62 protein-coding genes, 1 tRNA gene and 1 pseudogene (1 of these 64 running past the window's edge) are annotated in these 54,461 nt (G+C 60.2%); 34 read left to right on the top strand and 30 right to left on the bottom strand.

Translation table 11 applies throughout. From position 1 onward, the window contains the following. Positions 1–371 precede the first annotated feature (371 nt). Positions 372–893, bottom strand: coding sequence for an acyloxyacyl hydrolase (locus PRI8871_RS00005; protein ID WP_108884140.1), 522 nt, complete (start codon positions 891–893; stop codon positions 372–374). Positions 894–1,048: 155 nt separating this feature from the next. On the opposite strand from PRI8871_RS00005, the gene phnC reads away from it, so the two are divergent. From phnC to PRI8871_RS00030, 5 genes are read left to right on the top strand one after another with little or no spacing between them, the layout of a single operon-like run. Continuing rightward, entirely contained in the window at positions 1,049–1,855 is an 807-nt protein-coding gene (gene phnC, locus PRI8871_RS00010) for a phosphonate ABC transporter ATP-binding protein (protein ID WP_108884141.1), read from the top strand. A 53-nt stretch (positions 1,856–1,908) separates the two neighbouring features. Continuing rightward, positions 1,909–2,820 (top strand): phosphonate ABC transporter substrate-binding protein, encoded by a 912-nt coding sequence (gene phnD, locus PRI8871_RS00015; RefSeq protein WP_108884142.1) that lies wholly within the window; start codon positions 1,909–1,911, stop codon positions 2,818–2,820. Between the two features lie 57 nt (positions 2,821–2,877). After that, positions 2,878–3,738, top strand: a complete 861-nt coding sequence (gene phnE / locus PRI8871_RS00020) for a phosphonate ABC transporter, permease protein PhnE (protein ID WP_108884143.1) — start codon at positions 2,878–2,880, stop codon at positions 3,736–3,738. Next, positions 3,738–5,048 carry a phosphonate ABC transporter, permease protein PhnE gene (gene phnE, locus PRI8871_RS00025; RefSeq protein WP_108884144.1) on the top strand — a complete coding sequence of 437 codons (1,311 nt, stop codon included), beginning with the start codon at positions 3,738–3,740 and terminating at the stop codon, positions 5,046–5,048. Before phnE (PRI8871_RS00020) ends, phnE (PRI8871_RS00025) begins: the two co-directional genes overlap by 1 nt. 11 nt (positions 5,049–5,059) lie before the next feature. After that, entirely contained in the window at positions 5,060–5,677 is a 618-nt protein-coding gene (locus PRI8871_RS00030) for an LbetaH domain-containing protein (protein WP_108884145.1), read from the top strand. Here PRI8871_RS00030 and phnF read toward each other — a convergent pair. Continuing rightward, entirely contained in the window at positions 5,674–6,393 is a 720-nt protein-coding gene (phnF, locus tag PRI8871_RS00035) for a phosphonate metabolism transcriptional regulator PhnF (protein ID WP_108884146.1), read from the bottom strand. The two genes, PRI8871_RS00030 and phnF, sit on opposite strands and share 4 nt — an antisense overlap. 81 nt (positions 6,394–6,474) lie before the next feature. Here phnF and phnG point away from each other — a divergent pair, with 81 nt between their 5' ends. The 7 genes from phnG to phnN all read left to right on the top strand — a co-directional run bounded on the left by phnG (position 6,475) and on the right by phnN (position 11,521). Further along, positions 6,475–6,933: a phosphonate C-P lyase system protein PhnG gene (phnG, locus tag PRI8871_RS00040; protein WP_108884147.1), complete on the top strand. Its 459-nt coding sequence runs from the start codon at positions 6,475–6,477 to the stop codon at positions 6,931–6,933. Continuing rightward, the gene (gene phnH / locus PRI8871_RS00045) at positions 6,933–7,499 is read left to right on the top strand and encodes a phosphonate C-P lyase system protein PhnH (RefSeq protein WP_108884148.1); all 567 of its coding nucleotides are present in this window, start codon (positions 6,933–6,935) and stop codon (positions 7,497–7,499) included. The genes phnG and phnH overlap by 1 nt, the downstream gene beginning before the upstream one ends. After that, entirely contained in the window at positions 7,499–8,593 is a 1,095-nt protein-coding gene (locus PRI8871_RS00050) for a carbon-phosphorus lyase complex subunit (protein WP_108884149.1), read from the top strand. The genes phnH and PRI8871_RS00050 overlap by 1 nt, the downstream gene beginning before the upstream one ends. Then, complete coding sequence (locus PRI8871_RS00055; protein WP_108884150.1) at positions 8,590–9,462, top strand: alpha-D-ribose 1-methylphosphonate 5-phosphate C-P-lyase PhnJ; 873 nt, start codon at positions 8,590–8,592, stop codon at positions 9,460–9,462. Before PRI8871_RS00050 ends, PRI8871_RS00055 begins: the two co-directional genes overlap by 4 nt. Next, the gene (gene phnK, locus PRI8871_RS00060; protein ID WP_108884151.1) at positions 9,459–10,229 is read left to right on the top strand and encodes a phosphonate C-P lyase system protein PhnK; all 771 of its coding nucleotides are present in this window, start codon (positions 9,459–9,461) and stop codon (positions 10,227–10,229) included. The genes PRI8871_RS00055 and phnK overlap by 4 nt, the downstream gene beginning before the upstream one ends. A 72-nt stretch (positions 10,230–10,301) precedes the next feature. Then, positions 10,302–10,982, top strand: coding sequence for a phosphonate C-P lyase system protein PhnL (gene phnL / locus PRI8871_RS00065; RefSeq protein WP_108885153.1), 681 nt, complete (start codon positions 10,302–10,304; stop codon positions 10,980–10,982). Further along, a complete protein-coding gene (phnN, locus tag PRI8871_RS00070) occupies positions 10,979–11,521 on the top strand; it encodes a phosphonate metabolism protein/1,5-bisphosphokinase (PRPP-forming) PhnN (protein ID WP_108884152.1) in 543 nt (180 codons plus the stop codon). The genes phnL and phnN overlap by 4 nt, the downstream gene beginning before the upstream one ends. On the opposite strand, the gene PRI8871_RS00075 is transcribed toward phnN, so the two are convergent. Continuing rightward, positions 11,503–12,192 carry a DUF1045 domain-containing protein gene (locus tag PRI8871_RS00075; RefSeq protein WP_108884153.1) on the bottom strand — a complete coding sequence of 230 codons (690 nt, stop codon included), beginning with the start codon at positions 12,190–12,192 and terminating at the stop codon, positions 11,503–11,505. The genes phnN and PRI8871_RS00075 overlap by 19 nt on opposite strands. 77 nt (positions 12,193–12,269) lie before the next feature. Between PRI8871_RS00075 and PRI8871_RS00080 the strand changes: the two genes are divergently transcribed. Together PRI8871_RS00080 and PRI8871_RS00085 are read left to right on the top strand one after the other, a co-directional pair. Then, complete coding sequence (locus tag PRI8871_RS00080) at positions 12,270–13,412, top strand: alpha-D-ribose 1-methylphosphonate 5-triphosphate diphosphatase (RefSeq protein WP_108884154.1); 1,143 nt, start codon at positions 12,270–12,272, stop codon at positions 13,410–13,412. Positions 13,413–13,537: 125 nt separating this feature from the next. Continuing rightward, positions 13,538–13,614: transfer RNA gene (locus tag PRI8871_RS00085), tRNA-Met, on the top strand. 67 nt (positions 13,615–13,681) lie between these two features. On the opposite strand, the gene PRI8871_RS00090 is transcribed toward PRI8871_RS00085, so the two are convergent. Further along, positions 13,682–14,713 (bottom strand): LacI family DNA-binding transcriptional regulator, encoded by a 1,032-nt coding sequence (locus tag PRI8871_RS00090; RefSeq protein ID WP_108884155.1) that lies wholly within the window; start codon positions 14,711–14,713, stop codon positions 13,682–13,684. 192 nt (positions 14,714–14,905) lie between these two features. Here PRI8871_RS00090 and PRI8871_RS00095 point away from each other — a divergent pair, with 192 nt between their 5' ends. From PRI8871_RS00095 to PRI8871_RS00135, 9 genes are all read left to right on the top strand, one after another. Continuing rightward, a complete protein-coding gene (locus PRI8871_RS00095) occupies positions 14,906–16,141 on the top strand; it encodes an ABC transporter substrate-binding protein (protein ID WP_108884156.1) in 1,236 nt (411 codons plus the stop codon). A gap of 90 nt (positions 16,142–16,231) precedes the next feature. Next, positions 16,232–17,122, top strand: a complete 891-nt coding sequence (locus PRI8871_RS00100) for a carbohydrate ABC transporter permease (protein ID WP_108884157.1) — start codon at positions 16,232–16,234, stop codon at positions 17,120–17,122. After that, the gene (locus PRI8871_RS00105; protein ID WP_108884158.1) at positions 17,115–18,026 is read left to right on the top strand and encodes a carbohydrate ABC transporter permease; all 912 of its coding nucleotides are present in this window, start codon (positions 17,115–17,117) and stop codon (positions 18,024–18,026) included. Before PRI8871_RS00100 ends, PRI8871_RS00105 begins: the two co-directional genes overlap by 8 nt. A gap of 10 nt (positions 18,027–18,036) precedes the next feature. Beyond that, positions 18,037–19,122, top strand: a complete 1,086-nt coding sequence (locus PRI8871_RS00110; RefSeq protein ID WP_108884159.1) for an ABC transporter ATP-binding protein — start codon at positions 18,037–18,039, stop codon at positions 19,120–19,122. A gap of 24 nt (positions 19,123–19,146) precedes the next feature. Next, on the top strand, positions 19,147–19,911 hold the full coding sequence (locus PRI8871_RS00115) for a sugar phosphate isomerase/epimerase family protein (RefSeq protein ID WP_108884160.1): 765 nt from the start codon (positions 19,147–19,149) through the stop codon (positions 19,909–19,911). Beyond that, positions 19,908–21,038, top strand: a complete 1,131-nt coding sequence (locus PRI8871_RS00120; protein WP_108884161.1) for a Gfo/Idh/MocA family protein — start codon at positions 19,908–19,910, stop codon at positions 21,036–21,038. Before PRI8871_RS00115 ends, PRI8871_RS00120 begins: the two co-directional genes overlap by 4 nt. Before the next feature lie 53 nt (positions 21,039–21,091). Then, a complete protein-coding gene (locus PRI8871_RS00125) occupies positions 21,092–22,696 on the top strand; it encodes a glycoside hydrolase family 43 protein (RefSeq protein ID WP_108884162.1) in 1,605 nt (534 codons plus the stop codon). A 3-nt stretch (positions 22,697–22,699) separates the two neighbouring features. Continuing rightward, positions 22,700–23,758 carry a sugar phosphate isomerase/epimerase family protein gene (locus PRI8871_RS00130; protein ID WP_108884163.1) on the top strand — a complete coding sequence of 353 codons (1,059 nt, stop codon included), beginning with the start codon at positions 22,700–22,702 and terminating at the stop codon, positions 23,756–23,758. Beyond that, complete coding sequence (locus PRI8871_RS00135; protein ID WP_108884164.1) at positions 23,758–24,885, top strand: Gfo/Idh/MocA family protein; 1,128 nt, start codon at positions 23,758–23,760, stop codon at positions 24,883–24,885. Before PRI8871_RS00130 ends, PRI8871_RS00135 begins: the two co-directional genes overlap by 1 nt. 33 nt (positions 24,886–24,918) lie before the next feature. Here the strand turns inward: PRI8871_RS00135 and PRI8871_RS00140 are convergent, their stop codons facing one another. The 6 genes from PRI8871_RS00140 to hmgA form a co-directional block, all read right to left on the bottom strand. Beyond that, positions 24,919–25,104, bottom strand: a complete 186-nt coding sequence (locus tag PRI8871_RS00140; RefSeq protein WP_108884165.1) for a DUF2783 domain-containing protein — start codon at positions 25,102–25,104, stop codon at positions 24,919–24,921. A gap of 3 nt (positions 25,105–25,107) precedes the next feature. After that, the gene (locus PRI8871_RS00145; protein ID WP_108884166.1) at positions 25,108–26,730 is read right to left on the bottom strand and encodes an FAD-dependent oxidoreductase; all 1,623 of its coding nucleotides are present in this window, start codon (positions 26,728–26,730) and stop codon (positions 25,108–25,110) included. A 76-nt stretch (positions 26,731–26,806) separates the two neighbouring features. Beyond that, positions 26,807–27,757, bottom strand: coding sequence for an MBL fold metallo-hydrolase (locus PRI8871_RS00150; protein ID WP_108884167.1), 951 nt, complete (start codon positions 27,755–27,757; stop codon positions 26,807–26,809). A 152-nt stretch (positions 27,758–27,909) separates the two neighbouring features. Continuing rightward, positions 27,910–29,166: a fumarylacetoacetase gene (fahA, locus tag PRI8871_RS00155; protein WP_108884168.1), complete on the bottom strand. Its 1,257-nt coding sequence runs from the start codon at positions 29,164–29,166 to the stop codon at positions 27,910–27,912. Between the two features lie 18 nt (positions 29,167–29,184). Beyond that, positions 29,185–29,814, bottom strand: coding sequence for a maleylacetoacetate isomerase (maiA, locus tag PRI8871_RS00160; RefSeq protein WP_108884169.1), 630 nt, complete (start codon positions 29,812–29,814; stop codon positions 29,185–29,187). A gap of 83 nt (positions 29,815–29,897) precedes the next feature. Beyond that, positions 29,898–31,250 (bottom strand): homogentisate 1,2-dioxygenase, encoded by a 1,353-nt coding sequence (gene hmgA, locus PRI8871_RS00165; protein ID WP_108884170.1) that lies wholly within the window; start codon positions 31,248–31,250, stop codon positions 29,898–29,900. Between the two features lie 70 nt (positions 31,251–31,320). On the opposite strand from hmgA, the gene PRI8871_RS00170 reads away from it, so the two are divergent. Continuing rightward, positions 31,321–31,776, top strand: a complete 456-nt coding sequence (locus PRI8871_RS00170; RefSeq protein WP_108884171.1) for a MarR family winged helix-turn-helix transcriptional regulator — start codon at positions 31,321–31,323, stop codon at positions 31,774–31,776. Here PRI8871_RS00170 and PRI8871_RS00175 read toward each other — a convergent pair. The 17 genes from PRI8871_RS00175 to ffh all read right to left on the bottom strand — a co-directional run bounded on the left by PRI8871_RS00175 (position 31,766) and on the right by ffh (position 42,848). Further along, positions 31,766–32,575 carry a division plane positioning ATPase MipZ gene (locus tag PRI8871_RS00175; protein WP_108884172.1) on the bottom strand — a complete coding sequence of 270 codons (810 nt, stop codon included), beginning with the start codon at positions 32,573–32,575 and terminating at the stop codon, positions 31,766–31,768. The genes PRI8871_RS00170 and PRI8871_RS00175 overlap by 11 nt on opposite strands. 202 nt (positions 32,576–32,777) lie before the next feature. Beyond that, positions 32,778–32,999 carry a 50S ribosomal protein L31 gene (rpmE, locus tag PRI8871_RS00180; RefSeq protein ID WP_108884173.1) on the bottom strand — a complete coding sequence of 74 codons (222 nt, stop codon included), beginning with the start codon at positions 32,997–32,999 and terminating at the stop codon, positions 32,778–32,780. An 11-nt stretch (positions 33,000–33,010) separates the two neighbouring features. Next, positions 33,011–33,394 (bottom strand): 50S ribosomal protein L19, encoded by a 384-nt coding sequence (rplS, locus tag PRI8871_RS00185; protein ID WP_108884174.1) that lies wholly within the window; start codon positions 33,392–33,394, stop codon positions 33,011–33,013. A 261-nt stretch (positions 33,395–33,655) separates the two neighbouring features. Further along, entirely contained in the window at positions 33,656–34,207 is a 552-nt protein-coding gene (locus PRI8871_RS00190) for a hypothetical protein (RefSeq protein WP_245897738.1), read from the bottom strand. Between the two features lie 98 nt (positions 34,208–34,305). Further along, positions 34,306–35,100: a tRNA (guanosine(37)-N1)-methyltransferase TrmD gene (gene trmD / locus PRI8871_RS00195; protein ID WP_108884175.1), complete on the bottom strand. Its 795-nt coding sequence runs from the start codon at positions 35,098–35,100 to the stop codon at positions 34,306–34,308. A 57-nt stretch (positions 35,101–35,157) separates the two neighbouring features. After that, positions 35,158–36,216 carry a hypothetical protein gene (locus tag PRI8871_RS00200; protein ID WP_146188623.1) on the bottom strand — a complete coding sequence of 353 codons (1,059 nt, stop codon included), beginning with the start codon at positions 36,214–36,216 and terminating at the stop codon, positions 35,158–35,160. Between the two features lie 372 nt (positions 36,217–36,588). Further along, entirely contained in the window at positions 36,589–37,098 is a 510-nt protein-coding gene (gene rimM, locus PRI8871_RS00205) for a ribosome maturation factor RimM (protein WP_108884177.1), read from the bottom strand. An 11-nt stretch (positions 37,099–37,109) separates the two neighbouring features. Next, positions 37,110–37,247, bottom strand: a complete 138-nt coding sequence (locus PRI8871_RS19745) for a hypothetical protein (RefSeq protein WP_219928982.1) — start codon at positions 37,245–37,247, stop codon at positions 37,110–37,112. 63 nt (positions 37,248–37,310) lie between these two features. Beyond that, the gene (gene rpsP / locus PRI8871_RS00210) at positions 37,311–37,679 is read right to left on the bottom strand and encodes a 30S ribosomal protein S16 (RefSeq protein WP_108884178.1); all 369 of its coding nucleotides are present in this window, start codon (positions 37,677–37,679) and stop codon (positions 37,311–37,313) included. A gap of 45 nt (positions 37,680–37,724) precedes the next feature. Next, positions 37,725–38,021, bottom strand: coding sequence for a chorismate mutase (locus PRI8871_RS00215; protein WP_245897739.1), 297 nt, complete (start codon positions 38,019–38,021; stop codon positions 37,725–37,727). Further along, entirely contained in the window at positions 38,014–38,619 is a 606-nt protein-coding gene (locus PRI8871_RS19915) for a GNAT family N-acetyltransferase (RefSeq protein ID WP_108884180.1), read from the bottom strand. The genes PRI8871_RS00215 and PRI8871_RS19915 overlap by 8 nt, the downstream gene beginning before the upstream one ends. Next, entirely contained in the window at positions 38,619–39,188 is a 570-nt protein-coding gene (locus tag PRI8871_RS00225; protein ID WP_108884181.1) for a GNAT family N-acetyltransferase, read from the bottom strand. Before PRI8871_RS00225 ends, PRI8871_RS19915 begins: the two co-directional genes overlap by 1 nt. Beyond that, positions 39,185–39,700, bottom strand: a complete 516-nt coding sequence (locus PRI8871_RS00230) for a GNAT family N-acetyltransferase (RefSeq protein ID WP_108884182.1) — start codon at positions 39,698–39,700, stop codon at positions 39,185–39,187. The genes PRI8871_RS00225 and PRI8871_RS00230 overlap by 4 nt, the downstream gene beginning before the upstream one ends. Next, a complete protein-coding gene (locus PRI8871_RS00235) occupies positions 39,697–40,224 on the bottom strand; it encodes a GNAT family N-acetyltransferase (protein ID WP_108884183.1) in 528 nt (175 codons plus the stop codon). Before PRI8871_RS00235 ends, PRI8871_RS00230 begins: the two co-directional genes overlap by 4 nt. Continuing rightward, positions 40,221–40,754 (bottom strand): GNAT family N-acetyltransferase, encoded by a 534-nt coding sequence (locus PRI8871_RS00240; protein WP_108884184.1) that lies wholly within the window; start codon positions 40,752–40,754, stop codon positions 40,221–40,223. The genes PRI8871_RS00235 and PRI8871_RS00240 overlap by 4 nt, the downstream gene beginning before the upstream one ends. Next, positions 40,751–41,281 (bottom strand): GNAT family N-acetyltransferase, encoded by a 531-nt coding sequence (locus tag PRI8871_RS00245; RefSeq protein WP_108884185.1) that lies wholly within the window; start codon positions 41,279–41,281, stop codon positions 40,751–40,753. Before PRI8871_RS00245 ends, PRI8871_RS00240 begins: the two co-directional genes overlap by 4 nt. Positions 41,282–41,345: 64 nt before the next feature. Beyond that, on the bottom strand, positions 41,346–42,848 hold the full coding sequence (gene ffh, locus PRI8871_RS00250) for a signal recognition particle protein (RefSeq protein WP_108884186.1): 1,503 nt from the start codon (positions 42,846–42,848) through the stop codon (positions 41,346–41,348). 317 nt (positions 42,849–43,165) lie between these two features. Here ffh and PRI8871_RS00255 point away from each other — a divergent pair, with 317 nt between their 5' ends. Then, positions 43,166–44,059, top strand: coding sequence for a LysR family transcriptional regulator (locus PRI8871_RS00255; protein WP_108884187.1), 894 nt, complete (start codon positions 43,166–43,168; stop codon positions 44,057–44,059). A gap of 233 nt (positions 44,060–44,292) precedes the next feature. Here the strand turns inward: PRI8871_RS00255 and PRI8871_RS00260 are convergent, their stop codons facing one another. Continuing rightward, positions 44,293–44,628 carry an ArsR/SmtB family transcription factor gene (locus tag PRI8871_RS00260; RefSeq protein ID WP_108884188.1) on the bottom strand — a complete coding sequence of 112 codons (336 nt, stop codon included), beginning with the start codon at positions 44,626–44,628 and terminating at the stop codon, positions 44,293–44,295. Between the two features lie 265 nt (positions 44,629–44,893). On the opposite strand from PRI8871_RS00260, the gene PRI8871_RS00265 reads away from it, so the two are divergent. From PRI8871_RS00265 to PRI8871_RS00285, 5 genes are all read left to right on the top strand, one after another. Next, complete coding sequence (locus PRI8871_RS00265; RefSeq protein ID WP_108885155.1) at positions 44,894–45,235, top strand: AtpZ/AtpI family protein; 342 nt, start codon at positions 44,894–44,896, stop codon at positions 45,233–45,235. After that, the gene (locus PRI8871_RS00270; protein ID WP_108884189.1) at positions 45,225–45,983 is read left to right on the top strand and encodes a F0F1 ATP synthase subunit A; all 759 of its coding nucleotides are present in this window, start codon (positions 45,225–45,227) and stop codon (positions 45,981–45,983) included. The genes PRI8871_RS00265 and PRI8871_RS00270 overlap by 11 nt, the downstream gene beginning before the upstream one ends. A 77-nt stretch (positions 45,984–46,060) precedes the next feature. Continuing rightward, on the top strand, positions 46,061–46,285 hold the full coding sequence (locus PRI8871_RS00275) for a F0F1 ATP synthase subunit C (RefSeq protein WP_090027589.1): 225 nt from the start codon (positions 46,061–46,063) through the stop codon (positions 46,283–46,285). An 83-nt stretch (positions 46,286–46,368) separates the two neighbouring features. Next, the gene (locus PRI8871_RS00280; protein ID WP_108884190.1) at positions 46,369–46,935 is read left to right on the top strand and encodes a F0F1 ATP synthase subunit B'; all 567 of its coding nucleotides are present in this window, start codon (positions 46,369–46,371) and stop codon (positions 46,933–46,935) included. A gap of 5 nt (positions 46,936–46,940) precedes the next feature. Further along, positions 46,941–47,501 (top strand): F0F1 ATP synthase subunit B, encoded by a 561-nt coding sequence (locus PRI8871_RS00285; protein ID WP_108884191.1) that lies wholly within the window; start codon positions 46,941–46,943, stop codon positions 47,499–47,501. A 50-nt stretch (positions 47,502–47,551) separates the two neighbouring features. Here PRI8871_RS00285 and argE read toward each other — a convergent pair whose 3' ends face one another. Both argE and PRI8871_RS00295 read right to left on the bottom strand, forming a co-directional pair. Further along, complete coding sequence (argE, locus tag PRI8871_RS00290; protein ID WP_108884192.1) at positions 47,552–48,718, bottom strand: acetylornithine deacetylase; 1,167 nt, start codon at positions 48,716–48,718, stop codon at positions 47,552–47,554. Continuing rightward, positions 48,715–49,911, bottom strand: a pseudogene (locus PRI8871_RS00295) (M24 family metallopeptidase). Before PRI8871_RS00295 ends, argE begins: the two are co-directional and overlap by 4 nt. A gap of 297 nt (positions 49,912–50,208) precedes the next feature. Here PRI8871_RS00295 and PRI8871_RS00300 point away from each other — a divergent pair. The 4 genes from PRI8871_RS00300 to PRI8871_RS00315 form a co-directional block, all read left to right on the top strand. Next, a complete protein-coding gene (locus PRI8871_RS00300; protein ID WP_108884193.1) occupies positions 50,209–51,312 on the top strand; it encodes an ABC transporter ATP-binding protein in 1,104 nt (367 codons plus the stop codon). A gap of 116 nt (positions 51,313–51,428) precedes the next feature. After that, on the top strand, positions 51,429–52,541 hold the full coding sequence (locus tag PRI8871_RS00305) for an extracellular solute-binding protein (protein WP_108884194.1): 1,113 nt from the start codon (positions 51,429–51,431) through the stop codon (positions 52,539–52,541). Positions 52,542–52,635: 94 nt separating this feature from the next. After that, a complete protein-coding gene (locus PRI8871_RS00310) occupies positions 52,636–52,923 on the top strand; it encodes a DUF1330 domain-containing protein (RefSeq protein WP_108884195.1) in 288 nt (95 codons plus the stop codon). Further along, positions 52,924–54,461: the 5' portion of an ABC transporter permease gene (locus PRI8871_RS00315; protein ID WP_108884196.1), read on the top strand. Its footprint extends 91 nt past the window's final position; 1,538 of the gene's 1,629 nt are visible here — the first part of the coding sequence; the start codon lies at positions 52,924–52,926; its stop codon lies off the right edge, out of view.

A 54,461-nucleotide genomic window follows, 5' to 3' on the forward strand; every position in this document is an offset into this window, starting at 1 on the left:
CAATGGTACTGCGTCTCAAGACGTGGGAGAGTAGGTCACCGCCAAACCTAGTAAAGACCAATAATAATTCTAAAACGATCACAAAAACAAACAAATCAGCCCGCGTCAGAAATGACGCGGGCTGTTTTGTGTTCAGCTAAAGAAACTTCAAATCTAAACGTCATAACACTGACAAATCACTGTCATGACGATGTAATCCAACAGTCTTACGAGACCGGAATAGCCGCATCGAACATTGGTGCGGTCTCATTCGGAGATCTGGCTATGCTGCCTCTAAGCCCTTGGAAATTCGTCTGGCAATGCCTGTTTGGGCCCCGCCGTTTGTCGACGCACCTGAAGGTTCCCGCAACGCTGGATTTCTGACCCGGATCTTACCGGATCGGGATGCTGACGCGCATCTGAACCGTTTCGATGCCCGGATTGTTCTTATAAATCCCGGCATTGGACCGGTGATCGTAGCTGACGCCAAAGCGCCAGCCTGAGGGCGCCTCATATCCGACCTCAATGCCGGAGCGGAATTCAAGCGGGCCGCCCAGATCAAAGCCGCCATTGTCCATATAAAGACCCGGCATCGCGTGTAGTTGTGCGAACCACGGGCTGCCATCGCGCAGGATGTCGTAGGTTTGCCCAAAGCCCAGCCAGGTTTCACCCTTTTCACCGATCGAAAATCCGACGGCATGACCGAAAGGCCCTGTCCGGTGCCCCAGATCATAGCGCAGGTAGAGTTCGGACGCGGGTTTGGCACGGCGTTCTAGGACCTCGCCTGCCGAGATCGCAAAGCGCGGCGTGGTTTCTGTGCGCCCAAAGCAGCCCAGTTCAGTCCCGCAATAATTTCGGTTCATGTCCGTTAGTCCCAGAACCAACATCATTACTGCGAACGTTCCGTCTGCCATGGCGCACCTCCTGCTTTGCATCAGGTGAAGCACACTCCCCGATGTTTGTCACCCCTTAGCCATGAAAGTGGGTCGTTACAAAACCTTTACCGCATAGTCACATTCGCGTTGCGCAGCGCCGCTACCTGACGGGTCAAGAACGCAACGGGGGCCACATGCTGCTTGTCGAGAATCTGACGAAGTCTTTCGGATCGAACACTGCGGTGGATCGTATGACCTTCGAAGTGGATCGCCCGATGATGATCGGGATCATCGGCCGTTCGGGCGCTGGCAAGTCCACGTTCCTGCGTATGATGAACCGGATGACCCCGGCGAGTTCAGGGCGTTTGGTGTTCGAAGGCACAGACGTGTTGCAGCTGACTGGTGGCGGTATGCGCCAGTGGCAGTCGCAATGCGCGATGATCTTTCAGCAGTTCAATCTGGTGCCGCGTATGGATGTCGTGTCCAACGTGCTGCACGGAACGCTGAACCGTCGGTCGACCCTGGGGACGATGTTCAACCTGTATCCGACGGAAGACATTCACAAGGCCATCGATATTCTCGACCGTTTGGGCATCGCCGACCACGCGGCCAAGCGGGCCGAGGCTCTGTCTGGTGGTCAGCAACAGCGCGTGGCGATTGCCCGTGCACTGATGCAAGACCCCAAGGTCATTCTGGCGGATGAGCCGATTGCATCGCTCGACCCGATGAATGCGCAGATCGTGATGGATGCCCTGCGCCGTATCCACGACGAAGATGGCCGCATGGTCATTGCCAACCTGCATACGCTGGATACCGCCCGTCGCTATTGCGACCGCGTGATCGGCATGCGCGACGGTCGGATCGTGTTCGACGGCTCGCCAGCGCAGCTAACCGTCGGCGTGGCGCGGGACATCTATGGCGCGGATGAGACCTTCTCGGAATCTGCGACCTCTACCGAAATTCGGGAACATACCGGCCATCAGGCTCGCGTTCCTGCGTAACCCCATTTCATCGACCCCGGTCGATGGCCGGGGCAACGCAACGGAGAAAGATGATGAAAAAACTGATCGCTGCCGCTCTGGCAACCACTGCTCTGGCCGCACCGGCATTTGCCGATAGCCACGGCATCACTGAATTCAACATCGGCCTGCTGGGCGGTGAAAACGCTCAGGACCGTCTGAACTCGAACGAGTGCCTGCGCGCTTATGCCGAAGAAGCCCTTGGCGTTCCGGTTAAGCTGTTTGCACCTGCCGACTATAACGGCGTTATCCAGGGTTTGCTGGGCGGCACCCTTCAGATGTCGTGGCTGGGCGCGTCGTCCTATGCGGCAACCTATCTGGCCGACCCCGAAGCGGTTGAGCCGGTTCTGGTCAAGATCAACCTCGATGGCTCCTACGGCTATCACTCGATCGGCTTTGCCCGCAAAGATAGCGGCATCACCTCGCTGGACGACATGGCAGGCAAAACCTTCGGCTTTGGCGATCCGAACTCGACCTCGGGTTACCTGATCCCGTCGATCGAAATCCCGATGTACAAAGACGGCATCACCATGGAATCCGGCCAGTACTTCGGCGAAGTTAAGTTCACCGGCGGCCATGAGCAGACCATCGTGGCAGTAAACAATGGTGATATCGACGGCGGTGTGACCTGGGCCGATGGTCAGGGCGCATGGGAAGACGGCTACAACTCGGGCGCGCTGCGCAAAGCGGTTGATGCTGGCCTGATCGACATGAACGATCTGGTTGAAATCTGGCGCTCGAAGCCGATCCCGGAGGGCCCGGTTGTTCTGGCGAAATCGCTGCCGCAGGATGTCAAAGACAAGATGACCGCGCTGGTTGATGGCCTCTACGAAGCCGATCCCGATTGCGCCTATGGCGTTGCGGCTGGCGACTCGCTCGGCTTCGATCCGATCACCCATGACGCCTATGTTTCGATCATCGAAGCACGTAAGGCCAAGAGCAACTAATCCGCTCTACCCATTGGGCCCTGCCATCCGGCGGGGCCCTTTTTGTTTGAGAGAGACATGAGCCTTAGCCCGAACCCCCCGCACGATCCACGCGCCAATTATATCCAAATGATGCAGCGCAAGCGCCTTTACGGCGGACTGACCATGGCGATTTTCGCCTTGCTTTTGGTGTCGGGCTTCATGCTGGCCAATGATCGGAATGCCGGTGGCTTCTGGTCGGGCCTTCCGCATGTTCTGGATTTCCCCGCCGACGTCTGGGCCGATGCCGCGCCGAAGGTGGATCAACTGCCGGGGCATTTTCTGACCTTCTTCCCGTCCTTGCTGGAAACCATCAATATCGCCGCAGTATCGACGCTGATCGGTGCCGCGATTGCGGTGGTTCTTTCCATGTTGGCAACGCGAGGACTGGCGCTTTGGCCGCGGGCGATCCCGGTGTTTCGCCGTGCGATGGACATCATGCGCGCCATGCCCGAAATCGTCATCGCATTGGTTTTGATCTTTGTGCTGGGCGGCGGCCCGGTTCCGGCGATGATCGCGATCACGTTTCACACCGCTGGCGCCTTGGGGAAACTGTTTTCCGAGGTGAATGAAAACGCCGATCTAAAGCCCATCGAAGGGCTGCAATCGGTTGGCGCAGGCTGGGTTCAGCGGATGTGGCTGGGCGTGATCCCGCAGGTTGCGCCGAACTACTTCAGCTACGGCCTGCTGCGGTTTGAAATCAACATCCGCGCCTCGGCAATCCTTGGGTTCGTTGGTGCGGGCGGCATCGGGTACGAACTGAAGAACGCCATGTCTTGGGGACTTGGCAAATTCGACGAAGCCGCCGCGATCTTCATTCTGCTGTTCTTGACGATTGTGGTCTTTGACCAACTGTCCAGCCGCGTCCGCCAAGGCCTAATCCACAAGGGGGGCCACTGATGGCTGCGTCCGACCTGTATCAGTCTTCTGAGCGACTGTTTCGCCGCAAGCAGCTGATTGGCTTTGCCTTCCCGGCGGTGATCTTGACCTATTTGGTTTACGTGTTCTTTGCCTTCGACATTCTGGGGCTGGCCGAACGCGCACGCTGGGACAATGGCGCGACCTTGGTGCGCGACACCTATAGCTATAAAACCCACGTCACCCGCGACAACCGCAATGGCGAAACGAGCATCGCTGTTGAAGGCGAACGCAAAGGCTCATATCCCGATGGTATGGTGCCGCCTTGGGTCGCCGCATCTGGTGACACTGTGACGATCGATCTGAAAGACGGTCACCGCGTGACCTTCCTGCCGAACAATGGCTTGCGCTATGAGGTGCCGGGCTTTGGCGTGATCGAGGCGGCCATCGTGAACCGCGCGGTGCAAACCAATCTTGGCGACACGGTTCCGGATTGGGTGTCCCTGTCGCGCAGCCGTCTGGACATCACCACCGATGCGGGCCGCGTTAGCCTGACCCGCAACAAGACTGAGGTGTTCCGATATTCCTTCGGGTGGGAGCTGTTCTTCTATACCTTCACCAGCCCGTACCACGGTCATTCCCTAACCGATATTCTGTTCGGCCCGCAGATCGACCCGACCCGCAGCAACCTGATCGGCGCAGTTCAGGACTTTTGGTACAACCCGATGTGGCAGCACGGGATGGTTGTTTGGGCAATGTTCGAAACGATTCTGATGGCATTCCTTGGTACGTTCGGCGCCGCCATCATCGCGTTGCCGCTTGGGTTCATGGCCGCCCGCAACTTCAACCGCATCATGCCCGCCCGCTTTGCCGTGCGCCGCGTGTTTGACTTTTTGCGCGGGGTGGATGGGCTGATCTGGACCATCGTTCTTAGCCGCGCCTTCGGCCCCGGCCCGATGACCGGCGCGCTGGCGATCTTGCTGACGGACACCGGATCTTTCGGCAAGATGTTCTCAGAGGCGTTGGAAAACGTCGATCCCAAACAGATCGACGGCGTCGCCTCTACCGGGGCCAAGCCGCTGCAACGCTACCGGTTTGGGGTCATCCCGCAGATCACGCCCGTTCTGCTCAGCCAAGTGCTTTATTATCTGGAATCGAACACCCGGTCCGCCACCATCATCGGCGCGATCACCGGCGGGGGCATTGGTCTGTTGTTGACGCAAGCCATCATCACCCAAAAAGACTGGGAAGAGGTGAGCTATTACATCATTCTGATCTTGCTCATGGTGATGCTGATGGACACGGTTTCGGGCTGGCTGCGCCGAAAACTAATCCGCGGCCAAGACGCCTGAAGGGATACGCGATGCCCAGACTGTCCGAAACCGCGCCCTACGTGCATCCCGATTGTCAGATCGGCAATTCCACCTTTGGACGCTTTGTTGAAATCGGCCAAGGCAGCCGGGTGCTGAACAGCAGCTTTGACGACTATTCCTATTGTGACCGCTATGTCGATATTGCCAATGCGACCATTGGCAAGTTCGCCAATATCGCCAGCTTCACGCGGATCGGGCCGACCGATCACCCGATGGGGCAGGCGTCATTGCATCACTTCCTCTACCGGTCTTCGGACTATTGGGATGATGTCGAAAACGATGCCGACTTCTTTGCCCGCCGTGCTGCCCGCCGGTCCGAGATTGGGCATGACACCTGGATCGGTCACGGCGCGATAATCCGGCCCGAGGTGCGGATCGGCCATGGTGCGGTTGTCGGGGCAGGGGCCGTGGTGACGCGGGATGTGCCCGATTACCATATCGTGACGGGCGTCCCCGCCACCCCGATGCGCGCCCGGTTCCCGGAGGACATCGCCCAGCGGCTCTTGGCCTTGGCGTGGTGGGATTGGTCGCATGACGTTCTAAAAGAGCGGCTACCCGATTTCCGGGCCATGCCGATTGAGGCGTTCCTTGAAAAGTATGAGGCCTAACCGTCCTTAAGCGTCAGCGCCACGCGATCCCCGGCAAACCATGTCCGTCCACGCTCAACCGGAGTGCCGTTCAGATCGGTGTTCACACTCAGGGTGTACAGCAGCGCATCGCCTTCGCGGACGGCCAAATGAATGGCTTGCGTCGCGGTGGCATGTTCGGCGGTGATGCGCGTTTCGGCGCGGATGTAGTCGGCAACCCCGGATCGTCGCAGTGCTTCGGTGATGGATGTGACCGTCTCAAACGCTTCGGGCAGGCCGGGCAAACGGTCCAAGGGAAAGACGGATTGGAACAGGGCAACCGGCGTATCTTCGGACAGGGACAGGCCTTCGACCACGAACACTTTCGCCGCTTCAGAAAGGTGCAGCGCCTCACGCTCGGACGCGTCGGCAAGGCGGGTTTCGCGGCGCAGGATCTTCTTTTGGGGCAACCGCCCCGAGGCTTGGATGTTCTGATGAAAGCGCACCCGCCGCCCCAAGGGATATTCGGTGGATTGGGCCTCAACAAAAATACCGGATCCGCGCCGGCTGCGCACCAAGCCGCGATCGGCCATATCCGACAGCGCCCGCCGAACGGTGTGCCGGTTAACAATAAAGCGCTGCGCCAGCTCTTGTTCGGTGGGCAGTTTGCTGCCCGGCGGATAGTGGCCAGCGGCCAAATCGGCCTCCAGCGCGGTGGCGATGGATTTCCATAGGGGGGTGCGCGGGCTGGTCGTCATGAAGGTTTCACAAAATTCTTGTTGCCGACAGGACGGCCCGATTGGTACGATTAGTCTAGTTGTATAGGAATCTAGACTAATATGCAAGCTGTCCACTCCCCCTCTGACGCAGAGCGAAAAACCTGGCTTAGCCTGCTGGCCAAGGCCGATGCGGCGCAGCTTGCAGACTGCGTCGCACACTTCAACGACACGGCATTCGACTGGCTGCGCCAGCCCGAAATTGGCAGCGTCATGGTGAGGGGTCGCGCGGGCGGCACGGGGGCAGCCTTCAATCTGGGTGAATTGACAATCACCCGCTGCGCCCTGCGTCTGACTGGGTCCGAGGCGGTCGGCTATGGCCATGTGCAGGGGCGTGACAAAACGCACGCCCGCAACGCGGCGCTGGTCGATGCCCTGATGCAGACCGCCCACGCGGATGACGTCATGGCCCATGTTCTGACTCCCCTTCAGCGTACACAAGATGCCAAGGCCAAGGCCCGCGCCGAAAAAGCGGCGGCCACAAAGGTCGAGTTCTTCACCATGGTTCGAGGAGAGGATTGATGCAGATTGCCGCTCAGCGTGGGTTCGACATGCCTGCCTACGATTCCGCCAATGCCTTTCGCGCCGCGATGTCGGCAATTGCTCGCCCCGGCACGATCCAGACCATTGCACCGATTGCGGCGGATCTGCCGTTTTCGCAGGCGGCGGCCGTTCTGTTGCTGACGCTGTGCGACCATGAAACGTCGCTGTTTCTGGCGCCGGATCTGGACACGCCCGAGGCCCGCCACTGGATCGCCTTCCACTGCGGTGCGCCTTTGGCCACCAAGGCCGATGCGATGTTTGCGCTTGGGTCGTGGGACGCGCTGGCCCCGCTGGACGATTACGCGCAAGGCACGCCCGAATACCCGGACCGGTCTGCCACGTTGATTGTCGAGATGCCCGAGATCACGCAAGCCGGCCCGCGCCTGACCGGCCCCGGCATCCAGACCGAGGCGTATTTGGCCCTGCCGGACACAGCCAGCCTGATGGCCAACCACGCCAAATTCCCGCGCGGCGTCGATCTGTTCCTGACAAGCGGATGCCAGATCGCCGCGCTGCCCCGTTCCACCAAGATTGAGGTGCGCTGATGTATGTGGCTGTGAAGGGTGGCGAAAAGGCCATCGACAATGCCCATAGCTGGCTGGCCGAAGAACGCCGCGGCGATGTGGCGGTCCCGGATCTGACGGTTGATCAAATCCGCGAACAAATGGCGTTGGCCGTTCATCGGGTCATGGCCGAAGGCTCGCTCTATGACCCGGATCTGGCGGCGCTTGCGATCAAACAGGCGCGGGGTGATCTGATCGAAGCGATTTTCCTGATCCGCGCCTACCGGACCACGCTGCCGCGTCTGGGCCATTCGCGTCCGATTGAGACCGACGACATGGCCTGTGATCGCCGCATCAGCGCGACGTTCAAGGATTTGCCCGGCGGGCAGGTGCTGGGGCCGACCTTCGATTACACGCATCGCCTGCTGGATTTCAAACTGGCCGCCGAGGGCGAAGCCCTGGCCGATACCGCGCCAATCGCTCCGGTGGACCAAGCGCCGATGCCCCGTGTGACCGAATTTCTGAACCGCGACGGGTTGATCCAGACCGAGCAAGCCTCGGACGCAACCCCGCCGGACATGACCCGCGCGCCCATGGCCTATCCCGCCGGGCGGCCGCTGCGCTTGCAAGCGCTCAGCCGTGGGGACGAAGGGTTCTTGCTCGGCATGGCCTATTCCAGTCAACGCGGCTATGCCCGGAACCACCCGTTCGTCGGTGAATTGCGCATCGGCAAAGTCCCCGTTTCGATGGAGATCCCGGAACTGGGCTTTGACATTGAGATCGGCGAAATCACCGTGACCGAATGTGAAACCGTGAACCAATTCGCAGGCTCCAAGACCGAACCGGCGCAGTTCACCCGTGGTTATGGGCTGGTCTTTGGCCAGACGGAACGCAAGGCGATTTCGATGGCTCTGGTCGACCGGGCGCTGCGCTGGCAGGAACTGGGCGAAGACAACGTCGGCGCCCCCGCGCAGGACGAAGAATTTGTCATCAGCCATTCGGACAACATTCAAGCCACCGGCTTTCTGGAGCATATCAAATTGCCCCATTACGTCGATTTTCAATCCGAACTGGAGCTGGTGCGCCGCATGCGCCTAGCTGCCGGTGCCGATGAGGTGAAGGAGGCGGCAGAATGAGCCAAGAATATAACTTTGCCTATCTGGATGAGCAGACCAAGCGCATGATCCGCCGCGCCATCCTCAAAGGGTTGGCGATCCCCGGCTATCAGGTGCCCTTTGCCAGCCGCGAAATGCCGATGCCCTATGGTTGGGGCACGGGCGGCGTGCAGGTCACGGCGGCCTGCCTGACGCCTGCCGACACGCTGAAAGTGATCGACCAAGGGGCCGATGACACGACAAACGCCGTGTCCATCCGCAAGTTCTTTGAACGCACCGCTGGGGTCGCCACGACCGAAAGCACCCGCGATGCCACGGTCATCCAAACCCGCCACCGCATCCCCGAAGAGCCGCTGACCGAGGATCAAATCCTTGTCTATCAGGTGCCGATCCCCGAACCCCTGCGGTTTCTGGAACCTCGCGAGACTGAAACGCGGGTCATGCATGCGCTGGAAGACTACGGGTTGATGCATGTGAAACTGTATGAGGATATCGCCCGCAACGGCGAAATCGCGACGGCCTATGCCTATCCGGTCAAGGTGGAGGAGCGCTATGTGATGGACCCGTCGCCGATCCCGAAATTCGACAACCCCCGCTTGGAAAGCGCCGCGATCCAGTTGTTTGGTGCGGGCCGCGAACAACGGATCTATGCGCTGCCGCCCTATACGCAGGTTGTCAGCCTCGATTTTGAGGATCACCCGTTCAACCCGTCCAAGGCCGATCATCCCTGTGCCCTGTGCGGGGCGGATCACACCTATCTGGACGAAGTGATCACCGACGATCAGGGCGGGCGTATGTTCGTCTGTTCGGACACCGATTATTGCAGCCGTCGGCAAGCCGATGGACATCGGGGCGACATGGCGCCCCCCGTGCTGGAGGCCTTGTCATGACCCCGCTTTTGACTGTGCGCGACCTGTCCAAGACCTACGGCGGGCGGATCGGCTGCGCGGATGTGTCCTTTGATCTGTATCCCGGCGAAGTGCTGGGCATCGTTGGCGAATCCGGGTCTGGCAAATCGACCTTGCTCAATTGTCTGGCGGGGCAGTTGGTGCCGGATGGCGGGCAGGTTGTGTTCGACACCCGCGCCGATGGCCCCCGCGATACCCTGATCATGTCCGAACCGGAACGCCGCATGCTGGCCCGCACGGATTGGGCCTTTGTGCACCAGAACGCCCGCGATGGTTTGCGCATGGGCGTCAGCGCTGGCGGCAATGTGGGGGAACGGCTGATGGCGGTCGGTGCGCGGAACTACGGCGATATCCGCAGCGCCGCGATTGACTGGCTTGGCCGGGTTGAGATCACCGAAGATCGGGTTGATGACCGCCCCACGGCCTTTTCCGGCGGCATGCAGCAACGCCTGCAAATCGCGCGGAATTTGGTGACCGGCCCGCGATTGGTGTTCATGGATGAACCGACGGGCGGGCTTGATGTGTCGGTTCAGGCGCGCCTTTTGGACCTGCTCCGTGGTTTGGTCCGCGACATGGGCTTAAGCGCGATCATCGTCACCCATGATCTGGCGGTTGTGCGCCTTCTGGCGGACCGGCTGATGGTGATGAAATCCGGCCAAGTGATTGAACAGGGGCTGACCGATCAGGTGCTGGACGACCCGCAAGCCCCCTATACGCAACTGTTGGTCAGCTCCGTCTTGCAGGTGTGAGGGGCGCTGCCCCTCTTGGCCTTCGGCCAATTCACCCCGGCGGTATTTGGGAAAGAGAAGAAGATGAGCGCGATGATCCGACTGAGCGATGTCTCCAAGAGCTTCATCCTGCACAATCAGGGCAGCACCGTCATTCCGGTGATGGAGAGAGTCGCCTTTGAGGTCATGCCGGGCGAATGCGTGGCGCTGACCGGGTCATCGGGGGCGGGGAAATCCACGCTGATGCGGATGATCTACGGCAACTATCTGGCCACCGGCACGATTGAAGTGGGCGGTGTGAACATCGTGGGCGCCGAAGCCCGGCAGGTGCTTGCGCTGCGCCGCGAGGTGTTGGGCTATGTCAGCCAGTTCCTGCGCGTTGTGCCGCGTGTGCCAACGCGCGAGGTGGTGGCTGAGCCGCTGCTCGCGCTGGGTGTTGGCCGGGATGAGGCTATCGCGCGGGCCGAGGCGCTTTTGACCCGCGTGGGCATTCCCGAGCGGCTTTGGGGTCTGTCGCCGACGACCTTTTCGGGCGGCGAACAGCAGCGGGTGAACATCGCGCGTGGGTTTGCCCACCCCTATCCGGCCCTTTTGTTGGATGAGCCAACAGCCAGCCTTGATGCAGGCAACCGCGCGATTGTGCTGGGCTTGATTGACGATGCCAAGGCGCGGGGCGCGGCGGTGATCGGGATCTTCCATGATCTTGAGGCCCGCGCCCAAGTCGCCGACCGAGAGATCGACGTTTCGGCCTTTTCGCCCAAGGTGGCCGCGTGACCGGGCGTGCCTTTGCTATTGTTGGCCCGTCCGGGGCGGGCAAAGACACGCTTTTGGCCGGGGCTGTACAGTCGCTGCCCAGTCTACACTTGGTTCGGCGTGTCATCACCCGGCCCAGCAACGCGGGCGGCGAAGATTTCGACGGGGTCACCGAGGCCCAGTTCGAACGGATGCGTGTGAACGGGGCGTTTGCCTTGCATTGGGCCGCGCATGGTTTGCTTTATGGCATCCCCGCATCGGCGCTGGATGCGCTTGAGGCCGGGGATACGGTTATCTTCAACGGGTCGCGCGCGATGCTGGATCACGCGCGGCAGGTCTTCCCGGGGCTGACGGTTATTCACGTCACCGCTGCGCCCGAGGTTTTGGCCCGGCGGCTTGAGGCACGTGGCCGGGAAACGGCGCAGGACATCCGGCAGCGATTGGAACGTGCATCGGGTCTGCGCCCCGTGGGGCCAGATGTGGTTGAGATCGACAACTCGAGCGACGTTGCCAAAGCGCTTGGCCAGTTGATCGCTCTGCTTCAGCCGGTCAGGGCGTAGCGATGCACGATTTCGAACAGACCGTCCTGGCGTTCGCCAAACAGGCAGATCGAGGTAATCGGGAATGGGCGCGACAGCAGCGGCGTGAAGGCCGATGTCAGGGCCTCGGCCGTGGGGGCGACCTGTGCTTTGGGGATCTTGCCGGTCAGCGTCATGTGGAAGCGGAAATCTTCGAACACGTAGGGATAGCCCCAGGCCAGCAGGTTCGAATCTTGTCTTGGGGTCAGGCCCGAGGCGCGGCGGCGCTCCAGCTCGGCCTCAGAGGCTGGGGCGCGGAAGGCGTCCAGATCGCGCACACAGGCATTGGCGATCTGCGCAAGACCGCTGGCATCACCGTCGGGCGTCAGCGCCAGAAAACGCCCCAAGGGGGTGACGCTCAGGCCCTCCAAAGTGGTCGCGGGCAGGCGGCTCGCCAGATCGGCGACCGCTGCCTCAAGCCCGGCGCGGTCGGTGCCGCGGGCCAGCCGAAAGGGCGGCTTCAGCGTGCCGTGGAACCCGTATTTGCGCGGGGTTATCGTCAGGTCGCTGATGGGCGCGGGAAGGCCATCGACATGCGGGTGTTCGCGCGGCGTGCCCGACGCGGCATCCCAACCAAGCCAATGGGCCGCAAACTCGGCCAAGGGGCCGGGCTCGGGCGCGAAATAGAGTGCGTATCGCGTGTAAGGTTTCATGATATCGGCCTTAGACTGCATGCATCACAGCTGTATGACAGCGGTGCCTGCGTCAAGGTCCAGAACAGGATTAGGCAATGTTAGAGACTGTTTTCACCAATGCGACGCTTGTGCTTGAGCAGGAAACCCTAAAGGGCAGCCTTGTTGTTCGCGACGGGCATATTGCGTCGGTTGATGCGGGCAATAGCGCGGTGGCCGGGGCGATTGATTGCGATGGTGATCTGCTTTTGCCGGGCCTGATTGAGCTGCACACCGACAATCTGGAGCGTCATATTCAGCCGCGCCCAAAAGTCGACTGGTCGCATTCGGCGGCGATTTTGGCCCATGATGGCGAACTTGCCAGCGTCGGGATTACCACCGTTTTCGATGCCATGCGTGTAGGCTCTGTCGTGGAAGGCAAACGCGCCGATTACCGGCCCTACGCGCGCAGTCTGGCCTCCGAATTGCTAGAGATCCGGGCGCAGGGCATGTTGCGGATCAGCCATTTCCTGCACCTGCGGGCCGAGGTCTGTTCGGAAACGCTTGCCGAAGAGTTGAAGGCCTTTGGGGCGGAAGATCGGGTTGGTCTTTTGTCGATTATGGATCACACGCCGGGGCAGCGGCAGTTTCGTGACCTCAGCAAACTGAAGGAATACGTTTGCGGCAAGCATGGTCTGTCTGAGGCCGATTTCGCCGATCATGTGGCCCACCTGACTGGAATTCGTGCCCGTCTGGGCGAGGCGCACGAAAAGGCAGCTGTTGCGGCCGCCGGACGGTTGGGGGCGGTTCTGGCCAGCCATGACGATACGACCGCCGAGCAAGTGCGCGTCAGCGCCGATTACGGCATTCGGTTGGCGGAGTTCCCGACGACGGTTGAGGCGGCGCAGGCCTGCCATGATGCCGGAATCGCCGTGATGATGGGCGCGCCGAACCTGATCCGGGGCGGGTCGCATTCGGGCAATGTCGCGGCGTCCGAACTGGCGGATCTGGGACTGCTGGATATTCTGTCGTCCGATTATGTGCCCTCGGCCTTGCTGACATCGGCGTTCAAACTGGCCGAGCAATGGGGCGATCTGCCCCGTGCGATTGCCACGGTCACGCGGACTCCGGCGCAGGCGGCAGGGTTGACCGATCGTGGGATTCTGGCACCGGGGCTGCATGCGGATTTGGTTCGGGTCCGGCAATGGGGCGGAACGCCGGTTATTCGCGGCGTCTGGTCCCATGGGCGGCAGGTTGGCTAGAGGCAAGAAATTGAAAATATGTGGTTATTTGGCGAAATCATAAGAAAATCAGAGATCGTCAAAAAACTTTCAATTTTCGGGTTGCAACCCGTCGGGGAGCGTCGTAGATACAGGCTCCGAAGCGTCGCGGGGTGGAGCAGCCCGGTAGCTCGTCAGGCTCATAACCTGAAGGTCGCAGGTTCAAATCCTGCCCCCGCAACCAACTTCGAACTTGCAAAAGCCCTCTCGTCTGAGAGGGCTTTTTGCGTTCTTGCTTGCCACGTTTTAGGTCAGTCCGTTTTGATTGGCGCGGTGCTGTCGCGGACGACCAGTTCGACATCAACATAGGTGATGTGCGATTCCTTGGTCAGCGGGCCGCGATCCAGGGCATTCAGCAAGGTGCGCGCCGCCTGCAGCCCCAAGGACCGGCGATCTTGGCGCACCGTGGTCAGCGCGGGGATATAGCTGGCAGACAGGCCGATATCGTCGAACCCCACGACCGAGATATCCTCAGGCACACGGATGCCATGGGCGTGCAGCGTGGAAATCAGGCCGAACGCCACCTGATCCGAGGCGCAGAACACCGCCGTAGGCCGGTTCTCCATCGCAATGATCTGACGCGCGGCGTCTTGGCCCGAATCCAGACTGAAATCGCCACGGATGATCCATTCTTCGCGCGTGGGCAGACCCAGTTTCTGCCGCTGCTCTAGAACGCTAGAGCGGCGGGCATGGGTCAGAACGTTGTCGGCAGGGCCGGTGACATGCGCGATTTTGCGGTGGCCAAGGTCATAGAGGTGCTGAATGGCCAGCGCCACGCCTTTGCGGTTGTCAGACCGGATCGAAGGGAAAGTCGTGTCGGCAACCCATTCACACGCAAAGACAATTTTATTCCCAACGCCATTGTCTGTCAGGGCGCTAAGTTCCTTCATTGGCAACCCGCCATCCAACGAGATCATCCCGTCGATGCGGGAATCCAGGAAGTAATCCACCAACTGATGGCCGCGCGACTGTTCGTTATGTGTGTCCGCGATCAGGATCGAATAGTCCGACCCGGTCATGCCCTCGCTCAGCCCGGCAAGGATGATCGAGAAGAACGGGTTGCTAAGGTTCGGCACCAAAACCAGAACGGCCCCGGCTTTCTGCATGCGCAAATTGCGCGCGGCGCGATTCACCCGGTAGCCGGTGTCACGGATGGCCTCAAACACCGCGGTCCGGGTTGATTCGGTCAGCAGGTCTGGGTTGCTGAGGGCCCGGCTGACGGTCGCCGTGGACACACCAGCGGCCTTTGCCACATCCTGAATTCTAACTGATTTCTGAACCATAGACTGTGCACGCGTATATGTTTGTTGATCGGATGTCATAGCGGGTTGACAGAATTCTGCCACTGGGAAATATCATATGTAATCGTTTTCAATTGCGCCAGCCTTGCTGCAACGCGGAATGTAAACGATTTCATGCTTGGTCTCCGAGGCCGAAAAATCGGACCGGGACCGCGCACCAACGGGAGGAATGAGATGAAAACACTTCGTACACTTTTTGTGGCCACGACTGCGCTTTGCGCAACCACTGCGGCCTTCGCGGCTGACCTTGAGGTGACCCACTGGTGGACCTCGGGCGGTGAAGCTGCCGCTGTTGGCGAGCTGGCCAAAGCCTTTGACGCGCGCACCGATCACCACTGGGTTGACGGCGCAATCGCTGGTTCGGGCAGCACCGCTCGTCCGATCATGATCAGCCGCATCACCGGCGGCGATCCGATGGCCGCAACCCAGTTCAACCACGGTCGTCAGGCCGAGGAACTGGTCGAAGCGGGCCTGATGCGCGACCTGACCGACATTGCCGAAGCAGGCAAGTGGCGCGAAGTGATCAACCCGCCGTCGCTGCTGGATGCATGTACCGTTGACGGCAAAGTCTATTGCGCGCCGCTGAACATCCACTCGTGGCAGTGGCTGTGGCTGAGCCATAAGGCCTATGCCGATGCAGGCGTTCCGGTTCCCACCAACTGGGATGAATTCGTGGCCGCAGCCCCGGCGCTGGAAGCCGCTGGCATCGTTCCGATGGCAATGGGCAAGCAAGGCTGGCAGCAGTCGGGCGCGTTCAACGTTATGATGATCTCGCTTCTGCCCAAAGAAATCTTCTTGCAGGTCTATGGCGACAAAGACGCCGATGTGGCCGCAGGTGCCGATGTCGCGCGCATCTTCAAAGCGGCGGCAGACGCACGCGCGATGGCAAGCAATTCCAACGTTCAGGACTGGAACCAGGCAACCAACCTCGTCATCACGGGTAAGGCCGGTGGTCAGATCATGGGTGACTGGGCGCAAGGTGAATTCCAAGTGGCAGAAATGACCGCTGGCGAAGATTACACCTGTCTTCCCGGTCTGGGCGTGAACCGCACGCTGCAAGCCGGTGGCGACGCGTTCTACTTCCCGGTGCTGAAGGATGCGGAAACGACTGCCGCACAGGGCGAACTGGCAGCACTGCTGCTGGATCCCGAAGTGCAGGTTGCCTTTAACCTGAAAAAGGGTTCGCTGCCGGTACGTGGCGACGTTGACCTTGCAGCCGCAAACGACTGCATGAAGAAAGGCCTCGACATTCTCGCGACTGGCGATGCCATTCCCGATTTTAACCAGTTGGTTTCGTCGGACACCCGTGTTCAGATCGAAGACCTCTTTGTTGAGTTCTTCGCCGATGCCAGCATGACCCCGGAAGCCGCACAAGAGCGGTTTGCCGCGATCATCGCCGACGCTGACTAAGCCCGGTGAAGGTTGGCCCGCTCCCTGAGGCGGGCCAGCTTTCCGGGTTTCAAAGCACAATCACAATCCTTCTGAACAGGAGGTGTTCCCATGTCGTCGGAACGCCCGAACGGCCTATTCCGAAACATCCCCGCCAAGGTGGCGGCGATCCCGATGATCATCACAGCGCTTGTGGTCTTCATGGGTGGATCATTGTGGACGATGGCCTACAGCTTGACCAAGTCAAAGCTGTTGCCGAAATGGAAATTTGTCGGCCTCGATCAATACGAACGCCTCTGGAGCACAAAGCGCTGGGTCGTTTCGATCGAAAACCTGTTCATCTACGGCGTCTGCATGCTGATCGCGAGCTTCGTGATCGGGTTTATCCTTGCGGCCCTGATGGACCAGAAAATCCGGTTCGAGAACACGTTCCGAACCATCATCCTTTATCCCTTTGCCCTGTCGTTCATTGTGACAGGCCTTGTGTGGCAGTGGATCCTGAACCCCGAGTTTGGCATTCAAAGCATCATTCGCGGGCTAGGGTTCACGAGTTTCGAATTTGACCCGCTTTATAATGCCGACATCGCGATTTATGGCATTTTGATTGCCGGGCTTTGGCAAGGAACGGGCCTGATCATGGTTCTGATGCTTGCCGGTTTGCGGGGCATCGACCAGGAAATCTGGAAAGCCGCCAAGGTGGACGGCATCCCCACATGGAAAACCTATCTTTTCATCGTCATTCCCATGATGCGCCCGGTGTTCATCACCACGCTGGTGCTGGTCGCGGCGTCCATCGTGAAAGTTTATGACCTGATCGTAGCTCAAACGGGCGGAGGTCCGGGTATCTCGACCGAAATGCCTGCCAAGTATGTGTATGACTACATGTTCGGCGGTCAGAACCTTGGGCAGGGCTTTGCGGCCTCGACCATGATGCTTCTGGCGGTGCTGGTGGTTGTCATCCCTTGGGCCTACCTCGAATTCGGAGGCAAGAAACGTGGCTGATACTGCTGTACATCCCGCCGCTTCCAGCGAACCGCGCGGCCCCAAACCCCGCAAGAAGCTGTCCCGCAACAACATCATCATCTACGGCACGCTATTGGTGGTCGCGTTCTACTACCTGCTGCCGCTCTATGTGATGGTCGTGACCTCGCTGAAAGGCATGCCGGAAATCCGCTTGGGCAATATCTTTAGCCCGCCGGTCGAGATTACCTTTGAACCATGGGTCAAAGCCTGGTCCCAGGCATGTACCGGCCTGAACTGCGACGGCCTGAGCCGCGGGTTCTGGAACTCGATCCGGATCACGGTGCCGTCGGTGATCGTGTCCATCGTGATTGCCAGTGTGAACGGCTACGCGCTTGCCAACTGGAAGTTTAAAGGTGCCGATGCCTTCTTCACCATTCTGATCTTCGGCGCGTTCATCCCCTATCAGGTGATGCTGTACCCGATCGTGATCATGCTGCGCGAAATCGGCCTTTATGGCACGCTGTGGGGTCTTGTGATCGTGCACACCATCTTTGGGATGCCGATCCTGACGCTGCTGTTCCGCAACTACTTTACGTCACTGCCTGAGGAGTTGTTCAAAGCGGCGCGCGTGGACGGGGCAGGGTTCTGGCGGATCTACTTCCAGATCATGTTGCCGATGTCCTTGCCGATCTTCGTGGTGGCAATGATCCTTCAGGTGACGGGCATCTGGAACGACTTCCTGTTCGGGGTCGTCTACACCAAGCCTGACCTTTATCCGATGACGGTTCAGCTCAATAACATCGTGAACTCGGTGCAGGGCGTGAAGGAATACAACGTCAATATGGCGGCGACCCTTCTGACCGGCCTCGTGCCCCTCGTCATCTACTTTGTTTCTGGAAAACTCTTCGTGCGTGGCATCGCTGCCGGCGCGGTGAAGGGCTGAGGAAAGACCTATGGAAAGTTCTATCTCAATCCGTGACCTGTCGCTGAGCTTTGGCGCGGTGAAGGTTCTGCGGAATCTCAACATCGAAATCGGTCAAGGCGAATTTCTTGTTCTGCTCGGCTCGTCCGGCTGCGGCAAGTCCACGCTGCTGAACTGTATCGCGGGCCTTCTGGATGTGACCGATGGTCAAATCTTCATTCAGGGCAAGAACGTCACCTGGGCCGAACCGTCTGATCGGGGCATCGGCATGGTGTTCCAATCCTACGCGCTCTATCCGCAGATGACGGTCGAGGGGAACCTGTCCTTCGGCCTGAAGAACGCGGGCATGGCCAAGGACGAGATCAAAAAGCGCGTCGCCCGCGCGGCCGAGATCCTGCAAATCGAACCGCTTTTGAAGCGTAAACCGGCGGCCCTGTCGGGCGGTCAGCGTCAGCGGGTGGCCATTGGCCGTGCCTTGGTGCGCGATGTGGATGTGTTCTTGTTCGACGAACCGCTGTCGAACCTTGATGCCAAGCTACGTGCCGATCTGCGTGTGGAAATCAAGCGCCTTCACCAGCGTCTCAAAAACACGATGATCTACGTGACCCACGATCAGGTCGAAGCCCTGACTCTGGCGGACCGGATCGCGATCATGAAGGGCGGCAATATCCAACAACTTGCCAGCCCGAATGAGATCTACAACAAGCCTGCCAATAAATACGTGGCGGATTTTATCGGCTCGCCCTCGATGAACTTCCTTGAGGGTGTCATCGACATCAGCGGTGCGCCGCAGTTCAATTCGGACGTGATGTCCTTTGACATTAGCGGGTATGAGTTTGTCGACGGCCCCACGGGTGGTCCGGCGTGGTTCGGCATTCGCCCCGAACATATCGTCACCGGTGAACTGCTGGCCAATGCCCCTGTGCAATTCGACGCCGAAGTCGAACTGGTTGAACCCATGGGCTCGGACACACTGGTTTGGGCCAAGGTTGAAGGGGTGCCGATGCACTTCCGCATGGATGGTCAGGCCGAGGTTCGGTCAGGCGATCAAATGCGCATCGGCTTCGATCCGGCCCGCGCCAATATTTTCAACAAGGAAACCGAACTGCGGATCTGATCTGCACAGTTAAGGACACAAGAAATGAATACCTCGTATCAGCTGTATAGCTCACGCGAAGCGACCCCTTGGGAAGATGTGGTCGCGCATTTGGCCGCCAATGGGTACACGCAGGTCGAAGGCTTTGGCGGCGTTTATGCGGACGCGCCTGCCTTCCGTGCATTGCTGGATCAACACGGCCTGAAAATGCCGTCTGGCCATTTCTTCCCGCTGGGCAGCTTTGAAGGCGATTTCGACAAAAGCATCGCCGCTGCCAAGGCGCTGGGCATGGAAGTGGCCTATGTTCCCGCGCCCGAAGATCTTTGGCGCAATGGCACCGATGCAGCCAACTGGATCGCGTTGGCCAAACGTCTGGAAGAAGCGTGCAAAAAGGTCAATGACGCGGGCTTCCGCTTTGGCTGGCACAACCACCACTGGGAATTCATGCCCTTGCCGGGCGGCGAAATTGCCATGGAACTGATCCTTGAGCACGCGCCCAGCATCGAGTGGGAAGCCGACGTGGCTTGGATCGTGCGCGGTGGCGGCGACCCGATGGCCTATTTCGAAAAGTACAAGGACCGCATCACCGCAGCCCACGTCAAAGACATCGCCCCCGAGGGTGAAAACGCCGACGAAGATGGCTGGGCCGATGTGGGTCACGGCACCCTGCCTTGGAAAGACTACATGGCCGCGCTGCGTGGCAATGGCGTCAACCTGTTCGTGATGGAGCATGACAAACCGTCGGACGCCCGCCGCTTTGCCGAACGCGCCATCGCATCGTTCAAAACCTACGGAGGACATAAGCCATGAGCACACTTGGAATTGGCGTCATTGGCTGCGGCAATATCTCGGCCGCGTATATGAAGCTGGCACCGCTGTTTGGCGGTATCGAAATGCGCGCCTGCGCGGATCTGAACGAAGACGCCGCCAAAGCCCGCGCCGAGGAATTCGGCCTGCGCGCGGAAACCATTGATGGCCTGCTGGCCGCCGATGACATCGACATCATCGTCAACCTGACCATTCCGGCGGCCCACTTCGAAGTCTCGAAGCGGGTGCTGGAGGCAGGCAAGCATGTCTATTCGGAAAAGCCCTTTGTTCTGACGCTGGAAGAAGGCGCAGAACTGGCCCGCATCGCTGGCGAAAAGGGCCTGCGCGTGGGGTCCGCCCCCGACACGTTCTTTGGCGGCTCGCACCAGTTGGCGCGGTCGCTCGTTGATAACGGCGCGGTTGGCAAGATCAGCTCGGGCACCTGCTTTGTGCAGTCACCGGGCATGGAGATGTGGCACCCGAACCCCGATTTCTTCTTCCAGCCGGGCGGTGGCCCCGTTCTGGATCTGGGGCCGTATTACATTTCGAACCTTGTGCAACTGCTGGGCCCGGTCAAGCGCGTCTGCGCGATGGCGTCCTCGGCGTCGGAATACCGCACGATCACCTCACAGCCGCGCAACGGCGAAAAGATCAAGGTTGAAACCCCGACCACGATCCATTCGGTGCTGCAATTCGAAAGCGGCGCGCAGATCCTCTACGGCACCTCGTGGGATGTGTGGCAGCACGGCCATTCCAACATGGAGCTATACGGCGCAACGGGCACTATCCACGTTCCCGATCCGAACTTCTTTGGTGGCGAAGTGCGCATGACCAACAAGTCGGCCTTTGTGAACGCGCCGGGTTGGGATCATCCCTTGGGCGTTCCCAACAGCGTTGACGGGCGCGGCACCCCGCAGGCGAACTATCGCTGTGCAGGTCTGGCCGACATGGCGCAGGCCGTCTCGGCGGGCCGTCCGCATCGCTGCTCGCTCGAATTCTCGCTGCATGTGGTTGAGGTGATGACCTCGATCCTGAAATCCGGCGAGACGGGCCAGTTTATCGAAATGACCACCACTTGCGATCGTCCTGCAGCGCTTGGCCTCGATGAGGCCAAAGATCTGCTGGCCTAAACCATCATGGCGGCCGGGCGACTGGCCGCCGTACTTTCCGCAGAGGGCGCATTATGATCCGCAATCCGATCTTACCGGGCTTCAACGCTGACCCGTCCATCTGCCGGGTGGACGACACCTACTACATCGCGACCTCGACCTTCGAATGGTATCCGGGCGTTCAGATCCACCAGTCGCATGACTTGGTGAACTGGGATCTGGCCTGCCGTCCGCTGTCGCGTGCCAAGCAATTGGATATGCGCGGCAATCCCGACAGTTGCGGGATCTGGGCGCCGTGTCTGAGTTATGCCGACGGGCTGTTCTGGCTGGTCTATACCGATGTCAAACGCTTGGACGGCAACTTCAAGGATGCCCATAATTACATCGTGACCGCGCCCAGCATCGAAGGGCCGTGGAGCGATCCGATCTATGTGAATTCCTCGGGCTTTGATCCGTCGCTGTTCCATGATGACGATGGCCGCAAATGGTTCGTCAACATGCAGTGGAACCACCGGTCCAAGTCCATCGGCGGCAGCCCCAAACATCCGGCCTTTGACGGCATCCTGGGTCAGGAATGGGATCCAAAGCGTGGTCTGATTGGCGAGGTGCGCAACATCTTCCCAGGCTCGCCCCATGGCCTGACCGAAGCACCGCACCTGTTCCGCCGGAACGGCTGGTACTACCTGACCACGGCTGAGGGCGGCACCGGCTATGACCATGCCGTCACCATGGCCCGGTCGCGCGATATCTGGGGCCCGTATGAGTTGCACCCCGACACACATCTGCTGACCGCCAAGGATGCCCCCGATGCGCCGTTGCAACGGGTTGGTCATGGCCAAGTCGTGGAAACGCCCTGCGGGCTGACCTATCACACCTTCCTCTGTTCGCGCCCTTTGCCCGGTCGCTTTTCGCAAATGGGTCGGGAAACGGGCATCGCTTTGTGCGAATGGCGCGATGACGATTGGCTTTATGCGGTCGGCGGGCCTGTCCCGTCGATTGAGGTGGCCTCGCCCACGCTGGTTGATCCGGGACCAACAGTCATCAGCCAGAATGACTTTGCCGATGAGGTGCTGCCGCCTGAATTCCAGTGGCTGCGCACGCCAGAACCGGACCGCATCTTCCGCCTGACGGGCGATGCGCTGCAACTGATCGGGCGCGAAAGCATCGGCAGTTGGTTCGAACAGGCCCTTGTCGCGCGCCGGCAAGAGCATCACGCCTACCGCGCCGAAACCTCGGTCAGCTTCGATCCGACGACCTATCAGCACTTCGCGGGCCTGACGACCTACTACAACCGTCACAAGTTCCACGCGGTTGGCGTCACGCAAGAGGGCGGCAAACGGGCGCTGACGATCCTCAGCTGCCCCGGCGATTGGCCAGACGGGCGCATGGTCTTCCCCTGCGATCCGGTTTCTGTGAGCGATGGCCCGGTCGAACTGGCCGTTCAGGTCAACCGCGCGGATCAGCAATTCTATTGGCGGCAGGCGGGCGAGTGGCAGCCCATTGGCCCCGCTCTCGACGCCAGCGTGATTTCGGACGAAGGCGGCCGGGGCGAGCATGGCTCGTTCACCGGGGCTTTCGTCGGGATGATCGCCTTTGACATCACTGGGCAGGGACAGACTGCCGACTTCCACCATTTCACCTACGCGCCCGAGGGCGCGCTACGACCCGAGGAGAGCTGACACATGGCATCTTTGATTAAGGGCCCAGCCCTGTTTCTGGCCCAATTCGCAGGCGATGAGGCGCCGTTCAACAGCCTCGAAAACATCACCAAATGGGCCGCAGGGCTTGGCTATAAGGGCGTGCAGATCCCGTCATGGGATGGGCGTTTGTTTGACCTTGATAAAGCCGCCGAAAGCGATGCCTATTGCGATGAGGTCAAAGGCATCTGCGCCGATGCGGGCGTTGAGATCACCGAACTGTCGACCCACCTTCAGGGCCAGCTTGTTGCGGTGAACCCCGCCTATGACACTGCGTTTGACGCATTCGCGCCCGCGCATCTGCATGGCAATCCGGCAGGCCGTCAGGCTTGGGCGGTGGAGCAGGTGAAAAAGGCCGCCGTTGCCTCGCGCAAGCTGGGGCTTGATACAACCGTCAGCTTCACCGGCTCGCTGGCCTTCCCGTACCTTTACCCATGGCCGCAGCGCCCCGCTGGCCTGATCGAAGAGGCCTTCGCCGAACTTGCCCGCCGTTGGGTGCCGATCTTCAACCACTATGAAGAGAACGGCGTTGATATCGGGTTCGAAATCCATCCCGGCGAAGATGTGTTCGACGGCGCAACCTGGGAGATGTTCTTGGATGCCTGCGGTGAGCACAATCGCTGCCGCATCAACTATGATCCGTCACACTTCTTGCTTCAGGCGATGGACTATTTGCAGTTCATCGACCTCTATCATGACCGCATCTGCGCCTATCACGTCAAAGACGCCGAGTTTAACCCCGATGGCCGTCAGGGCGTCTATTCGGGCTATCAAAGCTGGACCAACCGCGCCGGCCGTTTCCGCAGCCTTGGCGACGGGCAGGTCGATTTCGGTGGCATCTTCTCGAAGCTGGCGCAATATGGCTATGACAGCTGGGCCGTGCTCGAATGGGAATGCTGCCTGAAATCGCCCGAACAAGGCGCGGCCGAAGGTGCCCCCTTCATTGAACAGCACATCATTCAGGTGACGGACAAAACCTTTGATGATTTCGCAGGTGGCGAAACCGATCATGCGCAGATCCGCAAGATGCTGGGGCTGTCGTGATGGCGAAACTGAAACTGGGCATGGTCGGCGGCGGCCAAGGCGCGTTTATCGGCGCCGTGCACCGCATCGCCTCGCGCATTGATGGGCAGTGGGAACTGGTGGCGGGCGCGTTGTCGTCTGACCCGGCCCGTGCCGCGGCCTCGGCAGAGGAGTTGGGGATCGAGGCTAGCCGCAGCTACGCCAGCTATGAGGACATGGCCAAGGCCGAAGCCGCTCGCGACGACGGGATTGACGCCGTCGCCATCGTCACGCCGAACCACGTGCACGCAGGCCCGGCTATTGCCTTCCTCAAGGCGGGCATTCCGGTGATTTGTGACAAACCGCTGTCGTCCACCATGGAGGATGCCGAGGCCATTGCGCAGGCGGCCAAGGACACCGGCACGCTGTTCGTTCTGACCCACAATTACACCGGTTACCCCCTGATCCGCCAAGCGCGCGAGATGATCGAACGCGGCGATCTGGGCGAGATCCGCGTGGTGAATGTGGAATATGTGCAGGACTGGCTGGCCGAAGAAACCACAGGCAAGCAAGCCGACTGGCGCACCGATCCCGCACGCTCGGGCGCGGGGGGCTGTGTGGGTGATATCGGAACCCATGCGTTCAACCTTGCCTCCTATGTGACGGGTCTGGAAACCGAGAGCCTTGCCGCAGATCTGGACGCCTTCGTTCCGGGCCGCCGCGTGGATGACAACGTGCATGTGATGCTGCGCTTCAAGGGCGGGGCCAAGGGCATGCTATGGGCCAGTCAGGTGGCCGTGGGCAATGAAAACGGCCTGCGGTTGCGGATTGCAGGCACCAAGGGCGGCATCGAATGGGCGCAGGAAAACCCTAACGTGATGACCTTCACCCGATTTGGTGAGCCGAAGCAGATCCTAACGCGCGCCGGGGCCGGGGCCTCGCCGGCTGGCCTTCGCGGCACGCGCACGCCGGGCGGCCATCCCGAAGGCTATCTTGAGGGCTTTGCCACCATCTACGCCGAGGCCGCCGCGCTGGTGCGACACGCCAAGGGCGCGCCATTGCCAGAAGGCGTTCACACGCCGGATATTGAGGACGGCCTCTTGGGTATGCGGTTCATCTCGGCCTGTATCGCCTCAAGTCGCAACAACGCGGCTTGGACCATGCTCTAAGCGAAACGCCCGCCGAAATCCGGCGGGCGTTCTTCATTTCTTGGCGGCGGCCAGCGCCTCTGACAGAACCTCTCGGTCGCCGATGTGGTTCATCAGCAGCAGAACCAACCGCGCATTCAGCGCCATGCTGTCATCATCGCTAAGGCCCTGATGAGCAGCGATCAGTTCGGCGTAATACCCGTCCGGGTCTTTGATATTCGGCTTGGTGTTCAGTGGCATGGCTCAGTCCTTTCCGCAGGCTTTGCGCATCGCGGCGCGGATCGTTTCGGCATCGGCGCTGTCCCAACGGGCGGCGACGTGTTGATCGGGACGGATCAGGTAAACCGCGCCTTTCGCATCGCCCAGATACCGCGCGGCCAAGGCCCCGGTGGCATCATCGCTGGCCGACAGGGCCACGCGGGTTGCTGTGATACCCTCGTCCTCGACCACCTCGGGCGCGTCCGCATCAATCGTCAGAATCTGGAACGAACCGCCCAGACGGCCCAGCAAGAACCCGTCGCCCAAAGGCGCATCGGGGCAGGGGCTGCCAACGCGGGTGCGGGCAGGGCCGCCGGTCAGCATATCTGCGCCATTCAGCGACAACCCGTCGTAGGTGCAGGGCACCGACAACCGGCCCGAGTTCACCAAGGGACGCGCAAACTCATGCGCCTCGGCCAAATCGAGCACGGCGTTGCGGAAGATGTGGCTCATCTTCGACTTGGGCGTGATGAAATCGGTCGCGCGGGTCGAGTTGAGGATATTCTCATCCGCCCCATAGGCGCGTTCCTCGTGGTAGGAGTCCAGCAGGTGGTCGGGCGCTTCGCCCCGGATCACCATGCCCAGCTTCCAGCCAAGGTTGTCGACGTCCTGCATGCCGCTGTTCGCCCCGCGCGCGCCGAAGGGCGACACCTGATGCGCGGCATCGCCTGCAAACAGCACGCGGCCGTGGCGGAACTTTTTCATGCGGCGGCACTGGAAGGTGTAGATCGAGTTCCACACCATCTCATATTCCACATCCGGCCCAAGCATCGCATCCAGACGGGCGCGGATGTTTTCCTCTTGCAGCTCTTTCTTGCGGTCAATGTTCCAGCCGATCTGGAAGTCGATCCGCCACACGCCATCGGGCTGTTTGTGCAGCAGGGTCGAGGCCCCGGATTTAAAGTACGGTTCAAACCAGAACCAGCGCTCGGTCGGGAAATCGGCCTTCATCTTGATGTCGGCGATCAGGAAGTTGTCTTCGAACACCCGCCCGTCGAAATCGAGCCCCATCATGCCCCGCAAGGGGCTAGAGGCGCCGTCGCAGCCGATCAGCCAATCAGCCTCAAGCGTATACGGCCCTTCGGGCGTGGTGATGTGCAGAACCACATGGTCGTCCTTCACCTCAACGCTATCGACGCGGTTCTTGCCGCGTAGTTCAATCGGAGCACCATTCGCCTGCGCCTCGCGGACGCGGTCCACGATGAACTTTTCGAAATAGGGCTGCTGAAGGTTGATGAAGGCGGGGTATTTATGCCCCGCCTCGGGCAGAAGGTTGAACTCATAGACCTGACGGTCATCATGGAATACCTTGCCGACATTCCAGACAACGCCCTTGTCCAACATCGGCTCACCGCAGCCATAGCGGTCGGCGATTTCAAGGCAACGCTTGGCGAAACAGATCGCGCGGCTGCCCATGCCGATGCCTTCGTGGTCATCCAGCACAACCACCGGAATGCCTTGCAGGCCCAGATCCAGCGCGGTGGCCACGCCAATCGGCCCGCCGCCCATCACCACAACGGGGTGGCGCACCGGCGCGGCGGCGTCCTGATCGCGGCTGCGCTCATAGGGGTAAAGCTTGAAGGCCAGCGTGTAACGGTCCTGAAGCATATCGGCTCCTCCCATTCATCTTTCTCATAAATACTCCCCCGCCGGAGGCGTCCGCCGCCTCCAAGCAGGGCGGCCTTTACCCCTGAAGCGCGTCCCACATCTCCATGTCCCGCTGGGCGGTCCAGATGCGCGGCGTGTCGATGCCGCGGGCTTCGTCATATGCGCGGGCGACGTTGAAGGGCAGGCAGTGCTCATAGATCGCGTAGTCGGCGAACTTGGGGTCACATTCGGAGCGCACGGCGTCCCATGCCTCTTTCAGGGCGCCGTTGCGGGCAGCCACGCGGGCGGCCGGGCGATATGTGCTTTCGACGAAATCGCGGGTGTTCTCGATCGCGGCGTTCACCATGTCGCGGCCAACCAAGGCATCGCCCCGGCCCGGTGCGATGGCATCCACGTCAAAGGCTTTGATCGCGTCCAGCGTGTTGCCCCAATCGCCAAAGTGACCATCGCCGCAATAGCAGGCCGAGTGGTATTCAACGATATCGCCGGTGAACATCACGTTCTGATCGGGCACGTGAATCACGATATCACCTGCGGTATGGGCGCGGCCCAAATGCATCAGGTTGATCTGGCGGTTGCCCATGTAAACGGTCATCGACTTGCTGAAGGTCGTGGTGGGCCAGGTCAGGCCGGGGATCGATTCATGACCTTGGAACAGGCGCGGGAAGCGCTGGAATTCGCTGTCCCAGTCCTCTTGGCCGCGTTCCACCACCATCGAGCGGGCCTTGTCCGACATGATGATGTTCTGCGCGCCAAAAGCCGAAGCGCCCAGCACGCGCACGGCGTGGTAATGGGTCAGCACGACATGGGTGATCGGCTTATCCGTGACCGAGCGGACGCATTCGATGACCTTGTTGGCCAAACGCGGGGTGGCCTGCGCTTCGACGATCATCACGCTGTCATCGCCGATGATCACACCCGAGTTCGGATCGCCCTCGGCGGTGAAGGCGTAAAGCCCTTCGCCCACTTCGGTGAAGCTGATGTTCTTTTCGGTCATGTCGCCTTGGGAGGCAAAGGCCTTGGCCATGGTGTGTCCTTTCAATCGGTGCGCCGAGGGGTTGGCGGCGGATTATTTGCGTATTTGGAAAGAGAAGAAGCAGGGGACCTGCTCTGCTCGGGTTGGCCGCCCACATGGGGCGACCCCGTGAGGCGCCGTAGGGCGGGTTTTCAACCCGCCGCTTAGCGGGCGTATGGATCGGTCAGGGCGGGCAAGATGGTGCCGGTGCAATCGCCAAAGCCGATCTGGTAGCCATCGCCTTTTGCCGCGCCGTGCAGGGTGAGCGTGTCGCCGTCATCAAGGAAGCTGCGCGTCTCGCCGCTGTCCAACGTGACCGGTTCCTTGCCGCCCCAGCTAAGTTCAAGCAGCGAGCCGCGGCTTTCCTTCGTCTCGCCCGAGATGGTGCCCGAGCCGAGAAGATCGCCCACGTTCATCGGGCAGCCGCTGGTGGTGTGATGGGCGAGTTGCTGGGCCGCCGAATAGTACATGGCGCTGTAATTCGTGCGGGTCAGCGTGGTGGCGGGTTTGCCTTTGGGCGCGAGGGTGACAGACAGGTCGATGTCATAGAGCATCGGGCCGCAGTCCCGCAGATGGGGCAGCAGATCTTTCTCGCGCGCGGGGGTGTTGGTGCGGAAGGGTTCCAGCGCGGCTTTGGTCACGATCCAGGGGCTGATGGTCGTGGCGGTGGCTTTGGACTGGAACGGGCCAAGGGGCTGGTATTCCCAAGCTTGGATATCGCGGGCGGACCAGTCGTTCAGAAGGACATAGCCGAAGATATTGGCATCGGCCTCGGCCACGGTGATCGGGCCATCCGATGCTCTGCCGACAATCGCGCCCATCTCAAGTTCTAGGTCAAAGCGGGCGCAGGGGGCAAAGCGAGGGGCTTCGTCGTTCGGGCCTTTCAGCTGGCCCCACGGGCGGCGCACGTCAGTGCCCGACACCACGATCGAGGAAGCGCGGCCGTTGTAGCCGATGGGAATATGCAGCCAGTTCGGCGGCAGGGCGTTTTCCGGGCCACGGAACATGCTGCCGACGTTGAAGGCGTGGTTCTTGCCTGCGTAGAAATCGGTGTATTCGCTGACCAGCAGGGGCAAATGCAGCGTGGCATCGGCCATGGGCACCAGCAAGGGCGCGGTGGCGGCTTGCTCGGGTGAGCCGTCAGCCAGAAGCTGGATCAGGCGGGCGCGCAGGGCATCCCATGCCTCGGCCCCCAGCTCCATCACCTCGTTCCAGAACGGCACGTCGAAGACCGGCTCATCCGACAACTCGATCAGGCCAGCCTCTTCGGCGGCGGCGCAATCTAGGATCATATCGCCAATCGCCACGCCGCAGCGCGGATCGCTGTCTTCGGTCGAGAAGACGCCGTAGGGCAGGTTGTTCAGCGGGAACGGGGTTTCGGCGCTATTGGCGCTGGCGACCCAGCTTTTCATAAGGGGCATTCGCGTTTCCTTGGTCTTTTAGTTCGCGTCGGGTTGCGCCTCGGGGAGGGCGCGGGCCACGGCCTCGATCTCTCGGGCGCGGGCGTCAATGTCGGTCAGGCGGGCGAAGGGTGCAAGGTCCAGCCCCCAGCGGCGGGCGTTGACCATTTGGCCAATCAGGCCCAGATCGGCCAGCGTCAGTGTATCGCCAAAGCTGAAGGGCGTATCGGGCCGTATCAGAGACTGATAGGCCGTGAAACCTTCGGTCATCCAGTGCTGCATATAGGCGACCACGGCCTCTTGGCTTTGGTCCATTTGACCCTTGAGGTAGGTCAGAACCTTGAGGTTGTTCACCGGGTGTATGTCGCAGGCGATCACAAAGGCGGCGGCGCGGATTTGCGCCTGCTGCGCCACGGTGCCGGGCAGCAAGGAAGGTTCGGGATAGGCGGCCTCAAGGTATTCCAGAATGGCCTGTGACTGGGTCAGGACCGTGCCATCCTCCAGCACGAGCGCAGGCACACCTTTGCTGGGGTTTAGCGCCGCGTAGTCGCCCGCTTGTTCGCCTTTGGTCAGGTCAACCGGCACATAGTCATAGGCCACGCCCTTGAGGTTCAGGGCGATGCGGACGCGGACAGAGGTGGTGGAGCGCCAATAGGAATAGAGTTTCATCGGTCAAACCTGTGAAGGGGCGGTGGGTTGAAAACCCACCCTACGGGTTGCACGAAAAGGGTGGGGGCAGTGCCCCCAGCGCCTTATTTCTTGCCGGGGGTTCCGTCGAACTTCTTCTCAAGGCTGTCCCAGCAGTCGATGTAATCGTCCTGCAACGGGGCCTCGGTGGCCGCGAACGCCGTCAGGTGCTGCGGGAAGCGGGTTTCGAACATGAACGACATGGTATTGTCGAGCTTTTCGGCCTTGAGATCGGCATTTGAAGCGCCTTCAAAGGCGTTCCTATCCGGCCCATGGGGCAGCATCATGTTGTGCAGGCTCATCCCGCCGGGGATAAAGCCCTGCGGTTTGGCATCGTACTGCCCGTAGATGTTGCCCATCAGCTCGGACATGATGTTCTTGTGATACCACGGGGGGCGGAAGGTGTTTTCGGCCACCATCCAGCGTTCGCGGAACAGAACAAAGTCGATATTCGCGGTGCCCGGATGCCCCGAGGGCGCGGTCAGCACGGTAAAGATCGAGGGGTCGGGGTGGTCGAACAGGATCGCGCCGACGGGGCAATAGGTGCGCAAGTCGTACTTATACGGCGCATAGTTGCCGTGCCACGCGACCACATCCAACGGTGACTGGCCGATCTTGGTTTCGTGGAACTGGCCGCACCACTTGATCGTCAGGGTCGAGGGCACTTCGCGATCTTCAAACGCGGCAACGGGCGCTTTGAAATCGCGCGGGTTGGCCATGCAGTTCGCGCCGATCGGGCCGCGGCCCGGCAGTTCAAATTTCTGGCCGTAGTTTTCGCAGACAAAGCCGCGGCACGGACCTTCGAGCACTTCGACGCGATAGACCAGACCGCGCGGGATGATGGCGATCTCCTTCGGCTCAACATCAATGATGCCCAGTTCGGTTGCAAAGCGCAGACGCCCCTCTTGCGGCACGACCAGCAGTTCGCTGTCGGCGCTGAAGAAGTAGCTATCGACCATCGATTCGGTGACCAGATAGATATGGCTGGCCATGCCGACTTGGGTGTTCACATCGCCAGCGGTGGTCATAGTGCGCATGCCGGTCAGCCACGTTAGGCCCGCCTGCGTTTCCACCGGATCCCAGCGATATTGGCCAAGGCTGATCACATCGGGATCAACATTCGGGGCCGATTTCCAATAGGGCAGGTCAATCTTGGTGTAGCGCGCCGAGTGCTTGACTGAAGGGCGAATCCGATAGGTCCAGGTCCGCTCGGGCGGGTTGGCAGTAAAGGCGGTGCCCGAAAGCTGTTCGCCATAAAGGCCGTAGTCGCATTTCTGCGGGCTGTTCATGCCTTGCGGCAGCGCGCCGGGCAGGGCTTCGGTTTCAAAATCATTGGCCCAACCAGGCATATAGCCCTCATGCGGTCCCGGCAGCGACGGGGCTTGGGTCATCGGATTCGGTTCGACTTGGCGGTTCATGGCGTTCTCCCTCTCAGGTTGGCTGGACGCTAATAGTTGAATTTGTAACTAACAACGGGTAGAAAGAACCATGACCGAAAAAAATGACTTCGCCCTGCAACAATTCCTGCCCTACATGCTGAACCAGGCCGCCGAGGCCTCAAGCCTTGGGTTTCAACAGGCGTACAAAGAACGGTACGGGATGTTGCGGACCGAATGGCGGGTGCTGTTTCACCTTGGGCTTTATGGCCGGATGCGTGCGCAGGACATTGTTGCGCGGGCCAGCATTCACAAAACCAAGGTCAGCCGCGCGGTGCAGCGGCTGGAGGACAGGCGGTTCCTGAAGCGCGAACGCGATGAGGAAGACCGCCGCCGCGAGCATCTGGAACTGACGGCAGCCGGGCTGAAGGCCTACAAAGACCTGTATGCGATCGCCTCAAAATATGAGGCGCAATTGACCGAGGGGTTAACGGCGCAGGAATTGTCAGAGCTGCGCCGGTTGCTGGCCGTTCTTGAGCAGAACGGCCGCAAACGCCTTAAAACTTGACGGTGACGCCCGGCAGTTTCAGTTCTTTCACCAGATCGCGCAATTCCTGACGGGCCGCGACGTTGGAGATGTTCAACTGTTTCACGCCAATGTCGCGCAGGTCCAGCAAGGTCAGGCCACGCGGGAAAAGTTCGCGGAAAATAACCCGCTCATGAAAGCCGGGGGCAACGCGGAAGCCAATCCGCTTGGCCAGACGTTCCAACGCCTTTTCCATCTTCATCTTGTTGACCATCTGTTGCGCGCCAAGGCGGTTGCGCAGCACGATCCAATCGATGGGCTTTAGCCCGGCCTGCGCCCGTAGCTGACGCGCATTCCAGACCATTTCCGAATAGACCGACGGGCCGACGATCTTTTCGCCTTCGTTGTCCACATGGGCCAGTAGATCGAAATCAACAAAGCTGTCGTTCAGCGGCGTGACCAGCGTATCGGCCAGCGAATGTGCCACTTGGCTGAGGCGCGTGTGCGATCCGGGGCAGTCAATCAGGATGAAGTCGCTGTTTTCCTCAAGCTCGGCCACGGCCATGGACAGGCGGTGGTCAAAGGCGTTTTCGCCTTCCTGAAGCTGGGATTTATCGACCTCGGGCAGGTCGATGTAGCGCGGGCCCGGAAGATCAAGCCCGGATGAGGCCAAAAACGCCTTGCGATTGTCCGCATAGCGGCCAAGCGACCGCTGACGCAGGTCCAGATCCAGCGCCCCAACCCTGTGGCCCATACGCGCAAGCGCAGTCGCCAAATGCATCGAGACGGTGGATTTTCCAGCGCCCCCTTTTTCGTTTCCGACAACGATAATATGCGCCACTGCGGCCTCTTTCTGGGCTGTTTTCTACAAGCCCGGACTATATGGGCTCGGTCCTGCAGATGGAAGAACCCTCAGACCACGAAACGCCTAGAGTTTTGCCGGTGTGGCTAGAATGTGGATTGGCTGGGCGAAATCCCGAAGCCCCAACGAAAAACGCCGCCCCAAAGCCGGAGCGGCGTTGAATTCACCAAAGGTGCTGAACTTAGAAGCCCAGGCCTTCGTATTTCTTTTTGAACTTCGACACGCGGCCGCCGGCGTCCAGCAGGCGCGAGGTGCCGCCGGTCCATGCCGGGTGCACGGTCGGGTCAATATCCAGCGACATGGTGTCGCCTTCTTTGCCCCAGGTCGAGCGCATCTTCAGGATGGTGCCATCGGTCATTTTGACGTCGATGAAGTGGTAGTCGGGGTGGATGTCTTTTTTCATCTCGCCGGTCCTTACGCTTCAGAGCCCTTCGGGGCCTTGTAGTTCGAAACCTCTGCGATACGGGCGGATTTACCGCGACGCGAACGCAGGTAGTACAGCTTGGCGCGACGAACGCGGCCACGGCGCACAACCTCGATGCTGTCGATGTTGGTCGAGTGCAGCGGGAACACACGTTCCACGCCTTCGCCGAACGAAATCTTGCGAACGGTGAACGAGCCGGCAATGCCTTTGCCGTTCTTACGGCTGATGCAAACGCCTTCGTAGTTCTGGACACGGCTGCGCGTGCCTTCGGTCACCTTATAGCCAACGCGAATGGTGTCGCCGGCTTTAAAGTCGGGAATTTCTTTCCCGAGGGCGGCAATCTGTTCCGCCTCAAGCTGAGCGATAAGATCCATCGCTTCATCTCCTATGTTGCTTGCGGTTGTTCCGCAAAGTTCATTGCCGCCTCAGAACTCTGGTCTTCAACCGGGTCCGCCATGCGCCCGCCAGAGGGAAAGGTTGCTTTCCTGATCGTCATTCTGCCATCGCAAGACCCGCAGAAGCATGCGGCTGCACCTATAACAAAACGGTCCGCTCGACTCAGAGAGTGGCGGACCGGTTTTCATTAGGCGGGCGGGGCAGGGAATTCAACTGAAAACTGGGGGTTTGCGCCCTTTTCAGTTCGAACCGCCCATCATTCGTTCGTGCACCGCCACCATGCCGCGTTCCGCCATGTCCGACACTTCGGCGGCATGGGTATGCAAGGCGGCCACCACATCCGGGTTGTCCGACGTCTGGGTGACCACAACGCCTTCATCGGTGATTTCGATTTCCGTCTCAATGTCGTCATTCTGGGCAAACAGAATGTCGAGCGTCGGGCTTTGGATAAAGATCTTGGGGTCGCGCCCGTCTTCGATGCGGGTCAGCATTCCGGTCACATGGCTGACCAATGCCTCCATCACAGCCGGGTCCGAAGACGATGTCACCGCGCGAATGCCATTGGGCAGGTTGGTGACGCTGCGGGTGAAGGTTTCAAAGCCGCGGAACATCACTTCCAGTTCCATGCTTTCTTCTGGCGTGGCGTCTTCGCCGCGTAGGCCGGGCATCGTGACCTCGTCATGGCCGGTGCCATCAGCGCCATGCATATGCCCATGCATGCCTTGCGCGATAAGAGGTTCAGCGAAAAGGGCCAGAAGGGGGAGGATGAAAACGATAGCGGTGCGGAGCATGGGCAATACGCCTTTGAATGTGTTTATGCGTTTAAGACCCTGTCACTGACGCATGGGAAAGGCAATGTCAGTCGCCCTTGGGCGCCATCACGTTCCCGTCAATCCTTATCCGCCACCTTCGCCCACATGTCGGGACGGCGTGTGCGCGTCAGGTCGCGCGCCTGTTCCAGCCGCCATTGCGCGATGCGTTCATGATGACCGGACAAAAGCACTTCGGGGATCGCGTGGCCCTTCCATTCGGCGGGGCGGGTGTATTGCGGATGCTCCAACAGGCCGTTGCTGTGGCTTTCTTCTTCGATTGAGTCTGCGTTGCCCAGAACGCCCGGCAACAGGCGGACGGTCGCATCCAGCATCGCCTGCGCGGCCAGTTCGCCGCCGGTCATGACAAAATCGCCAAGGCTGACCTCGGTGATGCCGTAATGGTCGATCACCCGTTGATCCAGACCTTCAAACCGTCCGCAGATCATCGTCATGCCCGGCCCTTCGGCCAGTGACTGCGCCATGCGCTGAGTAAACGGCACGCCGCGCGGCGACATCATCAGGATCGGCGCGGCCCGGTGCATCGACCCCGCCGCATGTTCCAGCGCCTTGCCCATCACGTCGGGGCGCAGGACCATGCCCGCCCCGCCGCCTGCTGGCGTGTCATCGACATTGCGGTGCTTGCCGTCGCCAAAGTCGCGCAGGTTGGTTGTGTGAAGCTGCCAGCGACCGTCTTGCAGGGCTTTGCCGGTCAGCGACAGGCCAAGCACGCCGGGAAAGGCCTCAGGGAAAAGGGTCACAACGCTGGCCGTCCAGACGCCAAACAGGTTTGGCGCATTGGTCATCAGTTCGCGTGGTTTCAGAGAGGCGGAAATGGATTTCCGACCGAATGATTTTGGTTTGCTGTCCGTCATGGCGCGCCCTTCCGTGCTGCTGACCGTCTAACGGTCCGCGCCAGTCTGGGCAACGGGTCAGGCGGCGCTGCTTTGCATCACAACATAGTCTTCTTCGCGCGGCGGCGTCATCATGGTGCCGCGCGACAGGCTCCAGTTGCTGCGATCACGGGGTGGGCGGCCCATGTAATCGCGGAAGACACGTAGCGGCAGGTCCACGGGGTCTTGCCGGAACAGGCGTTGTGCCGCGCTCAGCTCATCCGCCAACCCGGATTGATAGACATGGGCCAAGTTGTCCATCTTCAGATCAAATTCTGAGTTGGTGTAATATCCGCCGTTCCAGCGTTGTGCGATTTCGCGGATTGCGTCCGAACAATCGGTATCGCCGACCCGAAGCGCCCGGACCAATAGCTGATCTTCGACCACGCGCATGAAGAAGGCGGCGATGGTCGCCTGATCGCAGGACGATTGCATCAGGCACCAGAACGCGGCGTCGCGCTGATCTTTGAATCGGGGTTCGTGAGTGGTGACAATGTGGTGCCAAAGATCCGGGTCGGGAACGGCAAGGCGTTCAAGGCTGTCTTTGAGCTTATACGCCCGGTCGCTGCGCATCTGCCAAACCGCGCGGGCGGCCTCATACTGGGTGCGCTGGCGTTCGAACATTTCATGGGTCAGGCGCACCTTCAAAAGGTGTTCGCGCATATCCAGAACCAGTTCGGGCTTTAGGAACAGTTGCATCAGGCGACCGGCTTCAGGTGCGTCGGTGGTCATCACGCGGCAAAACAAGAACAGTTCCAAAATGTCGGAATCGGTCGCGGTTTCAGGGCTGCTATGTTCCCAAGCGCTCATGATGCGGCGCACGGCGCGGCGCAGCGCGTCATCAAAGCTGATGGGCGCGTCTTGATCTTGGTCGCGCCGGGTGGTCGACCCATGCATCAGGCGCACAATGTAGGCGCGGCGTTCGTCTGGGCCGGGCTGATCTTTTTGCGCTGAGGTTTGAACGTCTGGGCGCAGCAGGTTGAACGCGCCGTCCTGACGCAATGCGACGGACGACAATTCACGCGTGGTGATCCAAATGGCAAAAACAGAAAACGTGCAGGATAGCAGAACCAAAACCGGTTCAAGCCACACTGACATACCCGAAGACCGAGCGGCGGGCAGCGAAATATAAATTACAAGAGCAGGCACAACAGCCATTGCAGCAATGAGCGCTCTTTGAACCGATTTGTCCACGGTCCGCACCTTTCAAATCCGTGCCCCCACACGAACTAGGGCAAGATTGCGTTCAAATGTGGCGAAACCTAGGCAGAATATGGCCAATTCTGCGGTCATCCGCCTTATTTGCGGATTTTCAGCTATTTTCGATGGATTGTGCCGCCACATTTCGCAGGCATGTGCCCAATTTTCAGTCAAGTGGGGCGCAGTGTTTGCCTGCCTAGCGGCTGAAATCCTGCAAAGGGAATCGCGCAAAAGCCGCCATTGCGGCGGCTTTGTGTTCTGAGACCGAAGCTATTCCGGCAACACACCTTCCGGCGGATCGGCGATGATGCGGCCCGCGGTCAGATCGACAGTCGGCACCGCGTCATAGGTGAAGGGCAATAGCACCGTGCCGCCGCCGCCCGCCGGGGCCAGTTCCAACAGATCGGTCGCGCCGTGGTTCAGCACTGCGTTCACCTTGCCCAGCAGGGTGCCGCCGGTGTCATAGACCTCAAGCCCGATCAGATCGGCGTGGTAAAACTCATCATCTGGCAGCGACGGCAGACGGTCGCGCGGCGCATAAAGCCGGACACCACGCAGCGCATCGGCCTCTTCTTTGGTTTCGACGCCGCCCAGTACCGCCGCGAAGCCGTTTTTGATCTGGCGCGTCAGTTGGACCGTGAATTGACGGCTGCCGTCTTCGGTGGTCAGGGGGCTGTAATCTGCGACCGCCTCAGGATCTGACGTAAAGCTTTTTAGGCGCACTTCGCCCCGCACTCCGAACGAGCCCGAAATTGCGCCGACACAGATCAGATCCGTCATAACCGTGGTTCCTAATGTTGGCAAAATCCGGCGCGGGCCCACTGCCCGCCGTCCAATTCGCATTTTTGCTGTTGTTGACCGCGTTCATAAAAGATGCCGCCCAGGAAGGCGGCCAGCAACAACAAAAAAAGTCTGACAAGTCCGAACATGATACCCTTGCAAAGAAGGCTGGCGACCGGGTGGGCCGGTCGCCAGCAGCATGCCGAAAGGACTTATTCCTCGCCGGCAGCGGCCTCTGCAGCTTCTGCTGCCTTTGCTGCTTTTTCTTCAGCGCGGTCCTGGGCTTTCTTGCCCGGGGTGCCCTTCTTGGGGTTGTTGCGCTCTTGCTTTTCTTTCACGCCAGCGGCTTCCAGGAAGCGGGCAACGCGGTCGGTGACCTGAGCGCCCTGGCCCAGCCAGTACTGAACGCGCTCCATGTCCATTTTCACGCGCTCTTCCGAATCTTTCGGCAGCAGCGGGTTGTAGGTGCCCAGCTTCTCGATGAAGCGGCCATCGCGCGGCATGCGCGAGTCAGCCGCAACGATGCGGTAGAAGGGGCGCTTTTTGGAGCCGCCACGGGCCAGACGGATTTTGATAGCCATTGTTGTTCTCCTTGTAATGGCGTGAGTACGGCGGAACGGTCCGCCTTACGATTGGTGTTGTTCGTGGTGCTTGATGACTTCCTGAATGACGAAATTCAGGAATTTCTTGGCGAATGCCGGGTCGAGGTCGGCTTCGGCGGCCAAGGATTCCAGCCGAGCGATTTGCTTTTGCTCTCGCGTCGGATCGGAAGGCGGGAGGTCGTGTTGCGCCTTGAGGACGCCCACGGCCTGCGTGTGCTTAAAGCGCTCGGCCAGCGTGAACACCAGAATGGCATCAAGACGGTCGATGCTTTCACGGTGTTCTTTCAGCAATTCAGCGGCGCGGGTGACAGGATCAGTCAATGGCCCATCCTTTCGGTTTAAAGAGGGGGTCGCAGTAGTGCGCGATTTCCATGTCGATGCCGTGGGCGAGCTGCGAATCCCGCAGTTGCGCCGGGGTCGGGTGACGATAGACCGCGTCATTCCCATCGACTGTCGGGGCCTCGGGGTCTTTTTTCGCGCCAAGCCGTTCGGCCAAGCGGATCGAGTCGAGGTTTTTCGGATCCAGATAGCTGACGGCGGTTTCCCAGCCGCGCTGTTCGTAGAAATAGCGGCGCACACGGTGCGTGGCTTCCAAAGCAAAACCATTGCCACCCTTATCGGGCCAGATGATCCAAGCGATTTCACGCTCGGGCCATTTGGCCGGGGACCAGCCGCCTGCCATGCCAACGGTTTCTTCGGTGTCCTTCAGGTGCACCATCCACATGCCAAAGCCGCGGATTTCCCAATGGCCGATTTCGGCGGCATACAGCATCCACGCCTCATAGCCATTCAGCGGCCCGCCCATAAAGCGCGATCGGTACGAACTGAACGTCGCTTTGAAGTCGGGGTAATCCTCGGCCTTCGGCGATCGCAGAACAAGGCGCTTCGTCTCAAGGACTGGAATGTCGCGGTGACCCATTACGCGGCTCCCTTTTTGTGGCGATAGACAAAGGTTCCGTCGCCAAGGGCTTCCTCGGCTTCGGCGTCGCGGACGGCGCCTAGCCGTTCCATCAGTTTTACGCAACGGTCGTTTGCGCCGTCGATGTAGGAGGCCAGCGTATCCCAGCCCAAATCATTCCACGCGTGTGCCAGAACGGCTTCGCAGGCTTCTTGTGCGTAACCGTGGCCTTCGGCCTCTTCGGTCAGGAAGACGCCAAGTTCGGGTTCGGGGTCGGTGTATTCAAAGCCCAGAAGGACAAACCCCGCGCTTGGCGTGGTCTGCGCGTCGATGGTCCACAGGCCATGGCCGTGCAGCATCCACGTCGCGATGGACTGGGTGAAATCGGCCCATGCCTCTTCGCGCAGGTAAGGTCCGCCCATGAATTCCGACCGGTCATCGGTCATGATGCTGGCATAGGCTTCGAAGTCGTAGACGCGGGGCGCACGCAATTGCAGGCGCTTGGTGTCCAGCGTCGGGATGCGGCTGCCGATCTTCGACGCCTGACGTGACGCGCGGCCCGGACGGTGCTTTTCAACAGGCGCGCTCATGCGGCACCTCGCGGGTCCGGGTGGCGATAGACAAGGCAGGGGCTGCCCAGCAGTTCGGTTTCCTGTTCCAGCACGGCGCCCATCCGTTCGGCCAAGGCGCGCGAGCGGGTGTTGTCCGGGTGAATCTGGCTGATCAGCGGACCTAGGCCAAGCTCGCGCCACGCCCAATCGCGTACCGCCATTGCGGCCTCAAAGGCATACCCTTTGCCTTCGGCGGCTTCAAAGGTGTGCCAGCCAAGTTCAGGTTCCGGCCACATGATATGATTGACCAAGCCAACACGGCCCAACAACGCGCCGGTGCCTTTTTCGACCAGCGTGAAGAACCCATAGCCGCGCAATGTCCAATGGCCGAAAACCGACAGGAAGCCGCGCCATTGCTGGAATTCATCGGTGGTCACGCCGCCCATGTATTGCGTGCGCGGGCTGGCGGCAAAGGCGGCCACAGCGGCAAAATCGCTTTCCAGCGGGGTGCGCAGGATCATGCGCTCGGTTTCCAGACGGATCGGGGTCATGCCAGCGCCTCCGGTCCGGGGTGCCGCCACAGTTCATCCTCGCCCATGTAGACGTTGGTGTAGGTCCGTTCATAGGTCGCGCCCATGCGCTGTGCCAAAGTGACCGAGCGTTCATTGCCCGGCACGATGTTCGAAGTCAGCGTGGTAAATCCAAGTGCGTCATAAGCCCAGCGGCGGGCACGCAGCGCAGCCTCCATCGCAAGGCCCTTGCCTTCATGCCCGGCGAACAGAGCCCAGCCGATTTCCGGCTCGGGCCAGCCTTCGGGGTTCCAGATGCCCGAAATCCCGCAGCACGCACCGGTTTCCTTCAGCTCAAGCGAGAAGTAGCCGTAACCGTGGATGTGCCAATGCCCGACGTTCAGCGCAAACCAGCGCCACGCGTCGCCGCGATTGTCGTAGCTGCCGAATTTGGCGGCGCGGTCGTGATCCATCAGGAAAGCGATGTAGCTTTCGGCGTCACCCGGCTCGGGGCTACGCAGGATCAGACGGTCGGTTTCCAGACGGGGGGCTGCGGTCAGGCTCATGCATAAGCCTCCGGGCTGCCGTCAGTATCCGGGAAATGGCGATAGACGATGGTTTCCTCAGCCGTTTCGCCATCGGGCAAAGCGGCCTGCGGATCATGCGTTGCGCCCAGACGTTCGGCCAAAGCGATGGATCGGGCATTGTTCGGGTCGATATAGGACACCAGCGTTTCGAACCCTTGCGCCCATGCCCAACCAAGCACGGCGGAAGCCGCCTCAAACGCGTAACCTTTGCCTTCGGCGGATTCGAGCAGGGTATAGCCCAGTTCGACCTCGGGGAAATGCGGGGGCTTCAGCAGGCCAACTTGGCCAAGGAACGCACCATCGCGGGTTTCGATGCCCCAAGCGCCATGGCCGAGCAGATCCCACATCGCCACTTCAGAAGCCAGCCAGCGCCACGCGTCTTTGCGGGCAATGGCCCCGCCCATGTACTCGGCGCGGTCGCTTGCGAACAGATCGCAGAGCGCGTCAAGATCGGCCATCGTGTGGCCGCGCAGGCGCAGGCGGTTGGTTTCGATCACAGGGGCGGTCATGCGGACAGCTCCTGCGCGGAAGGGTGACGCCAGATCAGGTGCGGGCCGACGACTTCGTGTTCGAATGTGCCATCAGCGCTGCAGCCCAGCCGTTTCGCCAAGGCGATGGAACGGGTGTTGTGCGGCATGCAGGCGCTGATGATCGTGGACCAACCCAGCACGTCATAGGCAAACTGACGGGTGCGCAGGGCGGCCTCATAGGCGATGCCCTTGCCTTCGGCGGCGGCGAAGACCGTCCAGCCGATTTCCGGTTCGGGCCAGCCTTCGGGATGGAAGATGCCAACGGTGCCAACAGGCGCGCCGGTTTCTTTGCATTCCAGCATCCAACGGCCATAGCCGCGCAGGTGCCAATGGCCGATCAACTCGCCCATGCGGGCAAAAGCCTGAGCGCGATTGTACGGCCCGCCAACGCCCTTGGACCGATCCGACGCGCTGAATTCCGCATATGCCTCGAAATCCTCCATGCGCGGGGCGCGGAGGATGAGACGGTCGGTCTCAAGCGTGGGGATGCGGATTTCGGTGTCCATCGGGCGGGGTGTGTTTGGCTTTTGTTGCTGGTGAGTATTTGGAGAAAGATGAGGGGGAAGGGGGTTACTTCTTTTTGCCGAAGCCCGAGAGGCCGGGGGGCAGGCCGCCGCCACCAAGGCCGGGCAGACCGCCGGGCATCCGCCCGCCCAGTTGTTTCGCCGCGGCTTCCAGCGCTTTGGGGTCCATTTGGCCCATCATGTCTTCGGGGCTGGCGCCTTTGCCCATCATGCCTTTCATGGCCTGTTTCAGCATGCCGCCTTTGCCCATTTTGCCCATCTTCTTCATCATGTCCGCCATTTGGCGCTGCATTTTCAGAAGTTTGTTCAGGTCGGACACGTCCATGCCCGACCCCTTGGCGATGCGCTTTTTGCGGCTGGCTTGCAGCAGCTGCGGATTGGCGCGTTCTTTCTTGGTCATCGAGTTGATGAGGGCGATCTGCTGACGGAGCATGCGGTCGTCGATGCCTGCGCCTTCCATCTGTTTCGACATTTTTGCGGCGCCGGGCAGCATCGACATCATGCCTTCCATGCCGCCCATTTTAATCATCTGTTCCAGCTGCATCTTCAGGTCGTTCATGTTGAACTGACCCTTCTGGAAGCGCTTCATCATACGCTCGGCCTGTTCGGCCTCGATGGTTTGCTGGGCTTTCTCGACCAGTGCGACGATGTCGCCCATGCCCAGAATGCGGCCTGCGACGCGTTCGGGTTCAAAGGTTTCGAGCGCGTCCATCTTTTCGCCAAGCCCGACGAATTTGATCGGCTTGCCGGTGACGGCCCGCATCGACAGGGCGGCGCCGCCGCGGCCATCGCCATCCATACGGGTCAGAACCACGCCTGAGATGCCAATGCGTTCGTCGAAATTTTCGGCGGTGTGTACGGCGTCCTGACCGGTCAGACCGTCAACCACCAGCAGCGTTTCGCGCGGGTTGGCGACATCGCGCACGGCTTCGACCTGGGCCATCAGTTCTTCGTCGATGGACAGGCGGCCAGCGGTGTCGAGCATGTAGACGTCATAGCCGCCGAGGCTGGCTTGGGTCTTGGCGCGTTTGGCGATGGTGACGGGGTCTTCGCCCTTGATGATCGGCAGGGTATCCACGCCGATCTGGGTGCCGAGGATCTGAAGCTGTTCCATGGCCGCCGGGCGGTTCACGTCAAGCGAGGCCATCAGCACGCGCTTGCCGTCTTTTTCTTTCAGGCGTTTTGCCAGCTTGGCGGTCGTGGTGGTTTTACCCGAGCCCTGAAGGCCGACCATCAGGATCGGCGCGGGTGCGTTATCGATTTTCAGCGAACCGGGTTCGCCTTCGCCGCGCAGCACATCGACCAGCGCGTCATGCACGATCTTGACGACCTGCTGGCCGGGCGTGACCGACTTGGTGACCGATTGGCCGGTGGCTTTGTCCTGAACCGCTTTGACGAAATCGCGCGCAACGGGCAGCGAAACGTCGGCCTCTAGCAAGGCGACGCGCACTTCGCGCAGGGCGGTCTTGACATCGTCTTCGGACAGGGCGCCTTGTTTCGTCAGGCGGTCAAAGACCCCAGAGAGGCGTTCGGATAGATTTTCAAACATGCTCTGCGGCTCCTTTCACCGGTTCTGAACAAGGCCCAACCTAAGCAGGGCCGGCGTGTATTCCAATGCGCAGCGATCCAAACGACGAGCGCCCCCGTGGGCGCAACGCGCTGACGGAGGGCGATCCCGGGACTGACCCATGGGACCGGAAGCACTTTCAAACTCCCGGATATGCGCCCCGCGTTATAGCTGCATAGGGGCAGAGTCAAGGATTCAATTCCTGCCAGGCCTGACCGAAAGTATAGGGGATGGGCTTCTATAACGGGGCGATCACGCTTAGTTTTGGGGTAAGGACGACAGCGCGAAGGGCAGGCCTTATGGACAATTGGGATGAGGTCAGGACGGCTTTCCACGTGGCGCGAGCCGGGACGGTCAGCGGCGCGGCGGATGCGCTTGGGGTGCATCATGCGACCGTGATCCGCCATGTCGATGCACTAGAGGCCCGGCTTGGCGTCAAGTTGTTCCAGCGGCACGCGCGGGGCTATGCCCCGACAGAAGCGGGCGTCGATCTGTTGCGGGTGGCCGAATCCGCCGACAGTCAGTTTCAGCAATTGGCCGGGCGTCTGCGTGGGCAGGGGGCGGGCGTATCGGGCGAGTTGATCGTTACGTCTTTGGTGCATGTGTCGCATATGATGGTGCCGATGATTGCCCGGTTCCAAGAGGCGCACCCGGATGTCGTGATCCGCTACATCACGGATGAGCGTCTGTTCCGGCTGGAGTATGGAGAGGCGCATGTGGCCATTCGGGCCGGCGTGACGCCGCCGCAGAACCCTGACAATGTGGTGCAGCCGTTGATGGAAGATCCGGCCGCGCTTTATGCCAGTGCCGCATATATCGACAAATACGGACGCCCCGAGACAGAGGTGCAATTGGCCGAGCATCGCTTTGTCGCGCATGACAACACCGGTAGCCGCGCCCCGACCGAACAATGGCTGCGGGCCAATGTGCCGCCCGACCGCGTTGTGTTCCGAAGTGGCGATCCGCGCATCATGGCGATGGCCGTGGAATCTGGCGTTGGGCTTGGATTTATGTCGGTTGCGATGGGCGATGCCTCGCCCGATCTGATGCAGGTCATGCCGCCGCGTGACGATTGGACGGCGACCCTTTGGCTGGTGACGCATGTCGATTTGCACCGCACCGCCAAGGTTCAGGCATTCCTGTCGCACTTGAAGGCCGAGGTGAAAGCGCTGCCCTGCATGAAAAAGGGCTAAAAATTAGGCAAATGCACTGATTTGGGAATTGGGCCGGTCAATTCCCCTAACTGTTGCGCGAATGTTACGTCATAAAGATATTTGAGAGCCGCGCCATGATCCCTCAGGGCCGGTTCAGCGGCACAGTATTTGCCAAAAATCCATTTGCGTCCCGTAGCAAGTTTCAGTGCGCCAAACGTTGACTTGTATATCCCCAGCTGCGGGGCAGCACCGATCTTTTAAGAATGCACGGGTCAGGCCTCTGGGTCTGGCCCGAATTCTTTTTCCAGGAACTTTTCAAATGCATCCAGGTTGATCGCCTCAAACTGACCAAAGCCTTGCATCCAGACGCTGGCTTCACGCATCGCGTCTGGTTCCAACTTGCACCATTTCACGCGGCCGCGTTTTTCTTGGCTGATCAATCCGGCGCGTGTCAGGATCGTCAGATGCTTTGAGATCGCGGCCAGCGACATTTCAAACGGTTCGGCCACGTCGGTCACGGCCATGTCATCCTCAAGCAGCATCGACAGGATGCGTCTGCGGGTCGGATCGGCCAGCGCGGCAAAGACAATATCCAGATCGGTGCTCATGCCTGCGTTGTGGCCTGTTTTCGTGGAGGGTCAAGGGGGCTGCTTTGCCCCCGGTCAGGCACACTTAACCGAAAAGTTGAATTTGCGAAACCTGTTGAATCCGGGGCTTAGGCCCCTGCGACGCTTTGGCGTTGTGTCTGGTTCTTTGGGGAAAATGTATTTTATACAATGGCTTATATCAGTTCCTACGGGGCCAAGGGCACGCTTGACTCAGGCCCCGTCACGCCATAGCACATGGCCAACTGTCCAGATGGGGCCAATTGGCGTGACCGAACCCGACAAAGCGAAGCAACTTGCTGACCTCGAGGCGCGGATCAAAGCGGCCAAAGGCGGGGGGGAATCCCGCGCCCATCAGGAAGAACACTATTCGATGGCCCAGCACGGCTGGCGGATGGTAACGGAATTGGTGGCTGGTCTGGGGATCGGCTTTGGCATCGGATACGGGCTGGACAGCCTGTTCGGCACACTGCCGATCTTTCTGGTGCTGTTTACATTGCTGGGGTTCGTTGCTGGCGTAAAGACGATGATGCGCAGCGCAGCGGAACTTCAAAAGGGACAATCGGCCCAAGAGGCCGGAGAGGACGAGAGGACGAACGATGGCAACTGAAGCGCACGGTGCAGAAGAAGGCGGTCTGGTGTTCCACCCGATGGACCAGTTCATCATCAAGCCGCTATTTGGCGGTGATGAGATCGGCCTGTTCACCATCACCAACGCAACGCTGTGGATGGCTCTGACCGTTCTGGCAATCGTTGGTCTGCTGGTCTTCGGCTCGTCGCGTCGCGCCATCGTGCCGTCGCGCGGTCAGTCGGTTGCAGAACTGGCCTACGGTTTTGTCTACAAGATGGTTGAAGACGTCACCGGCAAAGACGGTGTGAAGTACTTCCCCTACATCATGACCCTGTTCATGTTCATCGTGATGGCCAACTTCCTTGGCCTGATCCCGATGTCCTTCACCACCACTTCGCACTTTGCTGTGACCGTGGTTCTGGCGCTGCTGGTGTTCCTGACCGTGACCATTCTGGGCTTCGTCAAGAACGGCACTGGCTTCCTCGGCCTCTTCTGGGTCAGCTCGGCACCGCTGCCGTTGCGCCCGATCCTGGCGATCATCGAACTGATTTCGTACTTCGTTCGTCCGGTCAGCCACTCCATCCGTCTTGCTGGTAACGTTATGGCCGGCCACGCGGTTATCAAAGTTTTCGCCGGCTTCGCAGCCATCGCTGTCATCAGCCCGGTCTCGGTCGTCGCAATCACCGCGATGTACGGTCTGGAAGTTCTGGTGGCCTTCATTCAGGCATACGTGTTCACCATCCTGACATGCGTATACCTGAAAGACGCGCTGCATCCGCACCACTAAAAGGATCGGCGGGCATCTGCCTGCCATCCCCCGAAATAACCCTGAATACTAACTTCCAATCGTAAGGAGATACCCCAATGGAAGGTCAACTCGCACACATCGGCGCAGGTCTCGCAGCAATCGGTTCCGGCGCAGCCGCAATCGGTGTGGGTAACGTCGCAGGCAACTTCCTGGCCGGCGCCCTGCGCAACCCTTCGGCAGCTGCATCGCAGACCGCCACCCTGTTCATCGGTATCGCTTTCGCAGAAGCACTGGGCATCTTCTCGTTCCTCGTTGCTCTGCTGCTGATGTTCGCCGTCTAATCCACGGATCCTGATCCTTACGCGCGGGCCGTGCCGCTAATGCGGCCGGCCCGTTGTAAAGAAAAGTTCCGACGGAGGACGATATGGCAACCGATACCCACGCAGCCACCGGTCACGAAGCCGAGGCCGCACACGGTGCAGCAGAAGCAGCCGCTTCCGCACCGGGCATGCCGCAGCTCGACTTCTCGAACTGGGGCAACCAGATTTTCTGGCTTCTGATCACGCTGGTCGTGATCTACTTTGTCCTCTCGCGTATCGCTCTGCCGCGCATTGCTGCGGTTCTGGCGGAACGTCAGGGAACGATCACGAATGACATCGCCGCGGCAGAAGACCTGAAGCGTCAGGCTGTCGAGGCAGAAGAAGCCTACAATAAGGCGCTGGTTGATGCCCGTGCCGAAGCCCAGGCCATTATCGCTCAGAACAAAGCCGAAATGCAGGCTGAACTGGACGCGGCTCTGGCAAAGGCAGACACCGAAATCGCAGCGAAAGCCGCGGAATCGGAAAAAGCCATCGCAGAAATTCGCGCCTCTGCCGTCGAAAGCGTAGAAGCCGTCGCCAAAGAAGCTGCACAAGAGATTGTTGCCGCACTTGGTGGTAAGGCCGATGCCGCTGCTGTCGCAGACGCTGTAACCAACCGGATCAAGGGGTAAGTACCATGCGCAAGCTGACGACCACTCTTGCCCTGTCGCTGCTGGCCAGCCCGGCCTTTGCGGCATCCGGCCCGTTCTTCTCGCTTAAGAACACGAACTTCATCGTGTTGCTGGCGTTCCTGCTGTTCATCGCGGTTCTTGTGTACTTCAAGGTTCCGTCGATGCTGGGCAAGATGCTGGACAAGCGCGCAGACGACATCCGCAGCGAACTGGACGAAGCCCGCAAGCTTCGTGAAGACGCCCAAAGCCTTCTGGCCTCGTATGAGCGCAAGCAGGCAGAGGTCAAAGACCAGGCCGCCCGCATTGTTGAGCACGCCAAAACCGAAGCAGGCCTTGCTGCACAGCAGGCCAAAGCGGATATGGAAGCCTCGATCGTGCGCCGTCTGGCCGCTGCTCAGGATCAGATTGCATCGGCCGAAGCCGCTGCCATCAAGGAAGTGCGCGACCGCGCCGTTGTTGTTGCCGTCCAGGCTGCACGCGAAGTGATCGCAAAGCAAACCACTGCACAGAGCGCGTCGAAACTGATCGACGACTCGATCGCCGTGGTTGGTGCCAAGCTGCACTGATCGCTGACAGATCCAATTAGATGACCCCGGTCCAAGTGGCCGGGGTTTTCTTATTTCGACATGCAGTATTGCGCGACACCGTCCAAAAAAGTCAGGCATTTGGCCAACTGGTCGATGGCGATGAACTCGTCTGCCTTGTGCGCCTGCGCAATCGAGCCGGGACCACATAGGACGGATGGTATCCCTTCGGTCTGAAACAGGCCCGCTTCGGTGTTGAACGGCACGGTCTGGGCGGCATTGGCACCCGTCAGATACATGGCCAGATCCCGTGCCGGGTTCACCGCCTCTGGCGTCAACTCTCGCACCTCCCCTATGACCTCGGTCATGATCCCGGCGTCGCGCGATATGGCGGTCATCGCGGGCAAAAGTTCGGTCGCTTGGAACGTGGCCAACTGGTCTTTGACGTAGGCCAGATCCGATTGCTGCACCGGGCGCATTTCCCAGCCCAGTTCCGCCGTGCTGGGGATGACATTCAGGCCAACACCGCCATTCAGCAGGCCAATGTTGATTGTGCTCCAAGGTGGGTCAAAGGGGCTGTCGCTGGGCCGTCGTGCCTTAAGCCCCTCGACCAGATCCAGCAGGCGCCCCGCATAGCGGGCGGCATAGGCCACGGCGTTGACGCCTTGATCGGGTTGCGACCCGTGGCCCGCCAACCCGTGAAACCGCGTCACATATTCGCAGCAGCCCTTGTGCCCATCGACCACCTGCATCTCGGTCGGTTCGCCCACGATGGCCATGGAAGGCCGATAGCCGAGCCTCGCAAGCTGCGGCAATAGCGCGCGTGCACCGATGCAGCCCACCTCCTCATCGTGGGTCAGGCAGATGTGAATAGGGCGCTCTAACGCGTGCACGTCCAGCCCTTCGGCCACAGTCAGGCAGGCGGCGATAAAGCCCTTCATGTCGCAGGTGCCGCGCCCGTAAAGCCGCCCATCATCTGGCCACAGGGCAAACGGGTCGCTAGACCACTCCTGATCATCGACGGGAACCACGTCAGAATGGCCAGACAGAACCACGCCGCCGGGGCGATTTGGCCCCAAAGTGGCGAATAAATTGGCCTTAGTCCCGCATGGTGATGGGAGGAATTCAATTCGCGCCCCAAGATTGATCAAAATACCCCGGATATGATCCAATATCGGCAGATTGCTGTCCCGCGACACGCTGGGAAAGGCGATCAAATCGGCCAGATGGGCAATCGTTCGATCCAGATCCGCCGTCATGGTTTGACGAACAATTGGCGGGGTCGATGGCAGAACGGTTCGGCCGGGCCGTCCTCGCGGATCAGGATCGACTCGGTGATCTCTAGCCCCCAGTCCTGAATCCACAGGCCGGGCATAAAATGGAAGGTCATCCCCGGCTTCAGAACGCTTTGGTCCTCGGGTCTGAGGGATATGGTCCGTTCCCCCCAATCGGGCGGATAGCTGATACCGATGGGATAGCCGCAGCGTGCACCGCGTTCGATGCCAGCTGCCTCAAGCGGGGCGGCAAGCGCATTGGCCACATCGCAGGCCCGATTGCCCGCACGGGCGGCGTTCAATCCTGCCTCAAGCCCTTCGATCAACGCGGCCTCGGCCCGGCGAATGTGGTCGGGCGGGGAGCCGAGGAAAATCGTCCGTCAGAAGGGCGCGTGATAGCGGCGGTAACATCCGGCGATTTCAAAGAACGTGGCTTCGCCCGTGGCAAATGGGCGGCCATCCCACGTCAGATGCGGCGCGGCGGCGTCCGATCCTGACGGTAAAAGCGGCACGATTGCAGCGTAATCGCCCCAATGGCCATCAGCCCCGCGCACCGCATCGCGCAGGATTTCGGCCACAACTTCGTTCTTGGGCACGCCCGGTTCGACCCGTTCCAGCAGCCCGTCCACGATTTTTTCCGATATCCGGGCGGCACGGCGCATAAAGGTGATTTCTTCGTCCGACTTGATCGCCCGCTGCCAGTTCACCAATGCGGTGGCATCGGCAAACTGCGCTTGCGGCAGCTCCGCGACCAGCACCGCATGCGCCTTGGCTGAGTAGTAGTAATTGTCCATCTCAACGCCGATCCGCGCCTGCGACAGGCCAAGGCCCGCAATCCTTGCCGCAAGGTCTTGCATCGGGTGGCGAGTGGTCGATTGCACGTAGTGATCGGCATAGCCCGTTACATGGTCGTCGTCCATCCAGACCGTGCGCAATGCGCCATTGGTGTCTTGGTTTCGGCCCCACCAAATCGGGTCGCCATCCATGCGGATCAAGACCGCTTGATGCACGTAGAAGGACCAGCCGTCATAGCCCGTCAACCAGGCCTGATTGGATGGGTCGGATAAGATCAGCAGATCCAAGCCATCCCGCGCCATTGCGGCACGGACCAAGGTCAGCCGCCGTTCATACTCCGCCGAGGAGAAAGGAATATTTTTGGAAACACTCGAATGCGACATGTCACTGACCCCACCGTTGCGCCCAACGATAATGTGCGGGGTTGGTGAAAACGCCTAGAAAAAACGGACCGAGGCCCTTGTTCGGCGCGTTTTCCGGGCGATTCTTGGCCTGGCCTTTTGGTACAGCAGATTTTCGCTAGACGTAATTTTCTGGCGAAACGCCGCAAATAGACGCGCATCTGACAATTCCGTAGGGTCTTTCGCGCAATTTTGGCAATCCGGTTGCAAGTCATGCCGAGACGCGTCTAGGCTTAGGGCAACAGCGCAATTCAAGACGCATAAATCAGGGAGCCACGATTGGCCGATTCAGGGCACAACGACGCGTTCGTCGAATTTGAGCGTGTGCAAAAAAGCTACGACGGCGAGTCGCTGGTCGTAAAAGATCTTAACTTAACCATGCCCAAGGGCGAGTTTCTGACGATGCTCGGGCCGTCGGGGTCAGGCAAGACGACTTGCCTGATGATGCTGGCAGGGTTCGAAACGGCGACTCATGGCGATATTCGTCTGGACGGCGTGTCGATCAACAACATTCCCCCGCACAAACGCGGCATTGGGATGGTGTTCCAGAACTACGCCCTGTTCCCGCATATGACGGTGGCTGAAAACCTCAGCTTTCCGCTGGAAGTCCGCAAGTTGGGCAAGTCCGAGCGTGAGGCCAAGGTCAAGCGGGCGCTGGAAATGGTGCAGATGGGGGCCTTTGGGGGCCGTCGACCTGCGCAGCTTTCGGGTGGTCAGCAGCAGCGGATCGCCTTGGCCCGCGCCTTGGTGTTTGAAGCCGAACTGGTTTTGATGGACGAACCGCTTGGCGCGCTGGACAAACAGCTCCGCGAACACATGCAGTTCGAAATCAAGCGCATCGCGGATAATCTGGGCATCACAGTGGTCTATGTGACCCACGACCAGACTGAAGCCTTGACCATGTCGGACCGCGTTGCCGTGTTCAACGATGGCCGCATTCAGCAGCTGGCCCCGCCGGATCAGCTCTATGAAGAGCCGCAGAACAGTTTCGTGGCGCAGTTCATCGGCGAAAACAACACGCTGGAAGGCGTGGTTCAGGAAATTCGCGGCGATGTCTGCACCGTTCGTCTGGACGACGGTGAGGTGATCGACGCCAAGCCCGTGAACGTCACCAAAGCCGGTGAACGCACCCGCGTGTCGATCCGTCCCGAACGGGTGGAATATAACAAGGATCGACTGCAAGAGGGCGCCCACACGTTGAAGGCCGAAGTGCTGGAATTCATCTACATGGGCGACATTTTCCGCACGCGTCTGCGCGTTGCTGGAAACGACGAATTTATCATCAAAACGCGTAATGCGCCGGACCAGACTCGTCTGACACCGGGTCAGCAGATCGAAATCGGTTGGTTGCCGGCTGATTGCCGCGCACTCGACGCGAGCTAAGGTTTCCGTTCGGGCGGTGCATCGCTCTTGCGCCGTCCGATCTGGCAAAAGGGTCTGGCGTTTCGCCCGTAACTCAGGCCTGCAATATCGAAAACGGGCGGCTTAGGGAGACTGAAATGAAAGTCATCACTTCTATTCTTGCAACGACCGCACTGACCGTTGCAGCTGGGTCGGCCTTCGCAGCCGGTCACGGCATGGCCGACAGCCTGACCATCGTCAGCTGGGGCGGTGCCTACCAGAACAGCCAGCTGAAAGCCTATGTTGAGCCCTACATGGCCGCCAACCCCGGCGTGACCGTGAACTGGGACGAATCCTCGGCAGAGGCTGTGGCCAAACTGCGCGCCATGAACGAAGCTGGCAACATCACCTGGGATCTGGTCGACGTCGAAGCCGCTGACGGCATTCGTCTGTGCGACGAAGGTCTGGCGATGGAAATCGACCACGACGAACAGCTTGCCGCTGGCAACGACGGTTCGTCTGCGTCGGACGACTTTGGCGACTCGATCGTGTCGGATTGCTTCATTCCGCAGATCGTGTTCTCGACCACCTTCGGCTATCGCTCGGACATGGTTGGCGACAACGCACCGACCGACATCTGCGCAATCTTTGACACCGACGCCTATCCGGGCAAGCGCGCGCTGAACAAGCGTCCGATCGGTAACGTCGAATGGGCGCTGCTGTGTGACGGCGTTGCCAAGGACGATATCTATGACGTTCTGGCCACCGAAGAAGGTCAGGACCGCGCTCTGGCCAAGCTGGGCACCATCAAGGATCAGGTGATCTGGTGGAACGCTGGCGCTGACACGCCGCAGCTTCTGGCGGATGGCGAAGTCGTCATCGGTTCGACCTACAACGGTCGTCTGTTCTCGGCCATTGCTGAACAGAACCAGCCGATTGGCATGCTGTGGGACGCACAGATGCTGGACTTTGACGGCTGGATCGTTCCCGAAGGTCTGCCCGAAGATCGTCTGGCACGCGTGATGGACTTCCTGAAGTTCGCCACCGACACCCAGCGTCTGGCCGATCAGGCCGCTTACATCTCCTACGGTCCGGCACGCGCTTCGTCGGCATCGCTGGTTGGTAAGCACGCCGAACTGGGCATCGAAATGGCGCCGCACATGCCGACCGACCCGGCAAACGCCAAGAACGTCTTCGTCACCCAGTACGAATTCTGGGCTGACTACCGTGACGATCTGGATGCAAAATTCCAGGCGTGGCTGGTTCAGTAATCTGATCTGAGCGGCGGTCCAGGCCGCCGCCAAGACACTCGATCGGGCGGGATCAGTCCCGCCCGGTTCGCAATAACACAAACCGGAGCCAGCCATGCCCAAGGGATACATCATCGGACATATCACGGTGCACGACCCCGAAGACTACAAGGAATACATCGCGCGTGACACGCCGATCCTTGAGCGTCTGGGCGCCAAGTTCATTGTGCGGGGCGGGCAATCTGAAACTGTTGAGGGCGACACGCAAGATCGCCATGTCGTCATCGAATTTGAAAGCTACGAAGCGGCCAAGCGCGCCTATCACGATCCCGAATATCAGATCGTCGCCGAGATCCGCCGCCGCAGCGCGACCAGCACCATCCTGTTGGTCGAGGGGGTATAAATGAGCGAAGCCACCGGGCCTGTCTTGGCCGCAGACGGAACGCCACTCAAGCGCAGCCTAAGCCGAGCTTTGCGGATGCAAAAGCTCAGGGCGTTGGCGCTGGTCGCGCCGCTGCTGCTGTTCGTTCTGGTCACGTTTATCGCGCCGATTGCGGATATGCTGTTCCGCTCGGTCGAGAACGAGATCGTCGAAAATACGCTTCCGCGCACCGCTGCCGTTCTGGCGGACTGGGATGCCGACCACACCGATTTGCCCGGTGATGATGCCTTTGAGGCCGCTTATTATGACGTCTTCATCGCAGCCGAACGCAAGCTGCACACCCGCCTTGGGACGCGTCTGAATTACGAACTGACCGGTGTGTCATCGCTGTTCCGCAAAACTGGGCGTGCGCTTGATGACATCGGCGAGGTGTATCAGGATCAGTTCAAAGCGTTGGACAAGGACTGGGACAAGGGCACCCCTTGGGCCGAGTTGATGGGCACGCAGGCGTGGATTGACGGGGCTCAGGGTTGGAAAAAGGCCGATGGCCCGCTGGACCGGCTTGTTGTGCGTGATGACATCGCCGCGCTTTTGCCTGCCACCGCCGCCGCCTATCAGGAATTCGCCGATTTCTCGATCCTCGAGGACGATAAAAGCCCCCTGAAAGAAGAGCCTTGGACCTTGGTCCATAGCGCGCTTTACACCGATTTGGCCGCGCTAGACGTGTCAGGCTACGGCGGCCCGCGTGCCGAGATGCTCAAAGCCGCCGATGCTCTGGTCGCCACGCCGGAGTTTGAGACGATCAACACGCGCGAGGCGCTGATCGACATCGAAGACGGTTGGGCCGATCACGAGGTCTGGCAGACGATCAAGACCTATAGCCCGAAATATACCAGCGGCTATTTCCTGAACGCCGTCGACATGCAGAAATCGCCCGAAGGCCCGATCATGCGGGACGAGGATGAGCGCATCTATGGCCTGCTGTTCAAGCGCACGATCTTTATGTCACTGGCGATCACCATAAGCTGCGTGTTGCTGGCCTATCCGGTGGCGTGGATTCTGGCGAACCTGCCCATGCGCAAGGCGAACCTACTGATGATCCTTGTTCTGCTGCCGTTCTGGACCTCGCTTCTGGTGCGGACCTCGGCGTGGAAGGTGATGTTGCAGCAGCAGGGGGTCATCAATGACGTCTTGGTCTGGCTTGGACTGGTGTCTGATACGGAACGTCTGGTGATGATCAACAACCAGTTCGGCACGATTGTGGCGATGACGCATATCCTGCTGCCGTTCATGATTTTGCCGATGTATTCGGTGATGCAGACCATCCCGCCCACCTATCTGCGGGCGGCCAAAAGCCTTGGGGCCAACAACTGGACCGCCTTCTGGCGCGTGTATTTCCCGCAATCGGTGCCGGGCATCGGCGCAGGCTCGATCCTCGTATTCATTCTGGCGATTGGCTACTACATCACTCCGGAAATCGTCGGCGGCACCACGGGTACGTTCATTTCGAACCGGATCGCGTATCACATTTCGTCCTCGCTCAACTGGGGCTTGGCGGC

It is taken from the genome of Pseudoprimorskyibacter insulae, from assembly GCF_900302505.1.
Taxonomy (GTDB): Bacteria; Pseudomonadota; Alphaproteobacteria; order Rhodobacterales; family Rhodobacteraceae; genus Pseudoprimorskyibacter; species Pseudoprimorskyibacter insulae.

Excerpts from the sequence above, each read along its gene's own strand:
- PRI8871_RS00005 (WP_108884140.1), bottom strand. The coding sequence starts at position 893 with ATGGCAGACGGAACGTTCGCAGTAATGATGTTGGTTCTGGGACTAACG.
- phnC (WP_108884141.1), top strand. The coding sequence starts at position 1,049 with ATGCTGCTTGTCGAGAATCTGACGAAGTCTTTCGGATCGAACACTGCG.
- phnD (WP_108884142.1), top strand. The coding sequence starts at position 1,909 with ATGAAAAAACTGATCGCTGCCGCTCTGGCAACCACTGCTCTGGCCGCA.
- phnE (WP_108884143.1), top strand. The coding sequence starts at position 2,878 with ATGAGCCTTAGCCCGAACCCCCCGCACGATCCACGCGCCAATTATATC.
- phnE (WP_108884144.1), top strand. The coding sequence starts at position 3,738 with ATGGCTGCGTCCGACCTGTATCAGTCTTCTGAGCGACTGTTTCGCCGC.
- PRI8871_RS00030 (WP_108884145.1), top strand. The coding sequence starts at position 5,060 with ATGCCCAGACTGTCCGAAACCGCGCCCTACGTGCATCCCGATTGTCAG.
- phnF (WP_108884146.1), bottom strand. The coding sequence starts at position 6,393 with ATGACGACCAGCCCGCGCACCCCCCTATGGAAATCCATCGCCACCGCG.
- phnG (WP_108884147.1), top strand. The coding sequence starts at position 6,475 with ATGCAAGCTGTCCACTCCCCCTCTGACGCAGAGCGAAAAACCTGGCTT.
- phnH (WP_108884148.1), top strand. The coding sequence starts at position 6,933 with ATGCAGATTGCCGCTCAGCGTGGGTTCGACATGCCTGCCTACGATTCC.
- PRI8871_RS00050 (WP_108884149.1), top strand. The coding sequence starts at position 7,499 with ATGTATGTGGCTGTGAAGGGTGGCGAAAAGGCCATCGACAATGCCCAT.
- PRI8871_RS00055 (WP_108884150.1), top strand. The coding sequence starts at position 8,590 with ATGAGCCAAGAATATAACTTTGCCTATCTGGATGAGCAGACCAAGCGC.
- phnK (WP_108884151.1), top strand. The coding sequence starts at position 9,459 with ATGACCCCGCTTTTGACTGTGCGCGACCTGTCCAAGACCTACGGCGGG.
- phnL (WP_108885153.1), top strand. The coding sequence starts at position 10,302 with ATGATCCGACTGAGCGATGTCTCCAAGAGCTTCATCCTGCACAATCAG.
- PRI8871_RS00075 (WP_108884153.1), bottom strand. The coding sequence starts at position 12,192 with ATGAAACCTTACACGCGATACGCACTCTATTTCGCGCCCGAGCCCGGC.
- PRI8871_RS00080 (WP_108884154.1), top strand. The coding sequence starts at position 12,270 with ATGTTAGAGACTGTTTTCACCAATGCGACGCTTGTGCTTGAGCAGGAA.
- PRI8871_RS00090 (WP_108884155.1), bottom strand. The coding sequence starts at position 14,713 with ATGGTTCAGAAATCAGTTAGAATTCAGGATGTGGCAAAGGCCGCTGGT.
- PRI8871_RS00095 (WP_108884156.1), top strand. The coding sequence starts at position 14,906 with ATGAAAACACTTCGTACACTTTTTGTGGCCACGACTGCGCTTTGCGCA.
- PRI8871_RS00100 (WP_108884157.1), top strand. The coding sequence starts at position 16,232 with ATGTCGTCGGAACGCCCGAACGGCCTATTCCGAAACATCCCCGCCAAG.
- PRI8871_RS00110 (WP_108884159.1), top strand. The coding sequence starts at position 18,037 with ATGGAAAGTTCTATCTCAATCCGTGACCTGTCGCTGAGCTTTGGCGCG.
- PRI8871_RS00115 (WP_108884160.1), top strand. The coding sequence starts at position 19,147 with ATGAATACCTCGTATCAGCTGTATAGCTCACGCGAAGCGACCCCTTGG.
- PRI8871_RS00120 (WP_108884161.1), top strand. The coding sequence starts at position 19,908 with ATGAGCACACTTGGAATTGGCGTCATTGGCTGCGGCAATATCTCGGCC.
- PRI8871_RS00125 (WP_108884162.1), top strand. The coding sequence starts at position 21,092 with ATGATCCGCAATCCGATCTTACCGGGCTTCAACGCTGACCCGTCCATC.
- PRI8871_RS00130 (WP_108884163.1), top strand. The coding sequence starts at position 22,700 with ATGGCATCTTTGATTAAGGGCCCAGCCCTGTTTCTGGCCCAATTCGCA.
- PRI8871_RS00135 (WP_108884164.1), top strand. The coding sequence starts at position 23,758 with ATGGCGAAACTGAAACTGGGCATGGTCGGCGGCGGCCAAGGCGCGTTT.
- PRI8871_RS00140 (WP_108884165.1), bottom strand. The coding sequence starts at position 25,104 with ATGCCACTGAACACCAAGCCGAATATCAAAGACCCGGACGGGTATTAC.
- PRI8871_RS00145 (WP_108884166.1), bottom strand. The coding sequence starts at position 26,730 with ATGCTTCAGGACCGTTACACGCTGGCCTTCAAGCTTTACCCCTATGAG.
- PRI8871_RS00150 (WP_108884167.1), bottom strand. The coding sequence starts at position 27,757 with ATGGCCAAGGCCTTTGCCTCCCAAGGCGACATGACCGAAAAGAACATC.
- fahA (WP_108884168.1), bottom strand. The coding sequence starts at position 29,166 with ATGCCCCTTATGAAAAGCTGGGTCGCCAGCGCCAATAGCGCCGAAACC.
- maiA (WP_108884169.1), bottom strand. The coding sequence starts at position 29,814 with ATGAAACTCTATTCCTATTGGCGCTCCACCACCTCTGTCCGCGTCCGC.
- hmgA (WP_108884170.1), bottom strand. The coding sequence starts at position 31,250 with ATGAACCGCCAAGTCGAACCGAATCCGATGACCCAAGCCCCGTCGCTG.
- PRI8871_RS00170 (WP_108884171.1), top strand. The coding sequence starts at position 31,321 with ATGACCGAAAAAAATGACTTCGCCCTGCAACAATTCCTGCCCTACATG.
- rpmE (WP_108884173.1), bottom strand. The coding sequence starts at position 32,999 with ATGAAAAAAGACATCCACCCCGACTACCACTTCATCGACGTCAAAATG.
- rplS (WP_108884174.1), bottom strand. The coding sequence starts at position 33,394 with ATGGATCTTATCGCTCAGCTTGAGGCGGAACAGATTGCCGCCCTCGGG.
- PRI8871_RS00190 (WP_245897738.1), bottom strand. The coding sequence starts at position 34,207 with ATGCTCCGCACCGCTATCGTTTTCATCCTCCCCCTTCTGGCCCTTTTC.
- trmD (WP_108884175.1), bottom strand. The coding sequence starts at position 35,100 with ATGACGGACAGCAAACCAAAATCATTCGGTCGGAAATCCATTTCCGCC.
- PRI8871_RS00200 (WP_146188623.1), bottom strand. The coding sequence starts at position 36,216 with ATGTCAGTGTGGCTTGAACCGGTTTTGGTTCTGCTATCCTGCACGTTT.
- rimM (WP_108884177.1), bottom strand. The coding sequence starts at position 37,098 with ATGACGGATCTGATCTGTGTCGGCGCAATTTCGGGCTCGTTCGGAGTG.
- PRI8871_RS19745 (WP_219928982.1), bottom strand. The coding sequence starts at position 37,247 with ATGTTCGGACTTGTCAGACTTTTTTTGTTGTTGCTGGCCGCCTTCCTG.
- rpsP (WP_108884178.1), bottom strand. The coding sequence starts at position 37,679 with ATGGCTATCAAAATCCGTCTGGCCCGTGGCGGCTCCAAAAAGCGCCCC.
- PRI8871_RS19915 (WP_108884180.1), bottom strand. The coding sequence starts at position 38,619 with ATGGGTCACCGCGACATTCCAGTCCTTGAGACGAAGCGCCTTGTTCTG.
- PRI8871_RS00225 (WP_108884181.1), bottom strand. The coding sequence starts at position 39,188 with ATGAGCGCGCCTGTTGAAAAGCACCGTCCGGGCCGCGCGTCACGTCAG.
- PRI8871_RS00230 (WP_108884182.1), bottom strand. The coding sequence starts at position 39,700 with ATGACCCCGATCCGTCTGGAAACCGAGCGCATGATCCTGCGCACCCCG.
- PRI8871_RS00235 (WP_108884183.1), bottom strand. The coding sequence starts at position 40,224 with ATGAGCCTGACCGCAGCCCCCCGTCTGGAAACCGACCGTCTGATCCTG.
- PRI8871_RS00240 (WP_108884184.1), bottom strand. The coding sequence starts at position 40,754 with ATGACCGCCCCTGTGATCGAAACCAACCGCCTGCGCCTGCGCGGCCAC.
- PRI8871_RS00245 (WP_108884185.1), bottom strand. The coding sequence starts at position 41,281 with ATGGACACCGAAATCCGCATCCCCACGCTTGAGACCGACCGTCTCATC.
- ffh (WP_108884186.1), bottom strand. The coding sequence starts at position 42,848 with ATGTTTGAAAATCTATCCGAACGCCTCTCTGGGGTCTTTGACCGCCTG.
- PRI8871_RS00255 (WP_108884187.1), top strand. The coding sequence starts at position 43,166 with ATGGACAATTGGGATGAGGTCAGGACGGCTTTCCACGTGGCGCGAGCC.
- PRI8871_RS00260 (WP_108884188.1), bottom strand. The coding sequence starts at position 44,628 with ATGAGCACCGATCTGGATATTGTCTTTGCCGCGCTGGCCGATCCGACC.
- PRI8871_RS00270 (WP_108884189.1), top strand. The coding sequence starts at position 45,225 with ATGGCAACTGAAGCGCACGGTGCAGAAGAAGGCGGTCTGGTGTTCCAC.
- PRI8871_RS00275 (WP_090027589.1), top strand. The coding sequence starts at position 46,061 with ATGGAAGGTCAACTCGCACACATCGGCGCAGGTCTCGCAGCAATCGGT.
- PRI8871_RS00280 (WP_108884190.1), top strand. The coding sequence starts at position 46,369 with ATGGCAACCGATACCCACGCAGCCACCGGTCACGAAGCCGAGGCCGCA.
- PRI8871_RS00285 (WP_108884191.1), top strand. The coding sequence starts at position 46,941 with ATGCGCAAGCTGACGACCACTCTTGCCCTGTCGCTGCTGGCCAGCCCG.
- argE (WP_108884192.1), bottom strand. The coding sequence starts at position 48,718 with ATGACGGCGGATCTGGATCGAACGATTGCCCATCTGGCCGATTTGATC.
- PRI8871_RS00305 (WP_108884194.1), top strand. The coding sequence starts at position 51,429 with ATGAAAGTCATCACTTCTATTCTTGCAACGACCGCACTGACCGTTGCA.
- PRI8871_RS00310 (WP_108884195.1), top strand. The coding sequence starts at position 52,636 with ATGCCCAAGGGATACATCATCGGACATATCACGGTGCACGACCCCGAA.